The sequence below is a fragment of the Lysinibacillus sp. NPDC093210 genome, assembly GCF_044753985.1.
GTDB lineage: Bacteria > Bacillota > Bacilli > Bacillales_A > Planococcaceae > Lysinibacillus.
Genome location: NZ_JBIVOE010000002.1, coordinates 1 through 57,671, shown reverse-complemented (window position 1 = coordinate 57,671; position 57,671 = coordinate 1). Strand labels below are relative to the sequence as shown.

At 38.1% G+C, this 57,671-nt stretch carries 57 protein-coding genes and 1 other annotated feature (1 of these 58 running past the window's edge); of the genes, 49 read left to right on the top strand and 8 right to left on the bottom strand.

Annotated features, from left to right (window positions below; translation table 11 throughout):
- The 5 genes from ACIP9C_RS05885 to ACIP9C_RS05865 form a co-directional block, all read left to right on the top strand.
- A protein-coding gene (locus ACIP9C_RS05885) for a DUF871 domain-containing protein (RefSeq protein WP_401009231.1) crosses the window boundary here: on the top strand, window positions 1–632 show its 3' portion. 451 nt of this gene lie to the left of the window's left edge; 632 of the gene's 1,083 nt are visible here — the last part of the coding sequence; the start codon falls outside the window, past its left edge; the stop codon is at window positions 630–632.
- A gap of 74 nt (window positions 633–706) precedes the next feature.
- The gene (locus ACIP9C_RS05880; RefSeq protein WP_401009230.1) at window positions 707–1,690 is read left to right on the top strand and encodes an N-acetylglucosamine kinase; all 984 of its coding nucleotides are present in this window, start codon (window positions 707–709) and stop codon (window positions 1,688–1,690) included.
- Window positions 1,691–1,861: 171 nt separating this feature from the next.
- A complete protein-coding gene (locus ACIP9C_RS05875; protein ID WP_401009229.1) occupies window positions 1,862–2,623 on the top strand; it encodes a tRNA threonylcarbamoyladenosine dehydratase in 762 nt (253 codons plus the stop codon).
- A gap of 279 nt (window positions 2,624–2,902) precedes the next feature.
- The gene (locus ACIP9C_RS05870; protein ID WP_401009228.1) at window positions 2,903–3,289 is read left to right on the top strand and encodes a hypothetical protein; all 387 of its coding nucleotides are present in this window, start codon (window positions 2,903–2,905) and stop codon (window positions 3,287–3,289) included.
- Between the two features lie 221 nt (window positions 3,290–3,510).
- Window positions 3,511–4,029 carry a hypothetical protein gene (locus ACIP9C_RS05865; RefSeq protein ID WP_401009227.1) on the top strand — a complete coding sequence of 173 codons (519 nt, stop codon included), beginning with the start codon at window positions 3,511–3,513 and terminating at the stop codon, window positions 4,027–4,029.
- A 210-nt stretch (window positions 4,030–4,239) separates the two neighbouring features.
- On the opposite strand, the gene ACIP9C_RS05860 is transcribed toward ACIP9C_RS05865, so the two are convergent.
- Complete coding sequence (locus ACIP9C_RS05860) at window positions 4,240–5,523, bottom strand: replication-associated recombination protein A (protein WP_401009226.1); 1,284 nt, start codon at window positions 5,521–5,523, stop codon at window positions 4,240–4,242.
- A 135-nt stretch (window positions 5,524–5,658) separates the two neighbouring features.
- Here ACIP9C_RS05860 and cymR point away from each other — a divergent pair, with 135 nt between their 5' ends.
- The 4 genes from cymR (at window position 5,659) to ACIP9C_RS05840 (ending at window position 9,344) form a co-directional block, all read left to right on the top strand.
- Complete coding sequence (gene cymR / locus ACIP9C_RS05855) at window positions 5,659–6,078, top strand: cysteine metabolism transcriptional regulator CymR (protein WP_340823491.1); 420 nt, start codon at window positions 5,659–5,661, stop codon at window positions 6,076–6,078.
- Window positions 6,079–6,180: 102 nt separating this feature from the next.
- Window positions 6,181–7,326 carry a cysteine desulfurase family protein gene (locus ACIP9C_RS05850; protein ID WP_401009225.1) on the top strand — a complete coding sequence of 382 codons (1,146 nt, stop codon included), beginning with the start codon at window positions 6,181–6,183 and terminating at the stop codon, window positions 7,324–7,326.
- 92 nt (window positions 7,327–7,418) lie between these two features.
- The gene (gene mnmA, locus ACIP9C_RS05845; protein ID WP_401009224.1) at window positions 7,419–8,543 is read left to right on the top strand and encodes a tRNA 2-thiouridine(34) synthase MnmA; all 1,125 of its coding nucleotides are present in this window, start codon (window positions 7,419–7,421) and stop codon (window positions 8,541–8,543) included.
- A 141-nt stretch (window positions 8,544–8,684) separates the two neighbouring features.
- Complete coding sequence (locus ACIP9C_RS05840; protein WP_401009223.1) at window positions 8,685–9,344, top strand: tetratricopeptide repeat protein; 660 nt, start codon at window positions 8,685–8,687, stop codon at window positions 9,342–9,344.
- A 196-nt stretch (window positions 9,345–9,540) separates the two neighbouring features.
- On the opposite strand, the gene ACIP9C_RS05835 is transcribed toward ACIP9C_RS05840, so the two are convergent.
- The 3 genes from ACIP9C_RS05835 to hisA form a co-directional block, all read right to left on the bottom strand.
- Window positions 9,541–10,275 carry a GTP pyrophosphokinase gene (locus ACIP9C_RS05835; protein WP_401009857.1) on the bottom strand — a complete coding sequence of 245 codons (735 nt, stop codon included), beginning with the start codon at window positions 10,273–10,275 and terminating at the stop codon, window positions 9,541–9,543.
- Between the two features lie 330 nt (window positions 10,276–10,605).
- On the bottom strand, window positions 10,606–10,893 hold the full coding sequence (locus tag ACIP9C_RS05830; protein ID WP_401009222.1) for a hypothetical protein: 288 nt from the start codon (window positions 10,891–10,893) through the stop codon (window positions 10,606–10,608).
- Window positions 10,890–11,657: a phosphoribosylformimino-5-aminoimidazole carboxamide ribotide isomerase gene (hisA, locus tag ACIP9C_RS05825; protein WP_401009221.1), complete on the bottom strand. Its 768-nt coding sequence runs from the start codon at window positions 11,655–11,657 to the stop codon at window positions 10,890–10,892. Before hisA ends, ACIP9C_RS05830 begins: the two co-directional genes overlap by 4 nt.
- Before the next feature lie 192 nt (window positions 11,658–11,849).
- On the opposite strand from hisA, the gene recD2 reads away from it, so the two are divergent.
- From recD2 to mtnN, 22 genes are all read left to right on the top strand, one after another.
- Complete coding sequence (gene recD2 / locus ACIP9C_RS05820; protein WP_401009220.1) at window positions 11,850–14,294, top strand: SF1B family DNA helicase RecD2; 2,445 nt, start codon at window positions 11,850–11,852, stop codon at window positions 14,292–14,294.
- Between the two features lie 32 nt (window positions 14,295–14,326).
- Complete coding sequence (locus ACIP9C_RS05815; RefSeq protein ID WP_401009219.1) at window positions 14,327–16,027, top strand: polysaccharide deacetylase family protein; 1,701 nt, start codon at window positions 14,327–14,329, stop codon at window positions 16,025–16,027.
- 218 nt (window positions 16,028–16,245) lie between these two features.
- Window positions 16,246–17,676: a 4-hydroxyphenylacetate 3-monooxygenase, oxygenase component gene (hpaB, locus tag ACIP9C_RS05810; protein WP_401009218.1), complete on the top strand. Its 1,431-nt coding sequence runs from the start codon at window positions 16,246–16,248 to the stop codon at window positions 17,674–17,676.
- A gap of 107 nt (window positions 17,677–17,783) precedes the next feature.
- Window positions 17,784–18,001 (top strand) — a binding site (T-box leader).
- A gap of 76 nt (window positions 18,002–18,077) precedes the next feature.
- Complete coding sequence (gene alaS, locus ACIP9C_RS05805) at window positions 18,078–20,738, top strand: alanine--tRNA ligase (protein ID WP_401009216.1); 2,661 nt, start codon at window positions 18,078–18,080, stop codon at window positions 20,736–20,738.
- An 87-nt stretch (window positions 20,739–20,825) separates the two neighbouring features.
- A complete protein-coding gene (locus tag ACIP9C_RS05800) occupies window positions 20,826–21,092 on the top strand; it encodes an IreB family regulatory phosphoprotein (RefSeq protein ID WP_024363117.1) in 267 nt (88 codons plus the stop codon).
- A 2-nt stretch (window positions 21,093–21,094) separates the two neighbouring features.
- Window positions 21,095–21,511, top strand: a complete 417-nt coding sequence (ruvX, locus tag ACIP9C_RS05795; RefSeq protein ID WP_340823504.1) for a Holliday junction resolvase RuvX — start codon at window positions 21,095–21,097, stop codon at window positions 21,509–21,511.
- 17 nt (window positions 21,512–21,528) lie between these two features.
- Complete coding sequence (locus tag ACIP9C_RS05790) at window positions 21,529–21,837, top strand: DUF1292 domain-containing protein (RefSeq protein ID WP_024363115.1); 309 nt, start codon at window positions 21,529–21,531, stop codon at window positions 21,835–21,837.
- Between the two features lie 146 nt (window positions 21,838–21,983).
- Window positions 21,984–22,511, top strand: coding sequence for a DUF1292 domain-containing protein (locus tag ACIP9C_RS05785; protein WP_401009214.1), 528 nt, complete (start codon window positions 21,984–21,986; stop codon window positions 22,509–22,511).
- Between the two features lie 554 nt (window positions 22,512–23,065).
- Entirely contained in the window at window positions 23,066–23,872 is an 807-nt protein-coding gene (locus ACIP9C_RS05780) for a MetQ/NlpA family ABC transporter substrate-binding protein (protein ID WP_401009213.1), read from the top strand.
- Window positions 23,873–23,917: 45 nt separating this feature from the next.
- Window positions 23,918–24,997: a methionine ABC transporter ATP-binding protein gene (locus ACIP9C_RS05775; RefSeq protein WP_401009211.1), complete on the top strand. Its 1,080-nt coding sequence runs from the start codon at window positions 23,918–23,920 to the stop codon at window positions 24,995–24,997.
- Window positions 24,939–25,592: a methionine ABC transporter permease gene (locus ACIP9C_RS05770; RefSeq protein WP_401009210.1), complete on the top strand. Its 654-nt coding sequence runs from the start codon at window positions 24,939–24,941 to the stop codon at window positions 25,590–25,592. The genes ACIP9C_RS05775 and ACIP9C_RS05770 overlap by 59 nt, the downstream gene beginning before the upstream one ends.
- 13 nt (window positions 25,593–25,605) lie before the next feature.
- Complete coding sequence (locus tag ACIP9C_RS05765; protein ID WP_401009209.1) at window positions 25,606–26,442, top strand: MetQ/NlpA family ABC transporter substrate-binding protein; 837 nt, start codon at window positions 25,606–25,608, stop codon at window positions 26,440–26,442.
- 18 nt (window positions 26,443–26,460) lie between these two features.
- Entirely contained in the window at window positions 26,461–27,804 is a 1,344-nt protein-coding gene (locus ACIP9C_RS05760; protein WP_401009208.1) for an LLM class flavin-dependent oxidoreductase, read from the top strand.
- Entirely contained in the window at window positions 27,804–28,991 is a 1,188-nt protein-coding gene (locus ACIP9C_RS05755) for an acyl-CoA dehydrogenase family protein (protein ID WP_401009207.1), read from the top strand. Before ACIP9C_RS05760 ends, ACIP9C_RS05755 begins: the two co-directional genes overlap by 1 nt.
- Window positions 28,992–29,121: 130 nt before the next feature.
- Window positions 29,122–30,249, top strand: a complete 1,128-nt coding sequence (mltG, locus tag ACIP9C_RS05750; protein WP_401009206.1) for an endolytic transglycosylase MltG — start codon at window positions 29,122–29,124, stop codon at window positions 30,247–30,249.
- A 275-nt stretch (window positions 30,250–30,524) separates the two neighbouring features.
- On the top strand, window positions 30,525–31,157 hold the full coding sequence (locus ACIP9C_RS05745; RefSeq protein ID WP_401009205.1) for an O-methyltransferase: 633 nt from the start codon (window positions 30,525–30,527) through the stop codon (window positions 31,155–31,157).
- A 5-nt stretch (window positions 31,158–31,162) separates the two neighbouring features.
- Window positions 31,163–32,095: a peptidase U32 family protein gene (locus ACIP9C_RS05740; protein ID WP_401009204.1), complete on the top strand. Its 933-nt coding sequence runs from the start codon at window positions 31,163–31,165 to the stop codon at window positions 32,093–32,095.
- A gap of 14 nt (window positions 32,096–32,109) precedes the next feature.
- A complete protein-coding gene (locus ACIP9C_RS05735) occupies window positions 32,110–33,390 on the top strand; it encodes a peptidase U32 family protein (RefSeq protein ID WP_401009203.1) in 1,281 nt (426 codons plus the stop codon).
- The gene (gene udk, locus ACIP9C_RS05730; RefSeq protein ID WP_401009202.1) at window positions 33,390–34,028 is read left to right on the top strand and encodes a uridine kinase; all 639 of its coding nucleotides are present in this window, start codon (window positions 33,390–33,392) and stop codon (window positions 34,026–34,028) included. The genes ACIP9C_RS05735 and udk overlap by 1 nt, the downstream gene beginning before the upstream one ends.
- A 187-nt stretch (window positions 34,029–34,215) precedes the next feature.
- The gene (gene greA / locus ACIP9C_RS05725) at window positions 34,216–34,704 is read left to right on the top strand and encodes a transcription elongation factor GreA (protein WP_401009201.1); all 489 of its coding nucleotides are present in this window, start codon (window positions 34,216–34,218) and stop codon (window positions 34,702–34,704) included.
- A gap of 108 nt (window positions 34,705–34,812) precedes the next feature.
- Entirely contained in the window at window positions 34,813–35,457 is a 645-nt protein-coding gene (locus tag ACIP9C_RS05720) for a YrrS family protein (protein ID WP_401009200.1), read from the top strand.
- 200 nt (window positions 35,458–35,657) lie between these two features.
- Window positions 35,658–36,350, top strand: a complete 693-nt coding sequence (gene mtnN, locus ACIP9C_RS05715) for a 5'-methylthioadenosine/S-adenosylhomocysteine nucleosidase (RefSeq protein ID WP_401009199.1) — start codon at window positions 35,658–35,660, stop codon at window positions 36,348–36,350.
- A gap of 365 nt (window positions 36,351–36,715) precedes the next feature.
- Here the strand turns inward: mtnN and sigK are convergent, their stop codons facing one another.
- A complete protein-coding gene (sigK, locus tag ACIP9C_RS05710) occupies window positions 36,716–37,423 on the bottom strand; it encodes an RNA polymerase sporulation sigma factor SigK (RefSeq protein ID WP_340823529.1) in 708 nt (235 codons plus the stop codon).
- 87 nt (window positions 37,424–37,510) lie between these two features.
- Window positions 37,511–38,011, bottom strand: a complete 501-nt coding sequence (gene pssA / locus ACIP9C_RS05705) for a CDP-diacylglycerol--serine O-phosphatidyltransferase (protein WP_173477657.1) — start codon at window positions 38,009–38,011, stop codon at window positions 37,511–37,513.
- A 136-nt stretch (window positions 38,012–38,147) separates the two neighbouring features.
- On the opposite strand from pssA, the gene ACIP9C_RS05700 reads away from it, so the two are divergent.
- The 12 genes from ACIP9C_RS05700 (at window position 38,148) to ACIP9C_RS05645 (ending at window position 47,791) form a co-directional block, all read left to right on the top strand.
- Window positions 38,148–38,930, top strand: coding sequence for a phosphatidylserine decarboxylase (locus tag ACIP9C_RS05700; RefSeq protein WP_401009198.1), 783 nt, complete (start codon window positions 38,148–38,150; stop codon window positions 38,928–38,930).
- Window positions 38,931–38,966: 36 nt separating this feature from the next.
- Window positions 38,967–39,488 (top strand): YqeG family HAD IIIA-type phosphatase, encoded by a 522-nt coding sequence (locus ACIP9C_RS05695; protein WP_172772137.1) that lies wholly within the window; start codon window positions 38,967–38,969, stop codon window positions 39,486–39,488.
- Window positions 39,485–40,588 carry a ribosome biogenesis GTPase YqeH gene (gene yqeH, locus ACIP9C_RS05690; protein WP_401009197.1) on the top strand — a complete coding sequence of 368 codons (1,104 nt, stop codon included), beginning with the start codon at window positions 39,485–39,487 and terminating at the stop codon, window positions 40,586–40,588. Before ACIP9C_RS05695 ends, yqeH begins: the two co-directional genes overlap by 4 nt.
- Window positions 40,589–40,620: 32 nt before the next feature.
- Window positions 40,621–41,451, top strand: a complete 831-nt coding sequence (gene aroE / locus ACIP9C_RS05685; protein WP_401009196.1) for a shikimate dehydrogenase — start codon at window positions 40,621–40,623, stop codon at window positions 41,449–41,451.
- A gap of 5 nt (window positions 41,452–41,456) precedes the next feature.
- On the top strand, window positions 41,457–41,759 hold the full coding sequence (yhbY, locus tag ACIP9C_RS05680; protein WP_139860444.1) for a ribosome assembly RNA-binding protein YhbY: 303 nt from the start codon (window positions 41,457–41,459) through the stop codon (window positions 41,757–41,759).
- 9 nt (window positions 41,760–41,768) lie between these two features.
- Complete coding sequence (locus ACIP9C_RS05675; protein WP_401009195.1) at window positions 41,769–42,359, top strand: nicotinate-nucleotide adenylyltransferase; 591 nt, start codon at window positions 41,769–41,771, stop codon at window positions 42,357–42,359.
- Window positions 42,328–42,900, top strand: a complete 573-nt coding sequence (gene yqeK / locus ACIP9C_RS05670; RefSeq protein WP_401009194.1) for a bis(5'-nucleosyl)-tetraphosphatase (symmetrical) YqeK — start codon at window positions 42,328–42,330, stop codon at window positions 42,898–42,900. Before ACIP9C_RS05675 ends, yqeK begins: the two co-directional genes overlap by 32 nt.
- Window positions 42,897–43,241 (top strand): ribosome silencing factor, encoded by a 345-nt coding sequence (gene rsfS, locus ACIP9C_RS05665; RefSeq protein WP_340823538.1) that lies wholly within the window; start codon window positions 42,897–42,899, stop codon window positions 43,239–43,241. Before yqeK ends, rsfS begins: the two co-directional genes overlap by 4 nt.
- Window positions 43,242–43,982: a class I SAM-dependent DNA methyltransferase gene (locus ACIP9C_RS05660; RefSeq protein WP_401009193.1), complete on the top strand. Its 741-nt coding sequence runs from the start codon at window positions 43,242–43,244 to the stop codon at window positions 43,980–43,982.
- 194 nt (window positions 43,983–44,176) lie between these two features.
- Complete coding sequence (locus ACIP9C_RS05655; RefSeq protein ID WP_401009192.1) at window positions 44,177–44,815, top strand: helix-hairpin-helix domain-containing protein; 639 nt, start codon at window positions 44,177–44,179, stop codon at window positions 44,813–44,815.
- 121 nt (window positions 44,816–44,936) lie between these two features.
- Complete coding sequence (locus ACIP9C_RS05650) at window positions 44,937–45,506, top strand: ComE operon protein 2 (RefSeq protein ID WP_401009191.1); 570 nt, start codon at window positions 44,937–44,939, stop codon at window positions 45,504–45,506.
- Between the two features lie 35 nt (window positions 45,507–45,541).
- Window positions 45,542–47,791, top strand: a complete 2,250-nt coding sequence (locus ACIP9C_RS05645) for a DNA internalization-related competence protein ComEC/Rec2 (RefSeq protein WP_401009190.1) — start codon at window positions 45,542–45,544, stop codon at window positions 47,789–47,791.
- 32 nt (window positions 47,792–47,823) lie between these two features.
- Here the strand turns inward: ACIP9C_RS05645 and ACIP9C_RS05640 are convergent, their stop codons facing one another.
- On the bottom strand, window positions 47,824–47,961 hold the full coding sequence (locus ACIP9C_RS05640; RefSeq protein ID WP_340826450.1) for a YqzM family protein: 138 nt from the start codon (window positions 47,959–47,961) through the stop codon (window positions 47,824–47,826).
- A 169-nt stretch (window positions 47,962–48,130) separates the two neighbouring features.
- On the opposite strand from ACIP9C_RS05640, the gene holA reads away from it, so the two are divergent.
- Both holA and ACIP9C_RS05630 read left to right on the top strand, forming a co-directional pair.
- A complete protein-coding gene (holA, locus tag ACIP9C_RS05635) occupies window positions 48,131–49,141 on the top strand; it encodes a DNA polymerase III subunit delta (RefSeq protein ID WP_401009189.1) in 1,011 nt (336 codons plus the stop codon).
- Between the two features lie 57 nt (window positions 49,142–49,198).
- Window positions 49,199–50,233 (top strand): acyltransferase, encoded by a 1,035-nt coding sequence (locus ACIP9C_RS05630; protein ID WP_401009188.1) that lies wholly within the window; start codon window positions 49,199–49,201, stop codon window positions 50,231–50,233.
- 207 nt (window positions 50,234–50,440) lie between these two features.
- On the opposite strand, the gene rpsT is transcribed toward ACIP9C_RS05630, so the two are convergent.
- On the bottom strand, window positions 50,441–50,689 hold the full coding sequence (gene rpsT, locus ACIP9C_RS05625) for a 30S ribosomal protein S20 (protein ID WP_172772128.1): 249 nt from the start codon (window positions 50,687–50,689) through the stop codon (window positions 50,441–50,443).
- Between the two features lie 163 nt (window positions 50,690–50,852).
- Here rpsT and gpr point away from each other — a divergent pair, with 163 nt between their 5' ends.
- The 4 genes from gpr (at window position 50,853) to lepA (ending at window position 57,622) form a co-directional block, all read left to right on the top strand.
- The gene (gene gpr / locus ACIP9C_RS05620) at window positions 50,853–51,869 is read left to right on the top strand and encodes a GPR endopeptidase (protein ID WP_401009187.1); all 1,017 of its coding nucleotides are present in this window, start codon (window positions 50,853–50,855) and stop codon (window positions 51,867–51,869) included.
- A 51-nt stretch (window positions 51,870–51,920) separates the two neighbouring features.
- Window positions 51,921–52,763, top strand: coding sequence for a stage II sporulation protein P (spoIIP, locus tag ACIP9C_RS05615; protein WP_401009186.1), 843 nt, complete (start codon window positions 51,921–51,923; stop codon window positions 52,761–52,763).
- Window positions 52,764–53,364: 601 nt separating this feature from the next.
- The gene (locus tag ACIP9C_RS05610) at window positions 53,365–55,248 is read left to right on the top strand and encodes an acyltransferase family protein (protein WP_401009185.1); all 1,884 of its coding nucleotides are present in this window, start codon (window positions 53,365–53,367) and stop codon (window positions 55,246–55,248) included.
- Between the two features lie 547 nt (window positions 55,249–55,795).
- Window positions 55,796–57,622: a translation elongation factor 4 gene (gene lepA, locus ACIP9C_RS05605; RefSeq protein ID WP_401009184.1), complete on the top strand. Its 1,827-nt coding sequence runs from the start codon at window positions 55,796–55,798 to the stop codon at window positions 57,620–57,622.
- Window positions 57,623–57,671 lie beyond the last annotated feature (49 nt).

The following is a 57,671-nucleotide window of genomic DNA, read 5'->3' as shown; positions in this document are numbered from 1 at the left end:
GATTTACTGGTCTTTCTCGACAGCATTTTTTAGCCACATCGAAAAATTTTAAAGCTAACTATATACGGACAGCTGCGATGATTTCTTCACAGCATGCACTATACGGTCCTTGGGAAAAAACCGAGCATGGTCTACCAACACTTGAAGAGCATCGCGATTTACCGATTACTGTGCAAGCAAAAGATTTATGGCACACTGGCTTAATCGATGATTGTATTATTGGCAATATGTATGCTTCAGAAGAAGAGCTAAAAGCATTGGGACAATTAAATCGTCATAAGTTGGAGCTGAAAGTTGTACCATCCTCTGAAACAACTGTGTTAGAAGAAGCAGTCTTATTCAAAGAGCCTCATTTTAATCGAGGCGATGTATCGGATTACGTTATTCGTAGTACACAATCGCGAGTGAAATATAAAAATGGTGATTTCCCAGTTCATGATACGCATGCATTGCAACTAGGGGATGTTACGATCGATAATAATTTAGATGTACGTTATAAAGGTGAGCTACAAATAGTTTTAAAGGAAATGCCGAATGCTGGCTCTACAAATGTAGTTGCTAAGGTAGTGGAGGAAGAACGCTTTTTAATAGCGAAAATTCAACCATGGGCGTCATTCGGTTTTACAAAATAATAGAACTTAAAAGGAGGATTAAGCCGATAGTTGTTTGTGCTTAATCCTTTTTCATATAGAAAGGAGCAAAAAGGATGTATGTGCTAGCGATAGATGGAGGAGGTACAAAAACTTGTGCTGTTATTTGTGATGAATATGGCACTATTTATGGCAAGGTGATGACATCACGTAGTAACCCAACTGCCATGGATGCACATGATTTTGAGGCAACTATTCACAGATTGTTACAGGAATTGCAGGAGCAAACGCCACAAATATTGACAGCAATACATAGTTGCTTTGCTGGTATGGCAGGGGTGAAGGAACGGCAAGCTGAAAGTATAGTAGAAAGTATTATTCGACAATATGTTGATAAGACGACGATCGTTGTAATAGAAAATGATGCTTTAATTGCGCTATATGCTGGTACGATGGGACAAGAAGGAATTGTCCAAATTGCTGGTACGGGTGCGATTACGCTTGGGTTCAACCATCAGCATATGTTTAATCGTGTTGGTGGCTGGGGGTACTTATTTGATGATGAGGGTAGTGGCTATGATTTAGGTATTCATGCGTTAAAGGCTATTTTTCAAAGCTATGATCAGCGTGCACAGCCAACAGCTTTAACAGATATAGTACTACAACATTTCTCAGTTGAATGTGTTCCGCAATTAATTGAACATATTTATGGGGTGGAACATCCAAGAACAGTGATTGCACCACTTGGCAAATATGTTTTTCAAGTTGCAGAAAAAGGAGACCGTATAGCCAAACACATTATGCAAGACGCTTGTGTCAAATACTTTACGGCGATAAAAACATGTTATGCCAGCATGTCATGGGGGCGAGAAAATATACCCGTAGTATTAGCGGGCGGTATATTTTCAAATAATCCTACTATTGTTGCACATCTGGAACAACTAGCATTAGAAGTTCAATTGCCAATGGAATTTATTTTACCTGATTTAGAGCCGATTGGTGGGGCTGTTGTCGGAGCCTTTAAACAAGCGCACGTTCAACTAGATGAGTCATTTATTGCAGCATTTCAAGCAAATTTTAAAAAATGGGAAAATGACTAAGTAGGCAAAAAACAACCATCTATGCACAATTTTTTAGTACAACGACTGTGTGAGTTCTTTTTGAGAATTTCCACTTGAACAATATCATGATAGAATGTAATATAGGTTTGATTTTATCTTAGTATATAACTAGGTTTACTAATAAAAATTAGATAGATGGAGAGTGTAAGGATGTTACATCAATTTTCTCGTAACGAGCTCGCGATAGGTACTGAGGGACTCGAAAAATTAAAAAATACAACAGTAGCCATTCTAGGTGTAGGTGGCGTTGGCTCATTTGCTGCAGAGGCATGTGCTCGTAGTGGTATTGGTCGCATTATTTTAGTTGATAAGGATAATGTAGATATTACGAACGTTAACCGTCAATTAGTAGCGTATCTTTCAACTGTAGGAAAATCCAAATCTGGTGTTATGAAAGAGCGTATTGCTGATATTAATCCAGAATGTGAAGTAATTGATATGCATATGTTTTATACAGAAGAAACATATGAGGGATTTTTTGCACAAGGAATCGATTATGTTATTGACGCGAGCGATACTGTGATCTATAAAATTCACATTATGAAAGAGTGCTTAAAACGTAACATCCCAATTATTTCAAGTATGGGTGCTGCCAATAAAATGGACCCAACCCGCTTCAAAATTGCAGATATTTCGAAAACGCATACAGATCCATTAGCAAAAGTTATTCGTACAAAATTACGAAAAGATGGTATTCATAAAGGGGTAACAGTTGTATTCTCTGATGAAAGCCCGATTGTCGTACGTCCAGATGTCGTAGAGCATGTGGGGAAACCAGATGCTGCTATCCGCAAGGCGAAAATGCCACCATCTTCTAACGCATTTGTCCCTTCTGTTGCAGGTTTAATAGCAGCAAGTTGGGTAGTCAATAAAATTGTAGAAGATGTGAAAATTACTCGAGTACAAGGCTAGTCATTTTTCTTGTGTTTAGCAGTAACTAGCACATTGAAATTGAACATGTTCTTATGTTAATTAAAAGAAGAATCTGCAAAGTTTTCCTTGGAGAAGTTGTGAGTTTGTGCCTGCACATGCTTACTTTTTCATAGATGACTTGTAGATTCTTTTCTTTTATGACAAGAAAATCAGTAGGAGAAATGACTAAAAATGCTCCCTTATGTTACTTATGCAACAGTCGTTCACTTTTTCTATGTTACAATAGGGCTGTTATAAAAGAGGGGGCATTCATTAATAATGGAGCAAATTTATCAAATGGAATATAGAGGATTGAATCTATTCGATGAAATTAGCACAGTGGAATTAGCGATTGATGAGGACAGAAAGACGATACATATTTTTGATGTTGGACAGGTTGTGACACCTGTTTTTAATTTTGATGTATCTGCTTATGAATTATCAGATGGCTTTTATAAAATGGCGGATATACTTCGACATAAACGAATTTTAACTGAACAGCAACCAGCGACAGAGCTGACGTTAAGCCAATGGCTAATTACGAATAATGCGTATTTTTATAGTCCAAAACAAAGAATTAAAAAATATGCAAACGGTAGCATCGTCGAAATCATTGATCAAGAAAAGGAACAATTTTTGTTTGATTACTATATACAAAGAGTTTAATTTTACCAAAATAATTAATTTTACGTACACAAAATGCTAATAATTCACGAAATTGCCTTATTTTTTTCATGTACTCACTTCTTCTTTTGGTTTATTGCTATAATTTGAATAATTCCAATATATAGAGATAATAGGTCAGCTTGTTTGGAATGTTCAAATCTACTTAGGGGAAGTGGAAATGGCGTTTGCTAAAACAAATGAGAACATGGGAGAGTGGGAAAATGGAAATACAAGTAATTCGTGAACATTTAGATATCGTAAAACTTCAAGAGAAAATGAATAGTATTGTATTTGATTATTTAGATACGTCTAATAATTACACAAAAGCCATGAGAGCTTTAACGCCTTTATATACACAAGCTACAACATTTTATAAGGAATATTTAGTTGCTAGAGCAGGTGAACTACCAAAAGCCAATACATATTGGCACTTGTTTATAGATTGTAGTGCCAAGCTTTGTTATTTTTTAGCAGCATCTATCTATTATTCTTCAAATGAGCTACAAAAAACACCTGAAAAAGTAACACGTTTATTAGCAATTGCCGCCCATTCTTTACCAAGTATTGAGCAGGAAGAGAATGAGGAGCTATTAACTGCTATTATCACCCTATATGGTGATGTAGTAGAAGATAGTGATCAGGTAGCTGCTTTAAGAGAAGAAGTACTTGCCCAAAAAGGTGACGTCAAGCAATGTTTACAGCAATTTAAATTGTTTGTTGAGAAGGAATCCATTAATTAATAAGAAATGAATTATTACCATTGTCGAACAGTATAACGACAATGGTTTTTCATTTTTGTGAGGGAGTGAAAATGAAATTGTTTATGTGCCTGGCACTCCACTACGCTTTCCGCGCAGCACAAGTTGTAAGCCGCTGGCGCGCGGTCTGTTGCGGCTTACGTTGCGTGCGTTCTTTTAAAGGCATGGTAAATTGTTTGAGTGCCTGGCACTTTACTTGTGACGGAATGATTTAAGTTTATCGTAAATACTTGCCATCCGTTTCTCTTCACCTGCAATAACTGGTTTATAAAATTCTGTACCGACAAGCTCGTCCGGTAAATATTGTTGATCTACCCAGCCACCAAAAGTACCGATAGGGCTGTTATGCGGATATTGATACCCAACATGGCCTAAATCTTTGGCCCCTTCATAATGTGCATCGCGTAAATGGTGCGGAATATCGCCCGTTTTACCTGCATGGATACTTGCAATCGCTGCATCAATAGCAGCTATTGCAGAATTTGATTTTGAAGCAAGGCACATTTCAATTACAGCACTTGCTAGTGGAATCCGTGCTTCAGGTAATCCTAAACGTTCTGCTGCCTGAACAGCTGCAAGCATGTGTGCTCCTACTTGTGGGTTGGCAAGACCAATATCTTCATACGCCATAACGAGTAAACGGCGACTAACTGCGACCAAATCAGCTGTTTCAAGTAAATGTGCTAAATAATACAATGCCGCATTCGTATCGCTCCCACGTACCGATTTTTGTAATGCTGATAGCAAGTTATAAAAGTGTGAGCCATTTTTATCCCCGTACACGCCAATTCTGCCAATAAGATGTTCTAGAATATGGTCAGAAGCTATTGTTTGTCCGTTCACTTCATCACTTGCATAATAAATCGACTCGAGCAATGTTAGTGCCTTGCGTGCATCTCCATTTGCAGCTGTAGCGATTTGTTCAACTTGTGGATCTGTCAGTGCAAAATGATATTTTCCTAGTCCACGTTTGTCATCAGTAAGTGCCTTTTGAATAAGTACTACTAAATTGGCTGTTGTTAATTTTTTTAACTGATGAATTTCTCCGCAACGTGAGCGAATAGCAGGGTTTACATCATGATACGGATTTTCAGTTGTCGCACCTATTAAAACAATAGAGCCATTTTCCACATGTGGTAGTAATGTATCCTGCTGTAATTTATTGAAACGATGTATTTCATCTAGAAACAGTATAACTTTCCCAGAAATTCTTGCTTCTTGTACTATATCTTCAACGTCTTTTTTCCCAGCACGAGTCGCATTAAGTGCGAAAAAGGGTAGTTTAGAGCTTCCTGCGATGGCATTTGCTATTGATGTTTTACCTATGCCTGGCTCTCCGTATAATAACATGGAAGGAACATGCCCATTTTGAATCATTTTGTATAGAGCAGTATCAGGACCGACAAAATCTTGTTGACCAATGATTTCATCCAGCGTTAATGGGCGCATCCGATATGCAAGTGGTTCATTATGCAAAAGAATATCCCCTTTCGTACGTTTGTTCTAATTCATAGTATATCATAACCTTCCAAGAGTATTTCCGAGTTCTTCAAGAGGAGATTATGATATACTGTTGGTAGTATTTTGACTAGACTAATTGAGGGTGATAAAATGAAAATTTCTACAAAGGGCCGTTACGGTCTCACGATTATGATTGAATTGGCAAAGCATTATGGTGAAGGGCCAATTCCATTACGCAAAATTGCTGCTGAAAAGGAGCTTTCTGAAGCGTACTTAGAGCAACTCGTATCGCCATTGCGCAATTCAGGTTTGGTAAAAAGTGTCCGCGGAGCTTATGGAGGTTACATGCTTGCAAACCCACCAAGTGAGATCTCAGCAGCGAATGTAATTAGTGTATTAGAAGGACCGATTCAGCCTGTAGAGGGTATCGAAAATGAGGAAGCACCTCAACGCGAACTATGGTTACGAATCCGTGATGCTGTGAAAAATGTATTAGATACAACGACTATTGAAGATTTAGCACAGTATACAGAGGAAAATGCAACAGACGGCTATATGTTCTATATTTAATATTTCTAGGCTAAAGCACCTCCAAAGGTATAAGCGCTGTTAGGTTTTTACCACTTGGGAATGAATAGTGCTTTAGTGTTTTCGTATAAAGGAGTTTTCAACATGAATTCATATATCTATCTTGATCATGCGGCAACATCCCCGATGAATGACAAGGTAATAGACGCGATGACTATAGCGATGCGTGATGTATTTGGAAATGCATCAAGTATTCACGGAGTTGGACGAGAGGCGCGCAAACATTTAGATAATGCACGTGATGTCCTAGCACAATCGATAGGTGCGAAGCCAGGGGAAATTATTTTAACAAGTGGCGGTACGGAAGCGGATAATATGGCAATTATTGGAACAGTTACTGCGCGAGCTGCTGAAGGCAAGCACATTATTACAACTCAAATCGAACATCATGCGGTGTTACATACTTGTGAGAAGCTAGAACGAGATGGCTTTGAGGTGACGTATTTACCAGTTGATGCGCATGGACGCATAACTGTCGAAGCGGTACAAGAGGCGTTACGTGACGATACGATTCTTGTAACAATTATGTACGGCAATAATGAAGTGGGTTCAATCCAGCCAATTGCTGAAATAGGTGAGTTGTTACGTGAGCATAAAGCGTCGTTCCATACAGATGCTGTTCAGGCTTATGGTTTAGAGACAATTGATGTAGCAGCTTTGCAGGTTGATTTATTAAGTGTGTCTGCGCATAAGATTAATGGGCCAAAAGGGATTGGCTTCCTTTATCAGAAATCTGGTACACCACTTGCTAGCTATGCGTTAGGCGGTGACCAGGAAAAAAAACGTCGTGCTGGTACTGAAAATATACCAGCTGTTATAGGCTTTGCTACTGCTGCTGAAAATGCAAGTCAGTTGCGCGAAAGTAAGCGAACACTGTACAATCGCTTTAAACAAATTATGCTTGAGGTTTTTACACATGAAAAACTAGTATTTCATGTCAATGGCGATACACTTAATGTCCTACCGCACGTATTAAATGTCAGCTTTGCTAATATGGAGGTAGAGTCATTTTTAGTGAATCTTGATATGGCTGGTATTTGTGCATCCAGTGGTTCTGCATGTACAGCTGGTACAATTGATCCTTCGCATGTGTTAGTTGCTATGTATGGCAAAGGAGCAGAGGAGTTACGAAACTCTATTCGCTTTAGCTTTGGCCAAGGTCTAACAGAAGAAGCTGTCCGCCAAGCGGCAGAAAGAACAGCAGCGATTGTGAAAAAGCTGGCAAAATAATTTGTTAATTACTATCAATTTAAACCGAATTAATATTTGCAAAGCCTTAGAGTTCGGTTTATATGAATTGAATAAAAGAAAAGGTGACCACAATGATCGAAACACGTGACCCATCGGAAATTCGTGTCGTCGTCGGCATGTCAGGTGGGGTAGACTCTTCGGTTGCTGCATATATGCTAAAGCAACAAGGGTACGAAGTAATTGGTATTTTTATGAAAAACTGGGATGATACAGACGAAAATGGCGTTTGTACAGCAACAGAAGACTACGAAGATGTAATTAAAGTATGTAATCAAATTGGCATTCCCTATTATGCGGTGAATTTTGAAAAGCAATATTGGGATAAAGTGTTCACATACTTTTTAGAAGAATATAAAGCGGGACGCACACCTAACCCTGATGTAATGTGCAATAAAGAAATTAAATTTAAAGCATTCCTAGAACATGCAATGAATCTTGGTGCAGATTACTTGGCAACAGGACATTATGCACGCATTGATCGCAGCGGTGATGGCGAAGTACGTATGCTTCGTGGTGTTGATGATAATAAGGATCAAACTTATTTCCTTAATCAATTATCGCAAGAGCAACTAGCGCATGTAATGTTCCCAATAGGAGATATCGAGAAAAAAGAAGTGCGTAAAATTGCAGAAGAAGCAGGTCTTGCTACAGCCAAGAAAAAGGATTCGACTGGGATTTGTTTTATTGGAGAGCGTAACTTTAAAGAGTTTTTAAGTCAATACTTGCCGGCTCAACCAGGCAAAATGGAAACGATGGATGGCGTAGTTATGGGGCAACATGATGGTTTAATGTATTATACATTAGGCCAACGTCATGGTCTTGGTATAGGTGGAGACGGTGAGCCTTGGTTCGTACTTGGAAAAGATTTAGCGCGCAATGTGTTACTTGTCGGCCAAGGGTTCGACCACGATGCTTTATACTCAACTTCACTGACAGCTGTGAAAATGGGCTATACTTCGACAAAAAAATTGCCCGGGAAATTTTCTTGTACTGCGAAATTCCGCTACCGTCAAACAGACACACCTGTTGAGGTAGAAATTTTAGAAGATGGTCGCGCGCACATTGAGTTTGCTGAACCAGTACGTGCTATTACACCCGGACAGGCTGTTGTTTTATATGACGGTGAAGTTTGCTTAGGTGGCGGTACAATTGATGAAGTCTTTAAAAGTAATGAAAAACTAACATATGTTGGATAACTTGCAAAAGGGCTGCAAAACATACTTATTTCAGTTGAGTTTCTTAGGAAATAAGAAATGCATTGAGTATATGTAGTCACTCAGTGTAAACGAAAAAGCGATAGGATTTGCAGCCTTTTCGCTACATAGAGGTGAAATGATTTGGATTTTAACGAGCAGGGCATACTAGCATTCCAAGAAAAACGTTATGAGGATGCTGCACAACTATTTACCCAAGCAATTGAAGCAGAGCCTGATAATGCAATTGGCTATGTGAATTTTGGGAATTTATTGGCTGTACTAGAAGATGCAGAACGAGCAGAACGCTTTTTTCAAAAGGCAATTACTGTAGACGAAACGGCAGCTACTGCATATTATGGCTTAGCCAATTTATATTATAATGCGGAACGCTATGCAGAAGCATTAAAACTTTATGAGCATGCGGTACAGCATAAAATTGCAGGTGCAGATGTTTATTATATGATGGGGAAATGCTTTGAACGAATGGAAAATCCAAAGCTTGCATTGCCATATTTACAACGTGCGGCAGAGATTGCGCCTGAAGATACACAAATTCGACTTGCGTATGCTATCGTGCTATGTGCATTAGAAATGTTCGAAGAAGGTAAGAAGGAATTAGATTATATAATCGAGCAAGATTGGAATAATGCAGATGCTCATTATAATTTAGGTGTTCTGTATGCGGTATCTACTGAACAAACAGAGGATGCAATGTATCATTTGAAGCAGGCATTTACGATTCAACCAGAATATGACCAAGCGCGCTATATTTACGATATGATTGCCCAACGATTTAACTAAAGAGGTTGGGACAAAAGTGAAAAAGTGTTAGATTGACTGTAATCAATCTAACACTTTTTTTCTGTGACCGTTGTTGTCCGCTACTGCGGACGCTTTCCGGGGGCACACCGTAAGCCGCAACCTTCGCTAACGCGCGGAATGCCCACATCTTATGCTGCGTGCGTTCCTGCAGGAGTCGCCGCCATCTTTCGGTCAATTATTTACTATCTTTACTGTCAAATGTGAGTTGTGATAAGTATTGCGCTAAATGTGCAACCGGTGTGGTATCTAAAAGTGAAGATTCTGCTTCATTTTCCTTTAATATATTTATTTCTTTATTGAGCCGTTCCATTTTACGATCTAATTCTGCAGCTTGTAATGCCGCATCTTTAAGTTCGTTACGAATGTGTGCAGGTACTTCTTTATTATATTTATAATAAATTTTATGTTCGAGACTTGCCCAAAAATCCATTGCAATCGTACGAATTTGAATTTCAGTATATACTTTTTCCATTCGATCGGACATAAAGATTGGGATTTTAATAATAAGGTGTAGGCTTTGGTAGCCATTTTCTTTTGGATAAGCAATATAATCTTTTACATCGACGACTTCAATATCATTTTGTGCTTGAAGCATCGCACTTACTTTGTAAATATCTTCTACAAAAGAGCACGTAATACGGACGCCAGCTATATCACGAATGTTGTCGCGAATACTATCAATGGCGGGTTTTAGCTCTTTTTTCGTCATCTTCAATAATATGCTTTTTGGTGATTTCACTCGGGTGGAGACATGTTCAATTGGATTATATTCATGAATAAGCTTAAATTCTTCTTGTAAAATATTGATTTTCGTTTCAACTTCATTTAATGCAAATTTATATGCTAGGAAAAAGCGGGTAAGCTCTGTTTGGAAAGTTTTTAAAGTTGTAGCTTCGAGTTCGTTTTTCATCATAAAATAAATCCTTTCTTCTGAAAAAATCGTTCTATCCGTGATAGGATGCAAGTTGAGCTCCTTATCGGATGATAGGGCAACAAAATTAGTATGCCTTCTTTCAAGCTTAACAAAAAGAAGGTGAAAATAGAAATTTGTGCTCTACAAAATAATGCATGTAAGTCACTGTAGAACAGCGTTGCTTCTCGTTCCAAGCACTCCTATTCCACAGGCACTGCTACAATTAATTATTGTGTCTTTGTTTTTGAAGGAGACTATCAGTTTATAAAAAGAAAAATACTTCGAAAGGTGAAGCCCTCGAAGTATTTTGTCTATGTTCTTATTATTTTAAACGATAACTTTAGCATCTAAATTGTAACGCTTATTGAACTCGTCAACGAATAGTTGTAAGTCAATATAAGTACCGATATATGGCTCGGTTTCTTGATCACGTAGGAAGCCACAAGTTGCTTTTAATGATTTAGAAAATTCAAGTAACATTTGTTCGTTATCAAGTTGAATCTGTAATGATAACGAATCATCCAACGTATTGACCTTGAAATATTTTCTATCAATAATACGTTCTAAATTTGTTTCTTCAAATGGAAAAACAAAATCATTATATATTAGTTTCACAGTACCCCTCCTTTTTTACAATAATTCACAACTTCGGTATAAGGTAAATCTCCACCAAAAATAGAAAGTGAGCTACCAATTGTGACATGAAGCTTACCGTTTGAAATGGCTTTGAACTTCTCTAAGTCTTCTAAAGAACGAACTCCGCCAGCATAGGTTGTTGGAATGGAGGTCCAAGCAGCTAAATCCCGTACCAAACTCTCTTGCATACCGCCTTTTTTTCCTTCAACATCGACAGCGTGAATCAGTAATTCATCACAAAATGCCTCAATATAGGCAATAGTCTTTGCATTCACTTCAAAATCACTAAACTTGGTCCATTTATCAGTTACTACAAACCATTTGTTATCGCGCATTCTGCAGCTTAGATCAATTACGAGATGTTTTTTCCCAATGGTATGAACTAATTGCTCTAAGCGATTAATGTCGAGTTTTCCATCATGAAAGATATAGGATGTCACGATAACATGCGAGGCACCCGCATCTATGTACTTTTTTGCGTTTTCTGCAGTAATGCCACCTCCGACTTGTAGGCCTTCTGGATATGCTGCTAATGCTGCTATTGCGGCTTGTTCATTTCCACTGCCAAGCATGATGACATGACCACCTACTAATTGATCCTCCGCAAACATGTTAGCATAATAGCTAGAATCATAATCTGAAATGAAATTTTCGATAACTTCTTGATCTGTATGTCCAAGTGTACTTCCAACAATTTGTTTTACTTTGCCATCATGTAAATCGATGCAAGGTCTAAATTCCAATAGCTCCACAATCCTTCCAAACAACAAGTTCATTGTATCTATCATAGCATGGTTAGAGATAAATGAGCCGTAATTCGTCATTTGTCAAAATAATGTTAAAAATTTTTAGGTTTTTCTAGTTAAAACGATTTTTCTTAACGTGCTGTGGTAAAATAATAAAATTGAAATAAACGAGAAGGGGACGAATCGATAATGACAGAAAATCTAGATTTATTTGAGTTGAATAAGCTATTTATTCTCGGACGTCCTATTGTATCTATTTTCCATAATACTCAAAATATGTATTCTATTGTACGTGTGAAAATCCAAGAAACAAATTTGCAATATGACGATAAGGAAATTATTGTAGTTGGTTATTTCCCGCAATTGCAAATGGACGAACAATATCGTTTTACAGGAAGTATGAGACAACATCCAAAATATGGTGTACAATTTCAAGTTGAGACGTTTACAAAGGAAGTGCCCGCAACTGAGCAAGGAATTGTTCATTACTTATCAAGTGACTTATTTGTTGGTATAGGGAAGAAAACTGCTGAAACAATTGTTGAAAAGCTTGGTGCAAATACGATCCGTCTTATATTAGAAGATCCAAATGTGCTCGATGTTGTACCTCGATTATCGGCTGAAAAAAAGGAAGTCATCCATCGAACAATTGAGCAAAATCTTGGATTAGAGCGTGTCATGATTCAATTGAATGAATGGGGATTTGGTCCGCAGCTCGGAATGAAAATTTATCAAACGTATCGTACAGAAACGATTGATTTTTTGACTGAAAATCCTTATCGACTCATTGAAGATGTGGATGGTGTCGGCTTTTTTCGAGCAGATGAGCTTGGTGCAAAATTAGGCATAACTGGTAATCATCCTGACCGTATTAAGGCTGCGATTTTACATACCCTAAATACAGCTGCATTATCAGACGGCCATGTATTTTTAGATGCGGAGCACGTTTTGCCACAAGTGAAAGAAATGCTCGAGCAAAGTCAACGCCAAGAAATCCCGTATGAAGCAATCTCTAAGGCTTGTATTGATATGCGTGAGGAAAATAAAATATATGGGGAAGAAACAAGACTTTATTTGCCATCCTTATATTTTTCTGAGATTGGAATTGCGTCAAAAATTATCGCGTTAACTGAACGAAATAGTCAGGCTAAGCATTTTAGTAAAGATGAAATTCGCAAGGCCATCGGAGATACGGAAGCTTTTTTAAACGTCACCTATGCAGAAACACAAGCGTTTGCCATTGAACAGGCTCTTAATTCAGCTGTGATGATTTTGACGGGTGGTCCTGGTACAGGAAAAACGACTGTTGTCAGAGGTATTGTAGAAGTATATGCAAAGCTTCACGGTCTTTCATTAAATCCTAAGGAATATGCACAAAAAGAAGAGCCATTTCCTATTATTTTATGTGCTCCAACAGGACGTGCTGCTAAACGATTATCAGAGTCCACAGAGCTACCTGCTATGACAATTCACCGTTTGCTAGGTTTTACAGGTCAGGAGAAGGAAGAAGAAACCGAGCGAGAAGTTACTGGAAAACTTATAATTGTCGATGAAATGTCGATGGTTGATACATGGCTTGCCCATCAATTATTAAAATCTTTACATGAGGATGTTCAAGTTGTTTTTGTAGGTGACCAGGATCAGTTACCACCAGTAGGCCCAGGACAAGTACTCAAAGATTTACTTGCCTCGCGACAAATTCCGACTGTGGAACTGACTGATGTTTATCGTCAGGCAGAAGGCTCAACGATTATTGAACTTGCCCATCAAATTAAGCGAGGTACAATTCCTAATGATTTGACGATGAAAACGTCTGATCGATCATTTATTAAAGCATCACCAGATCAAGTGGCAAACGTCGTAACGCAAGTTGTAAAAAGTGCTGTATCGAAAGGTCAAGAAATACGTAATATTCAAGTGTTAGCGCCGATGTATAAAGGGCCTGCTGGAATCGATAATTTAAATAAAATGATTCAAGACCTTGTCAACCCGAATGATACAGGCTCAAGAAAAGAACTTATCTTTGGTGATGTAACGTATCGTATTAAAGACAAGGTACTACAGCTTGTAAACCAGCCAGAGAGCAATGTGTTTAACGGAGATATGGGGGAAGTCATTAGTATTATTAAAGCAAAGGAAACGATTGAAAAGCAGGATTTGCTTGTCGTGTCATTTGATGGTATTGAAGTAACTTACCAACGGAGCGATCTTAATCAGTTAACGCTTGCATATTGTTGTTCCATCCATAAATCCCAAGGCTCAGAGTTTCAAACGGTGATTATGCCAGTAGTTCGTGGCTATTCTAAAATGCTACGTCGTAATTTGCTATATACTGGAATTACGCGAGCGAAAAATTTCTTAATTTTATGTGGTGAGCCAGATGTGCTAGCTAATGGCTTACAGCGTACAGACGATTTACAACGGTTTACGTCTCTGCGAGCACGACTTAACCCAATGGATGCATCTTCCAATGAGGTTATTGAAGTGAAGGAGACAACAGAGGAGACAATTGCGGGAGAAGGCCGACAAGAAGAACCTGTGACTGTTCTACAGCTAACAGTAGAAACGGTACCATATATACATCCAATGATTGGAATGGATGGCATTTCTCCATATGATTTTATGGAGGAATAAAAATTGAAAATATGTTTTATGAGGTGAAGAAAGTGAAACGCATCGTGTTATTGCTTCTATTTTTGCTGTTATTACCGTTCGCACAGAAGGTACATGCCAGTAATGTCGTTATTCTAGTGAATGAGGAAGCAACTGTCTTTGATAATCGTTCAGGCTCACTTGAACAAGTAGGAACATTATCCGGAGGGCAAACCTTTGAAGTGACAAAAGATTATGGGGCAAATTGGTGGCAAATTCGTTGGGGTGGTAGCTACGGTTATGTCGATAAACGTTACACAACCGTTGTTCCATCCACAACATATAAAAATACTGTTCCTTCAGTTGCGAAAATAAAAGATTATATTGTAGCAACGAAGGTAACGCCTATTTATGATAATACAAGCAATAAGTTAGTGCAATTTGCAACATTGTCGGAAGGTGTTCGTTTCCCCATTTATAGTAGAATGGGCAGTTGGTACGGTATTGCTGTGAACGGACGACTTGGTTATGTACATAGTAATTTTGTTACGGAAGAAAAAGGACAAGAGACAACGGATACATCAACGAAGCCGATTGGAAAGCCAACACCAACTCCAACACCAACACCGCCAAGTAAGCAAAATGGCTATATTGAAGCATTAGAAAATACAGTGCTTTATGACCTTCGTAGAGAACAGCCCATGTCTATCGCGACGCTTTTAAAAGGTCAGCAATTGGAAGTGGCAGGTGTGGGTGATGAAACCTATGTTCAAGTTCGTTGGGGCAAAACGTTTGTCTATGCTGAAAAATCGAAAGTGAAGTTTGTGAATACGCCAACTTATAAAAATGGTGGTAAGGATAATGCAGTAATAAATCAATATTTTATTCCGATATCAGGGAATAGTGAGATTTATGATCGAACAACTAACAAACTATTGCCATTTGCAAAGCTTGATACTAATCGACGTTATCCTATTTTACGAAAAGAAGCCAATTGGTATGTAACGATAATTGGTGGACGTGAAGGCTATATTCACAGTTCTAAGGTAGCTATAGATCGTGGTGTTCCTGTTATGATGTACCACCATTTATTGAAAGTGAATGAGCTTGGACGCTTTAAAAATGTAAGTACTACAATGACAGATACTCAATTCGCTAATGAAATGAAGTATTTGAAAGATAAAAAATTTGAAACGGTTAGTGCTGATGATTTATTACGTTTTATGCGTAATGAAATTACATTACCCGCTTATTCGATCGTCCTAACATTTGATGATGGCTTATTATCCACAAGAGAATATGCTTATCCAATATTAAAAAAACATGGTTTTCAAGCAACGCAATTTTTAATTACGTATCGAAATGAATATTCTCCTGCAGAGCAACTATTTAATTATAATGATTTACAAGCACTTTCAAGACAAGATATGGAGCTCATGCAAGATGTCTTTACGTATGAGTCTCACACATACAATTTACATGATATGATCGGAAATAAAGGGAAAATGTTGCTAATTCCATATCATGAAGTTGTACAAGATTTAAAGCGCAGTTTAACAATAATTCCTGGGGCAAAAGCATTTGCGTATCCATTTGGTCAATATACTACCAATACAATTTATGCAGTAAAAGAAGCAGGATTTGCAATGGCCTTTTCAACTAAGCCTGGCTACAACAATCCGTATGATGATGTTTACCAAATTAAACGCTTATACAGCGATCAACAAACGTCCTTCACACAGTTCAAAAAAATGGTCTCACCGTATGCACAATAACAGAGGATGGCTCTTAATTGCCTTCTTCGATTATACAAAACAAACCCGCACCTTCCATGAAGATGCGGGTTTGTTTTGTAAGGAATTACTCGATTAAATTTTTTGTGTGCAAACAAAAATAGCACAGTTCGGTGAATAAGAGGCGAGGAACGATTCAGCCTAATAGCTCATATAATACATGAGAATTAAAAACATAGGTCCATATTAGGGGTGAATGTATGCCAGCAATAACAGGCCAGCAATATATTAAACGCATTGACGCATTGCAAACATATATATCGATAGATGGGGAAGTCGTTACGGGAAATGTTTCAGAACATCCGGCCTTTAAAGGCGTTATACAAAGTCAAGCTAAACTTTTTGATTTGCAGCATGATGAAAATTTACATGATAGTATGACTTATGTGTCACCTACAAGTAACCAGCGGGTCGGGATGTCTTATCTACAAGTGACAAAGGACGAAGATTTGGTGAAAAGACGTCAAGCTGCTCGAGAGTGGGCTTTATCTAATCATGGATTTATGGGAAGAAGTCCTGATTATATGAACACTACTTTAATGGCATTGGCTTCAGCAGCCGAATACTTAAAAGATAAGCCGAATTGTTTTCCGGATCATCTGCTGAATTTTTATGAATATGCACGTGAAAATGATTTAACGATGACACATACATTTATTGAGCCTCAAGTAAACCGTTCTAGTTATCAGTATGAAGATGATGAGGTCATCATTGCTGCTAAAATTGTAGGGAAGACGAACGAAGGTTTGGTCATTAAAGGTGCAAGATTGCTTGCAACACAGGGGGGCATTACTGATGAGCTCCTTGTGCTATCAACAAATGGTTTTGATGAGGAAAAGGGATTTGGTTTCTCCATACCTAGTAATACAAAAGGTTTGAAATTTTTATGTAGACAGTCTTTTGTTGGCGGTGAATCCACGTTTGATTATCCATTAAGCGCTCGATTTGAGGAAATGGATGCAATTGTTGTATTTGACGATGTCGTAGTACCGTGGGATCGCGTATTTTATTATGAAAACACAGAAGTTGCGAATAGTTTCATGAATGTTAGTGGTTTCCAAGCATATTCTTTACATCAAGTATTGTCTCGACAAATTGCTAAAACTGAATTTGTTTTAGGCGTTGTACAATCAATTGTTGATACGATTAATATCGGTAGTTATCAGCATGTGCAACAAAAAGTAGTTGACATTATTGTAACGCTAGAAACAATGAAGGCTTTATTACTTAAGTCAGAAATAGAAGCAAAAAGGGATGTTTTTGGCTTTATAAGACCAGATTTACCAACATTGCAAGTTGCCATTCAAGTTTTCCCCAAAGTCTATCCAACCTTTACGGAAATAATCCAATTGCTTGGTGCAAGTGGATTAATGTCTATTCCAAGTGAAAAAGCATTTGCCGCAGATAATGGGGACTTAGAGCATTATTTACAGTCATTTAGAGATGGTGGAGAGGACCGTGTAAAAAAATTTCGCTTAGCGTGGGATTTAACGATGAGTACTTTTGGCACAAGGCAAACACTTTATGAGCGATACTTCTTTGGAGATCCGGTTCGCTTATCGGGCTTGCTCTACCAAACTTATAATCGCGAGTCATTTATGCAAAGAGTAGAAAATTTCTTAAAAAGATAGCTTTAAAGAAACGATTTATGTTTGAAGAATTCGATAATTTTGTATAAAATAGAAATGCAATGATTGACAGAAGAACATAATTTTTTTATAATGTGCGTTAGAAAATAGAAAAAACGATGATGGAAAAAGTACGTATTTGTGCGTGTGAAGAAAGGGATTTCTAGGCTGAAAAAATCCTCACGTCAACAAGTGCCGAAAGCTACTCCAGAGTGCAGCTAATCCCTGCCGTTCACTTACGTTACAAGTGCTAAAGAGGTAAGTATGTATAATATGCTTACAACTAGGGTGGTACCGCGAGACAATTCACAAAGTCCTCGTCCCTTTTTGGGATGAGGGCTTTTTTATGCGTACAAGCGGATTCATATCGTAATTTTTACACAATTAGAGGAGGAACTTTTCATATGAAAGCAGCAGAAATTCGCCGTTTGTATTTAGAATTCTTTAAAGAAAAAGGACATCATCATGAACCATCAGCACCACTTGTGCCAATTAATGACCCTTCATTACTTTGGATTAACTCAGGTGTTGCAACATTAAAACCTTATTTTGACGGTCGTATTATTCCTGACAATCCACGTATTACAAATGCACAAAAATCAATTCGTACGAACGATATAGAAAATGTAGGGAAGACTGCACGTCACCATACATTTTTTGAAATGCTAGGGAACTTTTCTATTGGCGATTACTTCAAAAAAGAAGCAATTCATTATGCATGGGAATTTTTAACGGACAAAAAGTGGATGGGCTTTGACCCTGAACTTTTATCGATTACAATACATCCAGAAGACCAAGAAGCATATGATGTTTGGCATAACGAAATTGGTATTCCTGAAGAGCGCTTAATTCGATTAGAAGGAAACTTCTGGGATATTGGTGAAGGTCCATCTGGTCCAAACTCAGAAATTTTCTATGACCGAGGAGAAGAATATGGTTCAGATCAAAATGATCCAGAAATGTATCCTGGCGGTGAAAACGAGCGCTATTTAGAAGTTTGGAACTTAGTGTTCTCTCAATTTAACCACAATCCAGACGGTACTTATACACCATTACCAAAGCAAAATATTGATACTGGAATGGGTCTAGAACGTATTGTTTCGGTTGTACAAAATGTTCCGACGAACTTTGATACTGATTTATTCATGCCAATCATTGAAAAAATTGAACAGTTTGCAAATCGAAAATACAAACGTCCAGGTGAAGTTGCGTTAAGCGAAATCTTCGGCTCAGAAGAAGATATTAATACGCCTTTCAAGGTGATTGCAGACCATATCCGTACTGTAGCATTCGCTATCGGTGATGGTGCACTTCCTTCTAATGAAGGCCGTGGTTACGTATTGCGTCGTTTACTGCGCCGTGCAGTGCGCTATGCTAAGCAAATCGGTATTGAAAAACCGTTCATGTTTGAATTAGTACCGACAGTTGGCGAAATTATGGTTGATTTCTACCCAGAAGTTACGGAGAAATGCGAATTTATCCAACGTGTTATTAAAAACGAGGAAATTCGTTTCCATGAAACATTAGATGGCGGTCTTGCAATCTTTAACGAGGTTGTGGAAGCTCAAAAAGCAGCAGGCCATGATTATATCCCTGGAGCAGATGCATTCCGTCTCTATGACACGTATGGCTTCCCAATTGAATTAACAGAAGAATATGCGGAAGAAGTAGGCATGAAGGTAGATCACGAAGGATTTGAAGTTGCAATGAACGAGCAACGTGAGCGTGCGCGTGCTGCTCGCCAGGATGTTGATTCAATGCAAGTACAAAATGAAGTTCTAGCAAACTTAACAGTAGCAAGTGAATTTGTTGGGTATGATACATTATCGGTTGAAACTGAAATTGCAGCGATGATTGTTAATGGACAAGTAACTAAAGTAGCTTCAGAAGGTCAAGAAGCGTTAGTTGTATTAGCAAAAACACCATTCTATGCTGAAATGGGTGGACAAATTGCAGATAGCGGTGTAATTGCAAATGATGGCTTTACAGCAATCGTTAAGGATGTTCAAAAAGCACCAAATGGACAACCGTTACACACGGTTCTTGTGGAATCAGGCGAAATGCATGTTGAAGATGCGGTAAAAGCGGTTGTTAATCGTGAGGAACGTAATCTAATCATTAAAAACCATACAGCAACGCACATTATGCAACGTGCATTAAAAGATATATTAGGTGATCATGTGAACCAAGCAGGCTCATATGTTGGTCCAGATCGTTTGCGTTTTGACTTCTCTCACTTCGGTCAAGTAACAAAAGAAGAATTACAACAAATTGAGCGTATCGTTAATGAAAAAGTGTGGGAAGATATTGAAGTCGTGATTCAAGAAAAAGCAATAGATGAAGCTAGAGCAATGGGCGCAATGGCATTATTCGGTGAGAAATACGGAGATATCGTTCGCGTAGTATCTATTGGTGATTATTCAATCGAACTTTGCGGTGGTATCCATGTAAAACGTTCTTCTGAAATAGGCTTCTTTAAAATTGTTTCAGAAGGTGGTATCGGTGCAGGAACTCGTCGTATAGAGGCTGTAACTGGTAAAGTGGCATATGAGGCAGTCAAAGAAGAAGAGGCGCTATTAAATGATGCAGCAACACTTTTAAAAGCAAATCCGAAAGATATTGTGACAAAAGTCCATGCATTACAAGCAGATTACAAAGAATTACAACGTGAAAATGAAGGATTGTCACAAAAAATTGCGAATGCTCAAGCAGGCGCTATCGTAGATGCAGCACAAACTTTTGGTGATGTAACAGTACTTTCAACTAAAGTGGAAGCAAAAGACAACAACCAATTGCGTCAAATGATGGATGACTTAAAAGGTAAAATGACGAAAGCCGTTGTCGTATTAGGTGCTGTTGATGGCGATAAAGTTATGTTATGTGCAGGTGTTACGAAAGATTTAGTTGGTGGCAATTACCATGCAGGAAATATTGTGAAAATGGTTGCGGAAGCTTGTGGCGGTAAAGGTGGCGGTCGTCCAGATATGGCGATGGCGGGTGCAAAAGATGCTTCAAAACTTGATGAAGCGCTACTTTCTGTGTATGATTACGTTAAATCCATTTAATTAATACGTCAAATCGGTTATAATAAAGAGAAATCGGAGATGAGCTTCTTTGCACATCTCCTTATTTCTGAAAGCGAGGTGCTGGTCATGAGTTCATTTGATCAAACGATGAAATTTAATTTTCCAGAAGAATCAATGGAACAGGAAGTCAAGCAGGTAATGTTGAAAGTACATTCTTCATTAGAGGAAAAGGGATATAATCCTATCAATCAGATTGTCGGTTACTTACTTTCTGGTGATCCGGCGTATATTCCTCGCCATCAGGATGCTCGTAATTTAATTCGCAAGCTAGAGCGTGACGAAATTCTAGAAGAGCTTGTTAAATTTTATATCAAAAAGAATAACGAGGGCTAGAAATGAGAATTATGGGATTGGACGTTGGGTCGAAAACAGTAGGTGTTGCAATTAGCGACGCACTTGGCTGGACGGCTCAAGGTATTGAAACCGTAAAAATTGATGAAGCAAATGGCGAATTCGGCATCGACCGTATCGCTGAGCTAGTGAAGGAATATACTATTACTGAATTTGTTGTAGGATTCCCGAAAAACATGAATAATACGGTTGGACCTCGTGGTGAAGCTTCTGAAAACTATAAAAAGTTATTAGAAGATACATTTTCACTTCCGGTTAAACTTTGGGATGAGCGTTTAACGACGATGGCTGCCGAGCGCATGCTAATCGAAGCGGACGTAAGTCGCAAAAAACGCAAGCAAGTCATTGATAAAATGGCGGCTGTGATGATTTTACAAGGCTATTTAGATAGCAAAAACTAATTAATGAGGTGGCAAACATGGCACACGAGCATAACCATGAAGAAGAATTACATGTACAACACATTACAGTGATTGATGAAAACGGAAACGAGCAGCTTTGCGAAGTGATTCACGTACACGAGTCTCCTGAGTTCGGCAAATCTTATGTATTTTACTCAATGGTAGGCGCTGAAGAAGATGAAGATGGTTCTGTAGAAATTTTCGTATCTTCATTTGTACCATCTGAAAACGGTGAAGATGGCGAATTAACACCGATTGAAACAGAAGCAGAGTGGGACATGGTAGAAGACGTTTTAAACGCTTTAGAGGACGAAGACGAAGAATAATTGTTTTCATTTTAGAGTGTAAGGAACAAGGATGGCACAAGCGGTCCTTGTTCTTTTTTTACGCCATCAACTTCGTGTTTCGAAGAAGGGGTAGTAGAGCACATAGAAATTTAGACAATAAGTAAATATTGTAAGGAGGAATAAAAATGAACGAGGAAACACAAGAATTCATAATAATAGGTGACAATGGCAAAGAGCAAACATGCCGTGTTGTTTTTACATTTGATGCAGAGGAAAAATCATATGTACTGTTTTCCCTAATCGATGAAAACGGACAGGAAATTCCAGGTGATATTTCAGCTATGACATTCGATTATGATGATAACAGCGGAGAAATGACCAATTTACAACCTGTTGAAACAGAAGTAGAATGGGAAATGATTAATGAAGTTGTATTAACGCTTCTTGATGAATTCCAAGAAGAGCCACAGCTTATTACTGTAACGAATGAGGATGGTACGGATCAAGTGTGCGAGGTGATTCATACATTTGCTTCAGAGCAATTTGGTAAATCTTACGTACTTTATGTAGCTGTCTCAGACAAGCCGATGGAGGAGCGAGATATTTTCGCCGCGCAATACGTACCTGGAGCAGATGGAACAATTGAGGATTTACTACCGATTGAGACGGACGAAGAATGGGAATTTGTAGAAGATGTTTTAAATGATTTATAAAAAGAACGGACGATAGTTAAAAGACAAAGCATACTCGAAGTACGACTTCGAGTATGCTTTTTTTACAGTCTATAGAAAGTGCCAGGCACTCAAACAATAAAAATACACGAAGACTCCTGTAGCTTACGTCTTGCCCTATCGGCGATTCTGGAGTTTTATAAGCGGGCTTATAATGCCTGCGGAAATCGAAGTGGATTTTTACGATTTAGAAGGCTGGAATGGTTTACAACGATAGGTCTAATAGAAAATTTCTATATGAACCTTAAAAGTATTCTATCTGATGATGACTATTTTGTGTTTTAGAGAAAAAATAGCTATCTAAGTACGTAAAAAAGGTAAAACGCTTTGCCGAAAATTGTGTCTTTAAAGATATGTGGAATAAATAAGAAAAAAAGGCATTGACCAATTACTAGTAACCAGATAAGATTTGTTGTAATAAAAATAGAAAATTTCAAATACTTTATTTTTAAAGAGAACAATTCAATTGCACAAGAAATTCTCTATTTTTATTGCTTATAAAACCAAGTAAATTAATAAATTAAGGAGGATATGATGTGAAAAAAATATGGTTATTGTTTATTGGTACATTATTTATTGTATTAGCGGGCTGTACAGATTCAGAGCAGACAAAAAAAGACGAAACAGTGACATTAAGAGTAGGAGCAGCGAGTGTGCCACATGCGGAAGTTTTAGAGTATTTAGCAGATGATCTTGCAAAAGATGGTGTGAAACTAAATATTTCAATATTAAAAGATGCTGTACAAACTAATCAACAAACAGCAGACGGTGAACTCGATTTCAATTATTTTCAGCATATCCCTTTTTTAGAACAGACGAACAAAGAAAGTAATTTAGATTTAGTAAGTGTCAAAGGAATTCATATAGAGCCATTTGGTGTTTATTCAAAAACAATTAGCGATATAAAAGACTTACCACAAAATGCAAAAGTGGCTGTACCCAATGACGTTGTCAATTTTTCGCGTGCATTATTACTGTTTAAAAATAATGATCTTATCGAATTAGATGATGCAAAGAAAAATGATTATACAGTTGAGGATATTACAAAAAATGAAAAGAACATTCAATTTATCGGTGTCGATTCATTGCTGTTAGTTCGCTCCTTAGATGATGTAGATGCATCTGCTATCAATACGAACTACGCGTTAGAAGGTGGCTATAATCCACTTGACGATGCACTCATTATAGAAGGATCAGATTCTCCTTATGTCAATATTATCGCAACGACGAAAGAAAAACAGGAAGATGCTGCTATTCAAAAAGTTGTGAAATGGCTGACAAGTGAAAAGGCTCGTAAGTTTTTTGAAGACCAATATAAGGGAGCTGTCGTTCCAGTATTTTAGTTTTTATAGTGAATCTTAAAAGGTCGAATAATAGGGGGTAAGTGGATGATTGAATTTATTGATACGACGAAGGAATTCCATGTTGGTCAATCTACTGTAAAGGCGTTAAATCACATTAATTTAACTATTCAAAAAGGTGATATTTTTGGCGTGATTGGGTTTAGTGGAGCTGGAAAAAGTACTTTAATTCGGACTGTGAATTTACTCGAGGAGCCGACATCTGGCCAAGTACTTGTAAATGGAAAAAATTTAACAAAATTAAGTAAAAGACAATTACGTGAGGAAAAGAAAAATATCGGTATGATTTTTCAACACTTCAATCTTCTCCATTCAAAAACGGTTTTCGATAATGTGGCGATGCCGTTAGTGTTAAGTGGAGCTAAAAAATCGAGAATATCAGCGCAAGTTCAAGAGGTCTTAACTTTTGTCGGCTTAGAAGATAAGGCGCACCGTTATATTGATGAATTATCAGGTGGACAAAAGCAACGAGTAGGTATTGCAAGAGCACTAATAACAAAGCCAACGATTCTATTATGTGATGAGGCGACTTCTGCACTTGATCCGCAAACGACAAAATCAATATTAGCGTTACTAAAGCGGGTCAATATTGAGTATGGCATTACGATTTTAATGATTACACATGAAATGGAAGTCATTCGTGATATTTGTAATCGAGTAGCAGTAATGGAAAACGGAAAAATTATTGAAGAAGACAATGTCCTACACATTTTTTCCGCACCTAAGGAAGAAACGACGAAAAACTTTGTGCAGTCGGTTGTGCGAAACGAAATTCCACAATCTATTTATGACCAACTGAAGGTAATCGATGGAACGAAGCGTATTTATAATATCAAGTTTATCGGGGTGGATGTTGGCCAGCCCGTTGTATCACAAGTAGCTAAAAAATTCGCTGTCGATGTTAATGTTTTATTCGGCAATATTACAGAGCTTCAAGGCATTCCATTCGGACATTTAATTGTAGAGCTAGTTGGTACAGCAACGGAAATTCAGAAGGCATTTTTATATATTCAAAGCAAAAATATTCATATAGAGGAGGTCGTTGCACATGAAGGTGAGCACGCAAATTATTATCGACGCAGTGTTGGATACGCTGTACATGGTTAGTATTTCATTATTTTTTGGCGCTATTTTAGGATTTATATTAGGTGTTGTTTTAGTTGTTACACGAAAAGGGCACATTCTTGAAAGTAAAATCATCTTCTCAATTGTAAATCCGATTGTAAATACATTTCGTTCCATTCCGTTCATCATTTTATTAGTTGCCATCATTCCATTTACACGTTTACTTGTTGGAACAGCTATTGGCACAACAGCTGCTATCGTTCCACTGGTCTTGCATATTGGACCATATATTTCAAGATTAATTGAAAATTCTCTTCTTGAAGTAGATGAAGGCATTATTGAAGCCGCTAAAGCAATGGGGGCTTCTCCATTTCAAATTATTCATAAGTTTTTACTTCCTGAAGCTTTCCCATCATTAATATTAAGTGTTACGACAGCAACAATTGGTCTGATTGGTGCAACGGCAATGGCAGGTGCAGTAGGTGGAGGCGGTCTTGGGGATGTAGCCATTACTTACGGCTATCAACGCTTTGATAATGTTACCATTTTAGTAACAGTTGTTATTTTAGTAATACTTGTTCAAATTATTCAAAGTATCGGCAATACCATAGAAAGAAAGTTACGAAGAGTAGCATAAAGGAGAGCTGGCCATGAAGAAAATCCATTATCTAATAGGACTCATTTCATTATTATTTTTACTTGTAGCATGTTCAAAATCAGAAGGAAAAGATGTTGTGAAGGTTGGCATTCGTAGTTCGGAAATAAAGACGTGGGAATATATAAAAGAGCAAGCTGCAAAGGAAGATATACAATTAGAACTCGTGACATTTTCGGCACAATACGATCCCAATCAAGCATTGGCTGAGGGAGAGGTTGATATCAATGCCTTCCAGCACGTAGCTTACTTAAATTTGTTTAATACGAATAACGGTACAGATTTACAGGCGATTGGTACAACGATTATGGCGCCTATTGGTCTTTATTCGAACAAATACAATCGGGTAGAAGATATAAAAGATGGTGCTAAAATTGCTGTGCCAAATGATCCTTCCAACTGGGGGCGAGCATTGTTACTTCTGCAAGAATACGACCTGTTAACGGTCACGGATAATTTTGATGGCAGTGGTGGAGAAGATCGAATAAAAGATAACCCTAAAAATTTAACGATTGTGCCTGTAGATGGAGCGACGACTCCTCGTGTAATGGAAGACACTGATTTTGCGGTTATTAATAATGGGGTAGCTGTCGAAGCAGGTTTACTTTTAAAGGACGCCATTATTCATGAAAATGAAACAGCGAAACCTTTTATCAATGTCATTGTGGCAAAGCCGGAAGACAAGGACAAGGACATATTGAAAGAAATAGTTGAAATATATCAGCGTAAACAAACGGCAGATTTTGTCTCTGAGGTTTCCAAGGGTAACTATATTCCTGTCAAGATGTCATTGGATGAATTAGCAACATGGAAAGCATTTTATTCATATTAAAAGGAGAGATGATGAAAAATGACAGAGAAAAAACAATTGAAGCTTGCTTTATATTTAATTGGGGCAGGGATGCATGTTGCGGCATGGAAGCATCCTTTAGCGCAGGTCGATGCAAGCATCGATATAAAGGCTTTACAGAAAGCAGCGCAGCTAGCCGAAAAAGGTAAGTTTGACATTGCCTTTGTTGCTGATAGCTTGGCAATTAATCGCGAATCCCACCCACATATTTTAAATCGTTTTGACCCATTAATTCAAATTACAGCGCTGGCAGCGGCAACGTCAAAAATTGGCCTTGGTGCAACAGCCTCGACTACTTATAGTGAGCCGTATGTGTTAGCAAGACAATTAATGTCCATCGATCATATAAGTAATGGACGTGTCGCATGGAACTTAGTAACAACGGCAGATGCAACAGGTGAAACAGCTTTAAACTTTAGTCGTGATAAACATTGGGAGCACGATCATCGCTACGAGCGTGCGGAAGAATTTATTGACGTCGTACAGTCGTTATGGGATTCGTGGGAGGATGACGCATTTGTCTATGATCGCGAAAATAATATTTTTTTTGATCAACAAAAAGTACATGAAACAGCATTCAAAGGTAAATATTTTTCTGTTAAGGGTCCGTTAAACATTGCGCGTTCAATACAAGGGCAGCCTGTCATTGTTGAGGCAGGAGCATCTAAGCCAGGGCAAAAATTAGCTGCACGGACAGCTGAAGTAGTTTTTGTGCACTGGGATGATATAGAAAAATCAAAGGTGCATTATCGTGATTTAAAGGCACAGCTTGTGCCATTTGGTCGCACTGAGGACGAACTGCTTGTTTTACAAGGCATATCTCCAATTGTTGGTGATACAGAAGAAGAGGCCATTCGCAAATATAATGAGTTACAATCCTTGGTAGATCCGTATGAGAGCTTGAGGTTTGTTTCAGGTTACATGGGCAATGTTGATTTTTCGAAGTATTCACTTGATACACCTGCGATTGAAGTTGATTTTCCAACTGTTAACAGTATTCAAAGTCATTTTTATGAGCATTTAGAAATTATCAAAAAAGAAAATTTAAAAGTTGGCGATTTATACGCCCGTCTTTTTGGTCCAGCAAGACGTGATGCTTTTGTTGGAACTGCCGTGCAAATTGCTGATGAGATGGAACGTTGGTTAACAGAAAAGGCAGCGGATGGATTTATGCTCCAATTCCCGTTATTGCCGCGTGATTTAGAAAGCTTTGTGGAAAAAGTGGTACCAATTTTGCAGGAACGTGGAATATATCGTGAAGATTATACGGGGTCAACATTACGTGAGCATTTAGGGTTGAAAAAACCACAAAATCGATATGTCAAAAGTAAGGTGATTCATTGATGAGTGATGTATTTATTCGAAATGAGCGAGAGCGACAGCTTGTTCAATATGCGCGCAAACTTGCTGAACAAATTGAAGAAACGGCTGCCGTTTATGATGAAAGTGGTGCATTTCCGTTCGACCATTTTAAAATTTTAGAGGATGCAGGTTATTTCCGATTGACTGTACCTAAGAAATACGGTGGTGATGAAATCTCTCTCTATGAAATGCTATTAGTGCAAGAACAACTTGCTAAAGGAGATGGATCAACTGCTTTAGCTGTTGGTTGGCATTTGTTAACCTTTTTAAATGTCCGAGAGGCGAAGGCGTGGCCAGAGCATGTATTTGCAGAACTGAGTCGTAAGGCAGTAGAGGAAGGATCTTTATTAAATATTATTAATAGTGAACGAGGAAAGGGCAATATTTCACGCGGAAGTCTACCAGGAACGACAGCTAAAAAGGTTTCGGGTGGGTATATTATTTCTGGTGAAAAGGCGTTTGCTTCATTAGCTCCCGTTTTAAAGCAATTTACAATTATCGCCTATGTAGAAGATGAGAATATAACTGCTGAGTTTCTCATTGAGAAAAATGAACGAGTAGAAGTTGTAAATACATGGGATGCCATGGGCATGCGCGCGACAGGCAGCCATGATATTATCTTTCATGACACCTTTGTACAGGATGAAGCATTATTATATCGTCATCGTCCAAATGAAGTAAATCGGTTTTTAGCAGATGGGCGGGTTTATTCGTTAGAAATTCCTGCTGTATACTTAGGCATTGCAGGAGCAGCTCGAGATTATGTAATCGAGTTTGCGAAAAATACGTATTCCTATAGTTTGGAAAATACGATTGCCCATGCTAGTCATGTGCAACAAAAGATTGGGGAAATAGAGGTGTTGTATCAAACATCCCGCCGTACACTATATAGCATTGCCGCACAAGTAGAACAGCAGCCTGCATTGAAGGAGCAACTAGCGAATGATGTCAGTATAGCTAAGTATGTTATTTGCCATCATGCCATTGACATTGTGACCAAGGCGATGCAAATCGTTGGTGGACGCAGTTTGTCGAAATCTAATAAATTGCAACGTCTATTCCGAGATGTACAATGTAGCCGCTTTAATCCACCAGCTGATGATGTGGTCATTTCCCAGTTAGCGCATGGCTTGTTAGTAGAAGAAAAGCAAGGAGCTTTGCAATTATAAAGTATCAAATCTGCTAAAGAATGTGTTAGCAGATTTTTTTATGTGTGCAATTTCACCTGAATTGTCCATTTCTGTTTGTCGTAAAAGTTGATTTCTAGTATGATATTGAATAGTGATAGGGGGGAAACCCGTGGATAACGGTTCTAAAAAACAAGAAATGTTTTCAAAAATGCAGGAAAAAAAGACTGAGGTAAAAATTGTGAGAAAAATAGTAGCTATTATAGCCATTACATTTGTATTAGTATTTGGGATTATCGGTTTAATGGGTTACAACTACGTAAAAAGTGCTTTAAAACCAATTGATCCAGATGCAACAAAAACAATTGCTGTTGAAGTACCAATTGGCTCAAGTTTAAGCTCGATTTCGGCTTTACTAGAGAAAAAGGGCATTATTAAAGATGCAAAAGTTTTTAAATACTATGCAAAATTTAAAAATGAATCCCAATTCCAAGCAGGAAATTATGATTTAACACAATCAATGACATTGGACGAGCTAATTGAGAGCTTAAAAACAGGGAAGGTGTATCGTGAGCCTGTCTTTACGATGACGATTCCCGAAGGATTAACACTGGATCAGATTGGAAAAATCGTTGAAAAGAAAACGCCTTATACACAAAAAGAGTTTATGGATTTAGTGACAAGCGAAGCATTTGTTCAAAAAATGATGGCCAACTATCCAGAGCTTATTACTGATGCGGTTTTAGCAGACAATATTCGCTATGATTTAGAAGGTTATTTATACCCTGCAACATATTCATATTTTGAAGAGAAACCTTCGTTAGAAGCAATCGCTGAAGAAATGATCGGTGCTATGAATAATGTTGTGAAAAATTACAGTGAGGTTCTAGTAGAAAAACAAATGTCAGTACATCAACTACTAACTTTTGCCTCATTATTAGAGGAAGAAGCAACAGCTCAAACAGATCGTGAAACGATTGCAAGTGTCTTCTATAATCGTATTGAGGAAGGCATGCCTCTACAAACTGACCCAACTGTTTTATATGCACTTGGCTCACATAAAGACCGCGTTTTATATGAAGATTTAGAAGTAGAAAACGCTTATAACACTTACAAAAATAAAGGGTTACCGCCAGGTCCAATTGCTGGTGCTGGAAAAACTTCGATTGAAGCAGCGTTAAATCCGAGCAAAACAGATTATTTCTATTTCCTAGCAGATAAAGAAGGTGTCAACCACTTCTCAAAAACATATGATGAGCATTTGCAAAAGGTAGAAAAATATTTACGCCAAGCAGAGTAGTTTCTAGTAAATAAAAACAAACTTAGCACAATAAAATGAATAGAAGGAAAGAAAAATAGCTTTCCTTCTATTTTCGTGCTATTATAAATTGTGATTTTTAATCAATTAATACGTGGTGGCAATTGTTTCGTGCATATAGACAAACAATTGCTCATTTTTGTATGGCAAAGTACCAAGACATCACGTTTGGTCTTTTTCTTTTTGTAGCAAAGTGATGATGAAGTTTGGACAACGGGAATGTGCTCGTTTCCTTTTAAATGAGGGTGAATTTTACAATGGAATTATCGGATGCATATATACAATCATTTATTCAACCACGTAATGAGTTGCTTTTAGAAATGGAAGCATATGCGGAAGAAAATCATGTACCGATTATGCAACTAGCAGGGATAGATGCGCTAAATCAGTTACTTCGTATTCAAAATCCGTCAAAAATATTAGAAATTGGCACGGCAATTGGTTACTCAGCAATCCGTATGGCAGACGCTTTGCCGAATGTGCATATTGTGACGATTGAACGCGATGAAGAGCGTGTAGCTCGAGCGAGAGCTTATATTGCACGTTCGTCTGTTTCAAACCGTATTACGGTACTTGAGGGAGATGCCTTAGAGGTAGATGATGAGGCGATTCATACAACTTTCGATGCGATTTTTATTGATGCAGCGAAGGGACAATATCAACGATTTTTCGAAAAATATGCCCCACTTGTAAAATCAGGAGGAGTCTTATATATCGATAATATGTATATGCACGGATTGTCGGATTTGGACTTAAAGGACGTGCCACGTCGCAAGCGGACAATGATTCGAAATTTAAAAAATTTTACCGATTGGATTATGCATCATCCTGAATATACAAGTGCATTTTTACCAGTCGGAGATGGCTTATTATTATGTTTGAAGAGGTGACGACTATGAAAAAACCTGAATTGCTTGTCACACCGCAATCAGTGGACCATGTAAAAGCACTTTTAACAGCTGGAGCAGATGCTTTTGTCATTGGAGAGCAACAATTTGGTCTTCGTCTTGCTGGAGAATTTTCTGTGAGCGAAGTAGAAGAAGCAACGAAGCTAATTCACGAAGCAGGCAAAAAGGTTTATGTTGCAGTGAATGCGCTATTTCATAACGAAAAACTAGATGCACTAGGTGAATACTTAAAAGAAATGCAACGTATAGGTGTAGATCGCTTAATTTACGGCGACCCTGCTGTTATTATTGTGCGTCGTGAGCAAGGTGTTACAATTCCGTTACATTGGAATCCTGAGACAACAGCAACAAACTGGTTTACTGCAAATTATTGGGGTAAACGTGGCGCAACAAGAGCTGTTCTTGCACGTGAGCTTTCGCTAGATGAAGTACTAGAAATTAAGGAAAATGCGGAAGTAGAAGTTGAAGTACAAGTGCATGGCATGACTTGTATGTTCCAATCAAAACGTCCTTTACTAGGTCATTATTTCCTATACCAGGATAAAGTAATGGCAATCGAAAATCGTCAGGATAACCGTAATATGTTCATCCACGATGATGAACGTAACAATAAATATCCAATTTATGAGGATAACAACGGTACGCATATTTTCAGTCCAAATGATATGTGCATTATCGATGAGCTTGGCGAGTTATTTGAAGCAGGCATCGATGCATTAAAAATTGAAGGTGTTTTACAGTCGCCAGAATATGTTGTCACAGTAACGGAAGCATATCGTCAAGCAATTGACACATATTTTGACGAATCTGAAGACGCATATGACGATATTAAAGATGATTTACTGGCTAAAATTGAAGATATCCAGCCTGCTATTCGACCACTCGATACTGGCTTTATCTTCAAAGAAACAGTGTACTAGGAGGTGGCAAGGATATGGCATTGGCATTAGAACAAAATGACAAAATTCGTGAAGTTGTTGACGGCAAGCGCGTCATTACAAAAAAACCTGAACTACTTGCCCCTGCAGGTAGCTTAGAAAAACTAAAAGTAGCTGTCCATTATGGAGCAGACGCTGTATTTATTGGCGGTCGTGAATTTGGTCTTCGTTCAAACGCAGATAATTTCTCTATTGATGATATGCGTGAAGGTGTAGATTTCGCTAACAAATACGGAGCAAAAATTTACGTAACAACGAATATTTTCGCTCATAATGAAAATATGGACGGTTTAGAGCAGTACTTGAAGGATATTGAATCTGCAGGAGTTACCGGCATTATCGTAGCAGACCCACTAATTATCGAAACATGTCGTAATGCTGCGCCAAAGCTTGAAATTCATCTTTCTACACAACAATCACTATCCAATTGGAAAGCTGTGCAGTACTGGAAAGAAGAAGGCTTACATCGAGTAGTGTTAGCGCGTGAAGTTGGCGGCGAAGAGATGAAGCTAATGAAAGAAAAAGTCGATATCGAAATTGAAGCATTCGTTCATGGGGCGATGTGTATCGCATATTCGGGTCGTTGTGTACTATCAAATCATATGACAGCGCGAGACTCCAATCGTGGTGGTTGCTGCCAATCTTGTCGTTGGGACTACGACCTATACGAGCTAGAAGACGGTGAGGAAAAAGCACTTTTCGATGATAACCATGCACCATTTGCAATGAGTCCGAAAGATTTAAAGTTAATTGAAGCGATTCCGCATATGATTGAGCTGGGTATTGATTCATTAAAAGTAGAAGGTCGTATGAAGTCAATTCACTATGTGGCTACAGTTGTTTCTGTGTATCGTAAAGTGATTGATGCTTACTGTGCTGATCCAGATAATTTCCAAATTAAACGTGAATGGCTAGAAGAGTTAGATAAATGTGCAAACCGTGATACAGCTGAGGCATTTTTCCATGATGCACCAGGACACGAGGAGCAAATGTTTGGCGTTCATGGTCGTAAAACAACATACGAATTTGCAGGACTTATTTTAAATCACGATCCAGAGACGAAAATCGTTACAATGCAACAACGTAACTATTTTAAACCTGGTGATGAAGTTGAATTTTTTGGTCCAGAAATCGAAAACTTCCGTATTACGATGGGGGAAATTTGGGATGAGGACGGCAATAGCTTAGATGCGGCACGTCATCCATTACAAATTGTTAAATTTAAATGTGATACCCTGCTTCAACCGCATAACATGATGCGAAAGGAGAATAATTAATGGCAATAAAGCGTCCAGTTGTCATCGGAATCGCTGGTGGTTCATGCTCAGGTAAAACGAGTGTGACACGTGCTATTTATGATGTTTTCCGTGAGCATTCTGTTGTTGTAATTGAGCAAGATTATTACTACAAAGATCAGAGTCATTTAACATTTGAAGAACGTTTAGGAACGAATTATGACCATCCCCTAGCGTTTGATAATGATTTATTAATTGAACATATTAAAAAATTATTAAAGCGTCAGTCTATCGAGAAGCCTGTGTATGACTATGTACAGCATACACGTGCTAATGAAGTTATCCATGTTGAGCCAGTAGATGTTATTATACTAGAAGGAATTTTAGTATTAGAGGATGCGGACTTACGTAGTTTAATGGACATAAAATTGTTTGTAGATACGGATTCAGATTTACGTATTATTCGTCGTATTCTTCGAGACATTAAAGAGCGTGGACGCACAACGGATTCCGTTATAGAGCAGTATTTATCTGCGGTGCGCCCAATGCATAATATGTTCATTGAACCAACTAAACGTTATGCTGATATTATTATTCCCGAAGGTGGGGAAAATGGTGTAGCAATTGATTTGATGGTAACGAAAATTAAAACTATTCTTGAAACTGACAACGTATTGTAATAAGATAGAGTGGTATTGACAATATTTACATGAATTTCAAAGCATATTTTTGTAACGCATGCATACTATTAGGTCAAAGCGTATTTTGAAATGAGATTAAAAATAATAAAATTCGATTAAATGCACTTTCTAAAGCATTTGGTCGAGTTTTATGTTTTTATATTGATGAAATAAGGAGTGAAGTACTTTGTCAAATGAAAAACAGTACCCAATGACAGCAGAGGGTAAACGAAAATTAGAAGAAGAATTAGTGAAATTAGAAACAGAAACACGTAAAGAAATCGTAGAGCGTATTAAAATCGCACGCGACTTCGGTGACCTTTCTGAAAACGCTGAGTACGATTCAGCAAAAGAAGAACAAGCCTTTTTAGAGGGCCGCATTTCTACATTAAAATCAATGATTCGTAACGCAGTTATTATTTCTGAAGATGAAACAGACAACAGTGTAGTTTCACTTGGGAAAACGGTTACATTCGTAGAAATTATTAATGGTAAACCATCTTCTGATAAAGAATCTTATACAATCGTAGGTTCAGCAGAGGCAGATCCAATGGAATTCAGAATCTCGAACGAATCACCAATTGCAAAAGGCTTACTTGGAAAAGCAGAAGGTGAAGAAGTAGTTGTACAAACACCTGGTGGCGAAATGAAAGTGAAAATTCTTTCAATTAAATAATCACTGATGTACAAGCAGTTAGCTTTTCTTACTAAGAGAAGCTAGCTGTTTTTATTTTGCAAGCGCTATGGAAATTGATAAAATATTGGCTAGAGAGGGGGAGACTTCATGAGTGAACGAAAAACACGAAGCAGTCGTCATTTGCAGCCATCTCGCAATAAAAAGCTAGATAAAATGTTGAATGTTTTAATTGGTATTGTCATTATACTGATTGTTATAACGGCAACGTATGTGTTTAAATGGCAGGATGACGAACAAGAAACTGTTAAAGAGGACCCAGTTCAGGAGCAAAAGAACGATGAGGGCGAGAAGGAACCTCTGAAAGAGGAAGACGTCGTTGGGAAAGATGAACAGTCTAAAGACGAAGAACAGCCTAAAGAGGAAGAACAACAGCCAGAACAAAATACGGCTGAAGAGACGACGTCAGACGATCCGATTGTTGACCGCGTTGTGACAGATAAAAACTGGAAACCAACGCCTACAACGCAAACTGGAGCGCATGTATCGTCGTATGATGACCAATCTGTCGATTGGGCAGAAAAAATCGCTACCATTACAGCTGTTACAGGTATTACAAATGATAATATGATTGTTTGGCGCTTACAAAATAATGGTGGTGCAAATAAAGCAATCGCAACAGTTTCTACGAAAGATAAGAGTGAAAAGTATCGTGTCAGTATGGAATGGATCGATAACGAAGGCTGGCTGCCAGTGAAGCTAGAACAGTTAAATACATTAGAAGGTGCCTATTGACGAAAGTAGTTGTTTTGATTATTTTTAAAGATGGTCAAAGAAATACGATTCATTCCTAGCTTTAATGAAAGTGGAACAATCGGTCATAGAAGTATGTGGTGAATATTTTCAATTTTGATTGGATAAAGTTCATCAAAATGCAGATGTAGACTAGGCAGAGACATGATTAGAGTTGAAAGAAGAAGGGAAGTAATGGATTCATGAAAATCGCAGTTATCGGTGCAATGGAAGAGGAAGTAGAGCTGCTACGGGCATCTTTAGAGGATGCTAAAAGTACAACAATTGCTGGCAGTGAGTATACAACAGGGACATATGAAGGAAAAGAAGTAGTTTTATTAAAAAGCGGTATTGGTAAAGTCAATGCAGCAATGTCTACAACAATTTTATTGCATGAATTCAAGCCAGATGTAGTAATTAATACAGGTTCTGCTGGGGGCTACGATGAGGCACTTGAAGTAGGAGCAGTTGTTATTTCTGATGAAGTACGCCATCATGATGTCGATGTGACAATCTTCGGTTATGAAATTGGTCAAATGGCAGGAATGCCTGCAGCTTTCCAATCTGATGCAAAGCTAATGAAAGTAGCTGAAGAGGCTGTAAAAGCTGTAGGTGAACACCAATACGGTATTGGCCTAATTTGCTCAGGTGATGCTTTTATGAATGATCCTGTACGTGTAGAAGCAGTTCGCCAGCATTTTCCACAAATGAAGGCTGTTGAAATGGAAGCGGCAGCGGTTGCGCAAGTGTGCTACCAATTCGGCACACCATTCGTTGTCATTCGTGCATTATCGGATATTGCTGGAAAAGAATCGAACATCAGCTTTGATGAGTTCCTACCAGTGGCTGCTAAGCACTCTACACAAATTGTATTAAAGGCAATTTCGTCTCTATAAATCTACACGAATTAGACAAGATGAACAGTTTAAGAGTGAGAAAAATCACAGTCGTAATTAATCTTCAATGCTACAATGGCATTAATTAATTCTCTTCATAGTTAGAGGGGAGGTATTCATTATGCTATTTTTGACAGCAGGTGTCGTCATCATTACGATGTTAATCGGCACGCTTATTTCGGCGGATCTTACTGAAACGACTCATTAATACTGTATAGAAAGCTCCTTTGTGGCTGTTAAAGCCTAAAGGAGCTTTTTATATGGAACAAGTAACTGCTAAACAAAATAAGCAATTCAATGTAATTTTCGCAAACAAGTGCGGAATATTCTTGATTGAATTTTTATGAATAACACATTACAATAAATTACTCAATAGACTTTTGATCTCTTTTGTAAAATTGATAGAGTTTAATGAGTGCTCGCTTTTCTATGCGAGATACATAACTACGAGAAATGCTCAAGCGGGCAGCAATTTCTTTTTGGGTAAGTGCGTCGTGCTGATTTAATCCATAGCGGAGTGTGACAATTTCAAGCTCTCGTTCATCAAGCATATGCAAATAATGATACAACTGAGCAACATGTTCTTTATGCTCTAACTTTTCTGTTGCACTTTCTTCATCACATTGTAGCAGATCGCGAATTTGCAGCGCATTTCCATCTTTGTCTGTACCGATTGGTTCAAACAGGGATACATCCTTTTGTACTTTTTTCTGTGTCCGTAAGTGCATTAAAATTTCATTTTCAATACAGCGCGCTGCGTACGTAGCAAGACGCGTCTTTTTATCAGGGGTATAGCTTTCAACGGCTTTCATTAGACCGATTGTACCGATGGAAATATAGTCATCGAGTTGCTCATGCTTTGGATGGAATTTTTTTACGACATGTGCAACAAGTCGCATATTGCGCTCGATTAAATCAAGACGCGCTTGCTCATCACCACCTAAAAATCGTTCAATACAAGCAGCTTCCTCTTCTTTAGAAAAGGGTTTATGGAATGTTTGCCCTTTTAAATAACCGAATAACGCAGGAATTTCAAACCATAACTGCAACATAGAAGTAAAAATTCCGCTCATTGAATGATTTCATCCTTTCCCCATTTTTCGACAGTATATGTTAAGAAAAGGCGTTCAATGAAAAAAAGTGCAACAGCAAATGCGCTGTTACACTTTTTTTAACGTGAATGTACTAATCATTAGTAAAGCTAAAATGGGAAGTAGGAAAAGATAAAAAGCTGGGTGGAACGTATTAGACGCAAAATACGTTAATGTTAATAGCGTACCAGCAGCTGTAATCGGTAGTCCTGTGAAATAACCGTTTGCTTCACTAATATTGAAGCGAGCTAATCGCATCGCACCGCAGACGATATAAAGAACGGTCATCATCATGCCCGCGAAACCAAAATCAACTAGGACAACTTCATACATTAATAATGCAGGGGCTACACCAAATGATATAATATCACTCATAGAATCTAATTGCTTACCTAACTCGGATACCTGTCCGAGTGCACGTGCCACTTTCCCATCATAGCGATCGAGAAGAGCAGCAATAAAGATAAACAAGACACTATAGCTATAATATTCATGTAAAGTGGCCATTATGGCCGCGCCACCAAAGGACATATTACTAATTGTTATGAAGTTTGCTGCGTGCGATTTCATTTTCTTAACCGTCGTATCCACCAACTTGTGATAAAAAAACAAGGCGGATCACTCCTTTGCACTTAAGATATTGTACCATTATACTTCGGATGCGAAAAAATTGACAGTCTAATTTAATCGATAGGGGTTTTGCTTTATGAAAGAAAAACTTTACCAACGCTTAATAGAATTAACGAATGGCAAACAATCTTCCCAGCTTTTACAAACTATTGCTAAAGCGAAGTGGAGTAAGCGAATAATTCCAAGCTATATGAAAATATACGATATTAACCTTAAAGAGGTTTCAAAAAAACAACAACAATTTTCAAGTTTACATGATTTTTTTACAAGGGAACTTTTAACAGATGCACGACCAATCGATCAAAATCCTTTTGTTTATACGAGTCCAGTAGATGCAAAAGTGGAATCATTTGGGCGCATTGAATGGGATATGACTTTTCTTGTGAAAGGCAAGCCTTATTCCCTTCAGGATTTACTAGGTAATAAAGACCGCGCTGCACAATATGCCGATGGACATTATATAGTATTTTATTTAAGTCCTGCTGATTATCATCGAATCCATAGCCCGATTGATGGCACAGTATTAAGACAATATACACTTGGACAAACATCTTTCCCTGTCAATCAGCTTGGGCTCACATATGGCAAAAAACCAATTTCTCATAACTATCGTCTTGTAACGGAGTTAAAAGTAGCAAATGACCAGCATGTAGCATTTATTAAAGTTGGTGCTACCTTTGTCAACTCTATTGTGCTGACAAATACAACAGCACATTGGCAAAAAGGTGAGGAAGTCGGTTATTTTTCATTTGGTTCGACAGTGGTCATGCTATTTGAAAAAGATACGATTACATTTACGGACAATGTTGTGCAAGGAAGTCCAATTCGCATGGGTGAAGCCTTTGCAAATATGCTATAATGGTCGAATAATACGTTTAGATTAGGGGTCGCTATTTTGTATAATTTTTTATTACCAGATGAATTTGTCACAAGCATTTTTGAAATTACACCAGAAAAGCTTCAAGAATTAGGCATTAAAGGGATTATTACAGATTTAGATAATACGCTTGTGGAATGGGACCGTGCAGATGCAACGGAAGAGCTTATTATTTGGCTACGTATTATGAAGGAATCGGGTATTCGCGTTATCATCGCGTCGAATAATAAAGAGGCGCGTGTAAAGCATTTTGCTGATCCGCTTAATATTCCGTATATTCATAAAGCAAAAAAGCCACTTCGAAATGCCTTTTATAGTGCCGTAATTCAATTAGGATTACGTCCAAATGAAGTAGTAATGGTAGGAGACCAGCTACTAACAGATGTAATGGGTGCCAATCGTTTAGGACTGCATACTATTTTAGTAAAACCAGTCGCACAATCTGATGGGCTCGTAACAAAATTTAATCGTTTCGTTGAGCGTCGTGTGTTCAATGATTTAAAACGAAAAGGAATAATTACTTGGGAGGAAAAAGAATGAACGAAATGCCAAATTGTATTGGCTGCGGTACGACAATTCAAACAGAAGATAAAACAGCAGTAGGGTACGCACCCCCATCATCATTAGAAAAAGACGTGGTTATTTGCCAACGTTGCTTCCGTTTGAAAAATTACAATGAAATTCAACCTGTGTCATTAACAGATGACGACTTTCTACGTATTTTAAATGGTCTTGGAACACAGCAAGGCTTAATCGTGAAAATCGTTGATATTTTTGACTTCAATGGTAGCTGGTTGCCAGGGCTTCATCGCTTTGTTGGCAAAAATCCAGTGCTATTAGTTGCGAATAAAGCTGATTTACTGCCAAAATCAGTGAAGCCTAAAAAGGTTATCAACTGGCTCAAACGTGAAGCAAAGGCACTTGGCCTACAACCAATTGATGTGCTTTTAGTTAGCGCGCATAAAGGACAAGGGATGACTGAGGCGATGGAAGCGATTGACGAGTATCGCAAAGGCCAAAACGTTTACGTAGTAGGTTGTACAAATGTTGGGAAGTCCACGTTTATTAACCGCGTTATTAAGCAAGCTACAGGTGAAGGCGAAGTTATTACAACTTCTCATTTCCCAGGAACTACATTGGATATGATTGAAATTCCACTCGATGATGGTAGTGCATTATATGATACCCCTGGGATTATTAATCACCACCAAATGGCGCATTACATTGATGCGAGTGAATTAAAATATATTATGCCCAAAAAAGAAATTAAGCCGAAAGTGTATCAGCAAAATGCAGGTCAATCATTATTCATTGGAGCACTAGCACGTTTTGATTTTATTCAAGGTGAACGTTCTGCATTTACAATACATGTGGCAAATGATCTGCCAATCCACCGTACGAAGTTAGAAAAGGCAGATGCTTTATACGCTGAGCATAAGGGCGAATTACTTGCACCACCGACTGCAAACTTTATTGGCAAGCTACCTGAATTAATCCGTCATGAGTTTTCAATCAAAGAAGCAAAAACAGATGTCGTCTTTTCAGGGCTTGGTTGGATTACGGTACAGCATGCTAACGTAGTTATTGCTGCTTATGCCCCAAAAGGTGTACAAGTTTCAATTCGTCCATCACTCATTTAACCATTAGTAAAGAAGAGAAGAGGAACTAGGACATGAAGAAGTGGTTTGCAGTAATTGGTGACCCGATTGAGCATTCAAAATCACCGGCCATGCATAATGTTTGGTTTGAAGAAATGGCGATCGATGCAACATATATTCCAGTACATGTGACACCAAATCAGTTAGAAGCGGCGGTTGCTGGTTTTAAAACATTAGGTGCAAGTGGTTGGAATGTTACTATCCCCCATAAGACAGCAATCATTCCTTATTTAGATGAGTTAGATCAGTTAGCAGAAAAAATGGGTGCGGTAAATACTGTTGTACGTACAAAAGATGGTAAGTTAAAAGGATACAATACAGATGGGCTTGGTTTTGTTCGCTCGTTGGAAGAGGCTGTAGGCAAGTCCCATAAAGAAAAGCCAGTGCTTCTTATCGGAGCAGGAGGGGCAGCTCGTGGCATAGCCTTTGCGATGCAACAACAAGGCTATACGAATTTAACGATTGCCAATCGTACAGTTGCCAATGCTCAGGCAATTATCGATGAACTTGGAACAGGTCGAGCGATTTCATTAGCGCAAGCTGAAGAAGCGTTGGCTGACTATGGCATTTTAGTACAAATGACGTCAGCGGGACTTGTTGCGGGTGATTTTTCAATGCCATTTTCACTGAATCGACTAATGAAAGGCGCAATTGTTGCAGATATTGTGTATAATCCATTAATGACGCCTTTTTTACAAGCGGCTGAGGAAAAAGGTGCAACTGTAGTAACTGGTCTTGGCATGTTCGTACATCAAGGTGCGATTGCGTTCCAATACTGGCTCGACGAATATCCAAAAACAAATTCAATGATTGCGCGACTGAAGGCGCAATTAGGAGGACAATAATTTTTATGTTAACAGGTAAACAAAAGCGTTTTTTACGTGCAGAAGCACATCATTTAACACCGATTTTCCAAGTAGGAAAAGGCGGCGTGAATGACGAAATGACAAAGCAAATTCGTGAAGCATTAGAAGTACGTGAGCTAATTAAAGTGCGTATTTTAGATAACTGTGAAGATGACAAGCAAGAAGTGGCAGAAGCTCTTGCAAAAGGTGCACATGCTGAGCTTGTTCAATTAATCGGATTAACAGTTGTTTTATATAAAGAATCACGTAACAACAAAAAAATTGTGTTACCAAAAGTAGCGAAATAAGGTGAAACGATGAAGAAGGTCGGTTTACTTGGAGGTACGTTTAATCCACCACATATCGGACACCTAATGATGGCAAACGAAGTATTTCATGCATTGGAATTAGATGAGGTACGTTTTTTGCCGAATGCATTACCACCTCATAAACAAGCTCCTCATGATGCGAGTGATGCGAAACGATTAGAAATGGTTGAGCGTGCTATTCAACCATATCCGCATTTTCGTGTGGAGTCGTATGAGGTTGATAAGGGAGGCGTATCCTATTCATATAACACACTTGCTGCATTATGTGATAGAGAGCCGACTGTAAAATTTTACTTTATCATTGGTGGGGATATGATTGATTCACTCCATACGTGGTATCGTATTGATGAGCTAGTGAAGCTCGTTCAATTCGTCGGCGTAAAGCGTCCAAGTACAGAGGCGCGTACGGAGTATCCTGTCTTGATGGTGGAAGTACCGCAAATCGATTTATCGTCTACACTGATTCGTGAACGCCTTGCCACTGGTAGAACGGTAACCTTTTTACTGCCAGAAGCGGTAGAGACGTTTATACGAGAGGAAGGTCTTTATGGAACGCGAACAGTATTTAGCAGCGATTAAACCACGTATGCCTGAAAAGCGTTATATCCATACACTAGGTGTAATGGAAACAGCCATCACGTTAGCAAAAATCTATGGTGAGAACGAGAAGAAAGCTGAAACAGCAGCCATTCTCCATGACATTGCAAAGTATGCAGAGGTCGAATGGATGGAGCGTATCGTTCAAAACGAAAAATTAGATCAACAACTGATTGGCTGGGGCAGTGAATTACTACATGGTCCAGTTGGGGCATATATTGCTGAAAATGAATTTGGCATTACGGATGAAGATATATTAAATGCTATTCGTTTTCATACGACAGGACGCGTAGCAATGAGTCGTTTAGAAAAAATACTTTTTGTCGCAGATATGATTGAACCGAATCGAAACTTTGAAGGTGTTGAAAACCTGCGAAAAAAAGCTCGAAAAAATTTAGATAAGGCAATGAGTGCCTGTATACGCCATACATTAGCGTTTTTAATTGATACAAAGCAGGCAATTTACCCATTATCTATAGCATGTTATAACGATATGATGAAAAGAGAGGAAAGTGAAGGATGACTTCAACTTTATTACAAGCAGCTTACAAAGCAATCGACGACAAACATGGTGAGGACATTGTCGTTTTAAATATGCAAGGAATTTCACTATTAGCAGATTACTTCATCATTGCACACGGGAACTCAGATCGCCAAGTACAAGCGATTGCACGTGAATTACAAGATGTAGCAGTCAAAGAGGGGCATGAAATTCGTCGCGTGGAAGGCTTCGATGGCGCGCGATGGATTTTAGTAGACCTTGGTGATGTTGTAGCACACGTATTCCACAAGGATGAGCGTGCTTACTATAACTTAGAGCGTCTATGGGGCGATGCACCACAATTAGACGTACCAGAGGCGTAAGTGAGTAGCTACGAACGTTTTGCTCATGTATACGATGAGCTCCAAACTGATATTCCGTATAGTAGCTATGTGGAATGGATTGAGCAATATGCACCGAGCAAACATTTCCCGAAGCTTTTAGATATTGGCTGTGGCACCGGTGTTCTTGGCCTTATGTTAGCCAATGCTGGCTATAGTGTAAATGGCATCGATTTGTCAGACGATATGCTCGCTGTAGCGGCAGAGCGTTTTACAGATGCGGGTCTACAAGTACCGCTATTCTGTATGTCGATGCATGAATTAGATGGCTTTGAGGCACTGGATGTTATAACAATTGCAATTGATTCGCTTAACTATGTTGTGGAACAAGCAGATGTTTATTCGACGCTAGAACGTATTTTCCATGCTTTACGTGAAGGTGGTCAACTGTTTTTTGATGTCCATTCATTATTTAAAATGGATGAGATTTTTTTAGGCGGACCATTTACGTATGATGATGGAGATATAAGCTATGTATGGCATACAGAGCCTGGCGATTATGAACATTCTGTTGTTCATCAAATGACGTTTTATGTACGAGAAGCAGCGAGTAATTTGTACGAACGTTTTGATGAGGAGCATTTCCAGCGCACATTCCCAATTGAGCAATATATGACATGGCTTCGTGAAATTGGCTTTACAGATGTAGAAGTTACAGCAGATTTTACAGATGAAGCACCTGAATACGAAAGCGAACGCATTTTTATTCGTGCAGTGAAATAAAAAAGCAAAAGTGACTCAAAAAAGTTCGGTATTATACCGAACTTTTTTTATTTAAATATAACTTTTTGGACACGTAGCGCACGAACAAATCACTTTTTGAAATATAGCATCAATCTACTTTTCAACACGAGAACGATAGTATATGATGAGAATGACTCCATATGATTGCCTTTTGCATAGAAAGGATGGTTTGTATGATCCAATCTTTATGGCAAAAGTATAGAAAAAGTATGTTGCTCCCTAGCATACTTGTAATCTGTGGACTTTGTTACTTCTTTTTTTCGAGTTTTGACTCTTCACCTCCCCAAGAAGAGCTCATCGAAACAATCCAACTTACAGAACAACCAGCATTAACAGAACCTGCAGAAGAAGCGGTCTTACAGCAGGTATTTATTGATATAAAGGGCGCTGTATTGCATCCAGGTGTTTATGAGCTAAATTCTGACCAACGAATTATCGACGCTATCCAGCTTGCTGGAGGTTATAGCGAAGATGCTGATACTCGACTTATTAATCATGCCCAAAAGGTACAAGATGAAATGGTTATATATATACCTGTAAAAGGTGAGCAGCTTGATGAAGTGATGGTCAGTTTTAATAATGCCACCTTTGCTGCTGGAAGCCAAACGTCAACGAATGATAAGGTGAATGTCAACAAGGCAGATAATACGGAACTGACAACATTAGCAGGTATTGGCCCGTCAAAGGCGCAAAGCATTATTGCGTATCGTGAGGAAAACGGAGGCTTTCAAACAATTGAGGATATAAAAAAGGTGACTGGTATCGGCGAAAAAACATTTGAAATGCTTAAAGATTCAATTACTGTCAACTAATTGGTTAATATAGTGCGAAGTTGACGACTCTTTTCGAAAAGGGCTACACTATAGTAGAAAAGTGACTGGGACAGTGATGCACAGTCCATAAACAATGATAGTAAATTTTGGAGGTAGTCATATGGAGCGTATTACTTGGGATCAATTTTTCATGGCACAAAGCCATTTACTCGCGTTACGTAGTACTTGTACAAGACTGGCAGTTGGAGCGACGGTCGTACGTGATAAGAGAATTATAGCAGGAGGATATAACGGTTCGATTACAGGTGATGAACATTGTATTGAAGAAGGTTGCTATGTCGTTGATAATCATTGTGTACGTACCGTGCATGCAGAGATGAATGCACTCCTACAATGCGCAAAATACGGAACGCCGACAAAAGGGGCAGACCTTTATGTTACACATTTCCCTTGTCTACCATGTACAAAATCAATTATTCAAGCAGGAATTGAAAGAGTCTATTATGCAACGGACTATAAAAACAATTCATATGCGCAAGAATTATTTGAAAAAGCAGGCGTAGAGGTATTGCATGTACCTTTTGATGAACGCAAAATTGACTTTTTAAGAAATGAAAAATTGGCTTTGTACATAGATATGCTTAATGAGTTACGTGAAAGTGGCGTGCCTGCTGAAAAATTACTCCCTTATGAACAGAAGGTGAGTGCATTATTTGGCAAAATTCAATAAAGCATAAATGGATATATGTAGCACTTGCTGTACTTGTGGCCTCACTAGCAGCACACAAGTCAGCTTGGCTACTTGCTAGTTTACTAATAGTAGCAACTTGGCTTACTTTAAAAGGCGAAACATTTATCATCTCCGCACTCGTAGTAGGTGCTGGACTTCTTTCTTTCTTCTTTATTACAACAATTCGATTGACGGAACCTTCCCCTTTACCGTCAACTTTTCAATTAACATGGACGAGCGATTATAAAATTAATGGACAACATCTTAGTGGATTTGCGAGAACGGAAACAGGTGAAAAACTTTATGTCATGTATACGTTATCCTCAGAGCTTGAAAAGCATTTTTTTGAAGCCACATCAATTACAGGCTTTACCTATGTCGTTCAAGGAGAACTTGTAGCACCAAATCCCCCTGCACATACTTACGCTTTTTCATTTGAGAAATATTTAGTGAGCAAAGGTGCAAGGGGCATATTTGAAGTGAAGAGTTGGAGGTTAATGTCAAAGAAAAAAACAATTAGCTCTGTTCTTTCTAAGTATAGATTTCACCTAAAAAAGCATATTGAGACTTCCTTTCCACCATCGCTTATCGCAGAGGCACAGGCGCTGCTTATTGGTTTACGAGATATGGATGATGACCTCCAACGAGCATATCAAAAGCTCGGCATCACGCATTTATTTGCGATTTCCGGCTTACATGTAGCGCTTGTATCATGGTTGTTTTATGAGGGATTATTACGATGGGGGATTCGCAAAGAAATGGCCATAATTATCTTGCTCATCCTGTTACCTGTTTATGGTGTTCTAGCGGGTGGAGCACCTTCAGTAATCCGTGCAGTTTCTATTGTGGAACTGATCATGTTGTTGCGCTTTACGAGGTGGGATATATCAGTTGATGATGCACTAGCCATCAGCTTTATTAGCTTTGTCTTACTAGAGCCAGGTGTTATTTTTCAAATTGGCTTTCAGCTATCCTATTTAGCAACAGCTAGTCTTATATACTCGAGGGGTATCTTTCAGGACAGGAATTGGTTACACAAATCATTTTTAATCACATTTGTATGCCAACTGCTTGTTTATCCGCTATTACTTTATTATTTTTATGAATTATCAATATCTTCGTTTTTAGCAAATATTATCTTTGTACCATTATTCTCATTTATAATTCTACCTATAAATTTTTTGATGCTTATCGCCACATTCCTCTCAATGCCTTTAGCAAAGCTAGTATTTAACGTATATGAGCCAATGCGTAATTGGCTAACGGAGGCAATCTTGTTTTTACAAGCTTTGCCATTACAACTATGGTCGCCGGGGAAACCTGCCTTCTGGCTAGTATGCATAGCCTTTGTCAGCGTGCTTTTTAGTTTATATTTTTTAGAAGCAAAGCACTATTGCAAAGTAGCCATTGTCCTTCTTATTCCTGCTTTTTGTATACATCTTGCGCCTATATTATATAAGGAAACAAAGATTACGTTTTTGAATGTAGGTCAGGGTGATTGTACAATCATTGAATTGCCGTTTAGAAGGGCCGTATACGTGGTTGATGCAGGCGGTGTACTTCGGTTTAGGCAAGAGCCTTGGAAGGTCTCAAACAGCCCCTATGAGGTTGGTAGACAGGTTGTTGTACCGTTTTTAAAAGGAAAAGGTATTCGGGAGGTGGATATTTTGATTTTGACGCATCCAGATGCCGACCATGTAGAGGGAGCAGAAGAAGTGCTTGAGGAGATAACGATGCGTGAAATTCATGTAACACCAGGCTCATTAAATACACCTGCGATGCAAGATTTATTAGCGGAAGCAACGAAACAAAAAGTACCAGTGAAGGAAAAGATGGAAGGTACATCATGGCATGTAGGTTCTACAAGTTTTCACTATTTATCACCCCGCGATACGCATTATGAAGGCAATGACGATTCCATTGTATTATTTATACAGCAGCAATCGTTTCATGCATTGTTAACTGGTGATTTAGAAGAAGCTGGAGAACGTCAGCTGATAAAGCTATATGGCCAACAACTAGCAAACATTACGCTATTAAAAGCAGGTCATCACGGTAGTAAAACATCAAGTATAGAGCCATTTGTAGAGCTTCTACAGCCTTCATTAACGGTTTTTAGTGCAGGACGTAATAATCGCTATCAACATCCACATGACATTGTAGTCGAGCGTTTTAAGAAGCGTCGATTAGCGACAAAAACGACCAGTATAGATGGCACAATCGAAGTCACTATTTATCGTGATAAATGGATTGTTCGTACAGAAAAAGACCTTGTCCGAAACTGAACAAGGTCTTTTCCATTGGTATAAGAGGTAGATTACATGCTTGCGTAGTCTACTATTACTGCGATGATGAACATAATAGTGAAGACCCCAAATGATACGCCGAAACCAACGCCTGAATCGATAGCATCGTTACGTTTGCATTGTATATTATTACCTTCAAATGGATTCATTGTCATCCCTCCAATTCTGTTACTAATTATAAGACATCGTTTTCATAAAAGCTATATCGAAAAGATGAATTCCCAACTGTGGCAAGGAATGGACACAATTTAGCTCAAAGTCACAACCGAAACTAAATCATGTATACTAGTAGTATTGCTATATGGAGGTAAAAATATTATGATTTCAACGGTTTGGAACAAAATAAAAAAAGGTGAGCTTTCGCCAGTGTATTTGATTATTGGTGAAGAAAGCTATTTTATAGATGAAACTGTAAAACGTTTAAAGGAAGCACTAGGAAATGAAGAAGAAATTGAAATGAGCACTTTTGATTTGGAAGAGTTGCCGGTTGATGTCGTTATAGATGAGGCGGATACAATCCCGTTTTTTTCAGAACGGAAGCTTGTAATTGCTAAAAATGCGTCATTTTTAAAAGCAACTGAAAAAGGTAAGGAAAAAATAGATCACGATGTTAAACGATTAGAATCATGGCTTGCAAACCCTTCAGATTTTTCGGTTACGGTTTTTATTGCCCCATATGAAAAGCTGGATGAACGAAAAAAAGTGACAAAAATGATGAAAGAGCATGCGTTTATTGTCCAAGCAGAAACACCGAAAGAACAAGATTTAGCAGTGTGGATTCAAGGGCTTGTAAAAGCACAGGGTAATACAATTACTCAAAGTGCTATTGAGCAGCTTGTCTCAATGGTTGGATCGAATATGCTACAACTTCAGATGGAAGTTGAAAAACTTGCATTATACGTAGGTGATGGTGGGGAAATTACAACGATGCTAGTGGAGGATTTAGTAGCGAAAACACTAGAACAAGATGCCTTTAAAATGTTAAACGCGTATTTGGCACACGACCCAGTAGCAGCATTGACAATTTACCATGATTTATTGCGCCAAAAACAGGAGCCAATTATGCTTGTCGGTCTTCTTGCCTCAAATGTGCGAACGATGTCGAATGTTTTTTACTTGCTGAAAAAAGGCTACCATCCACAGCAAATTGCAAAAAATTTAAAAATCCACCCTTACCGTGTAAAGCTAATGGTCGAACAGCGCAACCGTCCATCTGAAGAGAGCTTATTGAAGGCTTTGTACCAATTGGCTGAGGTCGATTTACAGTTAAAAACAGCTGGTGGAAACCGCGAGCGTTATTTAGAACTATTTTTACTGCGCAAACTGTAAAAAATGTTTACTAGTTGGGCATGAATGGTTGTATAATGTCGTGGGGGGTTTTTGAACGTGCAAACACGAATTCAGTACATGGATAGCCTACGTGCTATTGCAATTATAGGCGTACTATTTTTACATGCTGCGACTCCTTATGTCGTACTTTATGACAAAATATCTAGTTTTGATTGGCAAACAGGCATTGTGTTCAATGCTTTGTCGCGATGGTGTGTACCCATTTTTTTAATGATTAGTGGGGCACTTTTACTTGGACGTAAGGAAGAATCTATAAGCACCTTTTTTAAAAAGCGTGCCAATAAAATTTTACTACCTTTCATTGCTTGGTCGATTATTTATTATGCATGGGCAACATATATGTGGAATCCAGGGTATTCGTTAAAAGAATTTCTAATCATGTTTTTTAATGATCAGATATACTATCATTTGTGGTATTTTTATGCGCTTATCGGTATTTATCTACTAGCGCCAGTTTTTAATATTTTCGTTAATCATGCCTCCAAACAAATGATAGGCTATGTGATTGTTCTGTGGATGTTATTTTATGGGGTATTCCGTTATTTTTCATATATCGTGAGTAATGAATTTACATTATTTTTCCCTTTAAGTGAGTACATCGGCTTTTTTTTACTAGGCTACTATTTAGCGAAATTTGAGCTATCGAAAAAATGGCGTGTCGGAATTTACATGTTAGGGATAATTGGTGCGCTTGAAACGATTTGGAGCACAAATGCGTTGACAGAGCAACAAGGACAATTTTCAGGCTATGCATTTTCGTATTCCAGCCCTAATGTTATTGCGATGAGTGTTGCACTTTTTGTTTTTGTAAAATATTGGGTAAGTCGTAAAGTAACAAGAGGAAGCTATGAAACAAGTGGGATAGTCAAGCTAATTGGACAAACAAGTTTTGGTGTTTACTTAGTACATGCGATGATTCTAGATAAAGTCCGTCCGCACTTTTTTGAAGGAAATGAGCTCTTTGTAAAGCCCCTTATGGCGATTCCGTTACAAGTTGTAATCATTTTGGTGCTATCTACAATTATCGTGTGGATGATACAGAAAATACCATTGTTAAAAAGGTTGATTTAGTAAGAAAAATCGAACACATAAACGAATGTTTCTAAACGTTTATAAATCCGCTTGGCTTTTTAGCGGGTGAGTAAGACACGAATGTTTCGTGCTTTTACTTATCTCGCAGTAGCAAGGCGGATTTTATTTGTATATTATTATTGATAAAAAATTAGAAATGAAAAAAGACCAGTTCCTCCTAAGAGTAAACTGATCCTTAATAAACACTTACGCTTTTTTAGCTAGGCGAGACTTTTTACGAGCCGCCGCGTTTTTGTGGATAAGTCCTTTTGAAGCTGCTTTATCTAAAGATTTGTAAGCTGCTTGTAAAAGTTCTTGTGCGTTTTCAGCGTTTGCAGCAACAGCGTTTTCAGCTTTTTTCACTGTAGTACGCATTGCAGATTTAGCTTGAGTGTTAGCAGCGTTAGCTTTTTCGTTAACTTTTACGCGTTTAATCGCAGATTTAATGTTTGGCATATCTTTCACCTCCTAAAATAGGTACGAGATGATATCTTCTCATTGATTTCTTGTGTCAATACAACAAAAATCATTTTAACAAACGCTAGGCTAAATTGCAATAGATAAATGCAAAGAATATTTACTTGACAGTTTGAACAAACTACAAATTGAGGTGAACTGAATGCAAAACTTAAATTGGCAGCGTACTGATTTAATTGATGAATCTGAAGAGGTAGTTTTACATCAAACGAAGGAACAAAAAGATACACTTGAACATTCAAGTGGAGTTCAAATTGAAGACAAAACAGCAGGGCGTGTGAAAATTACCGATGTCCAAGTAAATGCTGAGGGCGAAAAACAAATAGGCAAAAAGGAGGGGAAATATATAACCCTTTCCGTCCCAACGCTTACTTTAGAGGATGAAGATGGATTCGAACAGCTTGAGAAAGCATTGTTGGAAAATTTTAAAACTATGCATGAATCAATTTCCTGGAAGGAAGATGACAAAATATTAATTATAGGTCTTGGCAATAGAACGATTACGCCGGATGCCATTGGACCTTATGTTATTGATCACTTGCATAGTCTAGAGCAAATCGATGACAAATTTGTTATGTATGCACCTGGGGTAACAGGACAAACAGGATATGAAACAGGCGAATTTGTAGCAGCCTTGGCAGAGCGCCTGCAACCAAAATTAATCATAGTAGTAGATGCACTCGCAACGAGAGCAAGTGATCGATTATGTAAAACAATTCAACTTACAGATACAGGTATTCACCCTGGATCAGGTGTCGGCAATCAACGCAAGGAAATTTCTTATGAGATGCTCGGTATCCCGGTTACGGCTATCGGAATTCCAACAGTCGTAGACGCACCAGTTTTAATTGCTGATGCAGTAGAGGTGATGCTACGCTCTATCGCTGCGCGTGTTGCGGAACGTGGAAAGCCTTCTTCTAAATTATCCTTATCTTCTTGGCGACCAGACATTAATAAAGAACTTGATATGTCCCTTGTGACACCGATTTTTGGTGAATGGGCAACATGGACAAAAGAGGAGCGTCAACAGCTTTTTGAAGAGACATTTGCTGCTTCCCATGCACAGTTAATGGTTACACCAAAAGAAGCAGATTATTGGATAGATAAGTATGCAACAATCATTTCAACTATGCTTATGAATTGGGCAAACGATCTATAAAATCATCGTTCTAAAAGACACATCCCCTCCATACGATAAGTGGAGGAGGGTGTGACTTTGCTAAAAAAACTACAATGGTCAATTGGTCTATTATTGTTCTTTTTCGTATTACCAGTCATTGCTGGGCAACTTCCGTTCAACAAGCAAGCATCGACTCCGATCAAGCAGCCAGAGGATAAACAAGTCGTGTTTGCCGCTACTAATTTGCCTGAACAAACAGCACTAGAGTTGACAAAAGAGCAGACGGAAGAACAGGATCCTTTTAAAGTATTATTGTTATTTACGCATTCACAAGAAGCCTATCAACCAATGGTGAAAGCGGTAAGCGGGAAAGCAGACGTTTATGATGAGAAGACAAATATTTATAACTTACAAGGTGCGATTGCCAAGCATTTTAGCATGAACGGTATACAGACAGATGTATTAGATGTTGATGTCATGAAGGTAATGAAATCTGAAGGCAAAACCTTTCCACAAGCATACAACACAGTACGTCCATATTTAGCAAATCGTTTACAGGAACAATCTTATAATTTAGTGATCGATTTGCATCGAGATTCTGCCAAGCGTGATACGACAACTATTACACATAACAATGAAAGTTACGCACGTATTGCCATTGTTGTGGGGGCAGAACATAAAAATTACAGATGGAATACTGCTTATGCAGAAAGTCTCTCTGCTGCTATGAATGAAATTGTACCAAAGGTTTCAAGAGGGGTTATATCTAAAAGTGGTGACAATGTAGATGGTCGTTACAATCAAGATTTAGCCAAAGAAATGATTTTAATTGAATTAGGTGGAATAGATAATACAGAAGAAGAATTAAATCGTACAATTGCTTTAATTGGAAAAGCAATTGCTAAAAGCTTTGTGACTGAATCAAAAAGTTAAAAGCGAGCATCTTGTCATTCTATATTTTAGAAACATTCGAGATAGCTAGTTTTTAATGAAATAATCATATCCATGCGATGCCTTCGTCGTTGTCACTGTTATGAAAATGAGTTGATGTAATCCATGTAGGGGAATGAATGGTAAGTGAGGGTGACTATTGAAAAAATTACCTAAATTTTTTTGTTTCAGAGGTCTTTCAATTGTTTTTACCTTGCATTATACTTTTCAAGTCAGCTCATACGCCTTATTGAATCGGGCTATTTTCGATGGTGTACATCAATGGAAAAAACCGCTTCAAAAGCATCTACCATTATGGGCAGATGCTTTTTTTCGTTGGTTAATATTACGAATTTTCATGTAAAGTAAAGTAATTTATACATACATTTGTAGTTTTTTGGGTATTTATACAAATCACGGAGATAAAAAAATTCTCAGTGAAAATTTTTTTGTTTTAGAAAATGGTTAACCTTTTTAGGTAGCTCATTCGTCTTTAATAATAGTAATGGAAATGATAGAAAAGGGGCAGAGGCTAGGCATCATACACACAATTTTTAAAACTAAATAATGTTAAAAGGGTTTTACATTTATTGGAGGAAACAGTATGTTAGGCAAGACATTGAATCATCGTTACATCCCTGGATTAGATGGGATTAGAGCATTAGCAGTACTAGCTGTAATTGCTTATCATTTTAACTTTCGATGGGCCAGTGGAGGATTCCTCGGAGTTGATATATTTTTTGTATTATCAGGTTACTTAATCACCTCAACGATTTTACCGATGCAAGGTGAGCAATTAACAATCAATTTGCGTAAATTTTGGATTGGACGCTTTCGCCGCCTAGTTCCAGCTGCATATGTCATGATAATGACCACTTTCGTGTGGGTAATGTTATTTCATAAAGAGCTTTTAAATACTTTGCGAGGAGATGCCCTATCCTCCATTTTTTATTCTAGTAATTGGTGGTTTATTTATCACAAACTATCTTATTTTGATAGTTTTGGGTCGCCTTCCCCTTTGAAAAATTTATGGTCTTTAGCAATTGAGGAACAATTTTATGTTATTTGGCCAATTGTATTAATCATTGGATTGTCTATATTTAAAAAACAAAGTAAATTTTCTAACATTATTTTTATTGGCGCAATTTGTTCAGCATTACTCATGGCTTTCCTATTTCAGCCTGGAGCTGATCCAAGCCGTATTTATTATGGAACAGATACACGTTCATTTGAATTACTAATCGGTTGTTGGCTTGCCTTCATCTGGCCGATGAAAAGACTTTCTACTAAAAAGCTTTCTGCAAAGCATGTTTATGAGCTCAATAGTATAGGCGTAATCACCTTTATTATTTTTATTGCCTGTATTTTGTATGTAGATGAATACCAAGCATTTTTATATAGGGGCGGCATGTTCCTATTTTGTATGAATGCTGCGTTATTAATTGCCTGTGTTTGTCATCCAGCTAGTTTCTTAGGGAAACTACTCTCATGGAAACCACTTTGCTGGATTGGTTCTAGATCATATGGAATTTATCTTTGGCATTATCCAATTATAGTGCTAACTACTCCTGTTCATGAAATAGGAAATCCAGTATATTGGCGTGTCGCTTTCCAGCTAGTGTTTATAATAGTCGTCGCAGAATTATCGTATCGTTTTATTGAAATGCCGATTCGTAAACAAGGATTCCAAACATATTTCCGTAAATATTTGGTCTTCAATCCGAGCAAGTGGCAAAATTTTTCCATTGCAAGAAAAATAGCAACTGCTGTTATTCCGCTATTCATTTTAGTGTTTTTTACTGGTATTACAGGGGTAGTAGGGGAAGCACAACAGGATACAAAGGAGAATTATCCTACAAATATTAAAATAAATGGGGAAGAACAGCATTCTGCTAAAGATACGCAAGAAAAAAATAACACCAAGGAAGAAGTAGGTACGTCTGTGGAAAATAACGACGAAACGTCTCAATCAGAAAAAGACAAGCCGAGTGAAAATCCTATAAAAGAACCGTATAAAGAACTATTAGCTATAGGGGATTCGGTTATGATTGATATTGCTACGCGTTTACATACGCTATACCCTAACATTACAATCGATGGGAAAATCGGGAGACAAGTTTCACAAGCAGTAAAATTGGTTCCTAGTTACAATCGTTTTAATCAGCCAGATAAAGCGGTCATTATTCAACTAGGCACAAATGGTTATTTTACAAATGACCAGATTGATAATCTCCTTGGGGCGTTCTCGCAAGCTCAAATTTACTTAGTGAATACACGTGTACCACGTCCATGGGAAACAAATGTCAATAATGCTCTAGCAAATAAAGCGCATGAGTATCACAATATTACATTAATTGATTGGCATTCAACGGCACTTAACCACCCAGAATATTTTGCTCCGGACGGCGTACATTTAGAACCTAAAGGGGTGGAAGCTTTATCTAACCTTATTCAGCAAGCAATCGATGCTCATATGAATGATGTTTAATAAAATGCCAATTTAGCCTCCATTTATCTACTTCAACGTTGATGTAGAATAACTTTCGGGTAATGATAAGATACAAAGAGACCAGCAGCTTAAAATTAGTTGCTGGTCTCTCTTTTGTTTTAAATATAAAATCATAGAGATTTTTGCAAACATTTTCCACTCACTAATGTAAGCGAATAGTAACAAAATAAAGAGTAGGTTTAGAAAGCATCTGCAAAAAAATGCAGGTGCTTTTTTTGATAGTGTCTATTCACTCACAAGTATATGCGTACGAAAATGACATTTTTGCATAGACCTCACGTTTCCAAAACATAAATGACAATGACCAATGTTGTACACACACTCGCCATATTTTTTGTGCTCCTTATAGAGAGCCATTTTTAGCTTAATTGCCTCAATATGGTGCTTTTTTATGCATTGATTCGCAGAAAATAACAAACATAAATAAGAGTAACCATTGATTTAACAGCATTTATGCCGTTCTAATGTTGTGGTTTGTATATGGTTCATAGTATAATTCATTATAGTTTAATTAGGAGTGGAAGAGATGAACCGAGAAGCACGATTAAAAAGACAAGAGAATATTCGAAATTTCTCTATTATTGCACATATTGACCACGGGAAATCAACGCTTGCTGACCGTATTTTAGAGCAAACGAAATCATTGACATCCCGTGAAATGAAAGCACAGCTACTCGACTCAATGGATTTAGAGCGTGAGCGAGGCATAACAATTAAGTTAAATGCAGTCCAATTAAAATATGAAGCCAAAAATGGCGAAGTGTATACATTCCATTTAATCGACACACCAGGACATGTCGATTTCACATATGAAGTATCACGTAGTTTAGCTGCTTGTGAGGGCGCTATTTTAGTTGTGGATGCAGCACAAGGCATCGAAGCGCAAACGCTGGCTAACGTTTACCTAGCACTTGATAACGACCTAGAAATCTTACCAGTTATTAATAAAATTGACTTACCTGCGGCAGATCCAGAGCGTGTCCGTCAAGAAGTCGAAGACGTAATCGGTTTAGATGCTTCTGAAGCGGTATTAGCATCTGCAAAAGCTGGTATCGGAATTGAAGATATTTTAGAGCAAATTGTTGAAAAGGTTCCTGCACCAACAGGTGATCCAGAAGCACCATTACAAGCACTTATTTTTGACTCAGTCTATGATGCCTATAAAGGTGTTATCATTTCTATTCGAATTATGAGTGGTACTGTTAAACCGGGCGATAAAATTCGCATGATGGCGACAGGTGCTGAATTTGATGTAATTGAAGTCGGCGTACATACTCCGAAAAGTGTACCGCAAGAGGAGCTAACGGTTGGTGATGTTGGCTACTTAACAGCGTCTATTAAAAACGTTGGTGATACTCGAGTTGGTGATACTGTAACATTTGCTAATCGTCCAGCGACAGAGCCATTAGCAGGTTATCGCCGTTTAAATCCAATGGTGTACTGTGGCTTATACCCAATTGATACTGCCAAATATAATGATTTACGTGATGCATTAGAAAAATTAGAACTGAACGACTCGGCATTACAATATGAACCTGAAACATCGCAAGCGCTTGGCTTCGGTTTCCGTTGCGGCTTCTTAGGACTACTTCATATGGAAATCATTCAGGAACGTATTGAACGTGAATTTAACATTGATTTAATTACGACAGCACCATCAGTAATTTACGATGTTTACATGACAGATGGTACGTCACTTAAAGTTGACAACCCATCATTCATGCCAGACCCACAAAAAATTGATCGTGTAGAAGAGCCATATGTTAAAGCGACGATTATGGTACCAAATGATTATGTAGGTGCGGTAATGGAGCTTTGCCAAATTAAACGTGGTAATTTCATGACGATGGATTATATTGATACTTCACGTGTCAGCATCATTTATGAAATGCCATTATCTGAAATCGTTTATGACTTTTTCGATTATTTAAAATCAAATACAAAAGGCTATGCATCATTTGACTATGAGCTTATCGGTTATCAGCCTTCAAAACTAGTGAAGATGGATATCCTATTAAATGCTGAGCAAGTCGATGCACTAAGCTTTATCGTTCACCGTGACTTTGCTTACGAGCGTGGGAAAGTAATTGTAGAAAAACTAAAAGAATTAATTCCACGTCAACAATTCGAAGTGCCAATTCAAGCAGCAATTGGTCAAAAAATTGTAGCTCGTTCAACGATTAAAGCGATGCGTAAAAACGTTTTAGCAAAATGTTACGGAGGGGATATTTCCCGTAAACGTAAACTTCTTGATAAACAAAAAGAAGGTAAAAAACGTATGAAACAAGTCGGTTCAGTCGAAGTACCACAAGAAGCGTTCATGGCTGTACTGAAGATGGATGATTCGAAGTAACTCAGTAGTGGTAAGGGTTTATAACGTATTTTGATAATTTATTATAGGG

Bases quoted from the DNA above. Each gene is read 5' to 3' on its own strand.
- ACIP9C_RS05745 (WP_401009205.1), top strand. From the start codon at position 30,525: ATGGAATTATCGGATGCATATATACAATCATTTATTCAACCACGTAAT.
- hpaB (WP_401009218.1), top strand. From the start codon at position 16,246: ATGCCAGCAATAACAGGCCAGCAATATATTAAACGCATTGACGCATTG.
- rsfS (WP_340823538.1), top strand. From the start codon at position 42,897: ATGACTTCAACTTTATTACAAGCAGCTTACAAAGCAATCGACGACAAA.
- ACIP9C_RS05775 (WP_401009211.1), top strand. From the start codon at position 23,918: ATGATTGAATTTATTGATACGACGAAGGAATTCCATGTTGGTCAATCT.
- ACIP9C_RS05870 (WP_401009228.1), top strand. From the start codon at position 2,903: ATGGAGCAAATTTATCAAATGGAATATAGAGGATTGAATCTATTCGAT.
- ACIP9C_RS05650 (WP_401009191.1), top strand. From the start codon at position 44,937: ATGGAGCGTATTACTTGGGATCAATTTTTCATGGCACAAAGCCATTTA.
- ACIP9C_RS05770 (WP_401009210.1), top strand. From the start codon at position 24,939: ATGAAGGTGAGCACGCAAATTATTATCGACGCAGTGTTGGATACGCTG.
- mtnN (WP_401009199.1), top strand. From the start codon at position 35,658: ATGAAAATCGCAGTTATCGGTGCAATGGAAGAGGAAGTAGAGCTGCTA.
- ACIP9C_RS05640 (WP_340826450.1), bottom strand. From the start codon at position 47,961: ATGAATCCATTTGAAGGTAATAATATACAATGCAAACGTAACGATGCT.
- ACIP9C_RS05700 (WP_401009198.1), top strand. From the start codon at position 38,148: ATGAAAGAAAAACTTTACCAACGCTTAATAGAATTAACGAATGGCAAA.
- mnmA (WP_401009224.1), top strand. From the start codon at position 7,419: ATGATCGAAACACGTGACCCATCGGAAATTCGTGTCGTCGTCGGCATG.
- ACIP9C_RS05800 (WP_024363117.1), top strand. From the start codon at position 20,826: ATGAGTTCATTTGATCAAACGATGAAATTTAATTTTCCAGAAGAATCA.
- ACIP9C_RS05835 (WP_401009857.1), bottom strand. From the start codon at position 10,275: ATGAAAAACGAACTCGAAGCTACAACTTTAAAAACTTTCCAAACAGAG.
- yqeH (WP_401009197.1), top strand. From the start codon at position 39,485: ATGAACGAAATGCCAAATTGTATTGGCTGCGGTACGACAATTCAAACA.
- sigK (WP_340823529.1), bottom strand. From the start codon at position 37,423: ATGAGCGGAATTTTTACTTCTATGTTGCAGTTATGGTTTGAAATTCCT.
- holA (WP_401009189.1), top strand. From the start codon at position 48,131: ATGATTTCAACGGTTTGGAACAAAATAAAAAAAGGTGAGCTTTCGCCA.
- ACIP9C_RS05720 (WP_401009200.1), top strand. From the start codon at position 34,813: ATGAGTGAACGAAAAACACGAAGCAGTCGTCATTTGCAGCCATCTCGC.
- ACIP9C_RS05675 (WP_401009195.1), top strand. From the start codon at position 41,769: ATGAAGAAGGTCGGTTTACTTGGAGGTACGTTTAATCCACCACATATC.
- gpr (WP_401009187.1), top strand. From the start codon at position 50,853: ATGCAAAACTTAAATTGGCAGCGTACTGATTTAATTGATGAATCTGAA.
- ACIP9C_RS05875 (WP_401009229.1), top strand. From the start codon at position 1,862: ATGTTACATCAATTTTCTCGTAACGAGCTCGCGATAGGTACTGAGGGA.
- yhbY (WP_139860444.1), top strand. From the start codon at position 41,457: ATGTTAACAGGTAAACAAAAGCGTTTTTTACGTGCAGAAGCACATCAT.
- ACIP9C_RS05655 (WP_401009192.1), top strand. From the start codon at position 44,177: ATGATCCAATCTTTATGGCAAAAGTATAGAAAAAGTATGTTGCTCCCT.
- ACIP9C_RS05610 (WP_401009185.1), top strand. From the start codon at position 53,365: ATGTTAGGCAAGACATTGAATCATCGTTACATCCCTGGATTAGATGGG.
- ACIP9C_RS05850 (WP_401009225.1), top strand. From the start codon at position 6,181: ATGAATTCATATATCTATCTTGATCATGCGGCAACATCCCCGATGAAT.
- lepA (WP_401009184.1), top strand. From the start codon at position 55,796: ATGAACCGAGAAGCACGATTAAAAAGACAAGAGAATATTCGAAATTTC.
- rpsT (WP_172772128.1), bottom strand. From the start codon at position 50,689: ATGCCAAACATTAAATCTGCGATTAAACGCGTAAAAGTTAACGAAAAA.
- ACIP9C_RS05790 (WP_024363115.1), top strand. From the start codon at position 21,529: ATGGCACACGAGCATAACCATGAAGAAGAATTACATGTACAACACATT.
- cymR (WP_340823491.1), top strand. From the start codon at position 5,659: ATGAAAATTTCTACAAAGGGCCGTTACGGTCTCACGATTATGATTGAA.
- alaS (WP_401009216.1), top strand. From the start codon at position 18,078: ATGAAAGCAGCAGAAATTCGCCGTTTGTATTTAGAATTCTTTAAAGAA.
- udk (WP_401009202.1), top strand. From the start codon at position 33,390: ATGGCAATAAAGCGTCCAGTTGTCATCGGAATCGCTGGTGGTTCATGC.
- recD2 (WP_401009220.1), top strand. From the start codon at position 11,850: ATGACAGAAAATCTAGATTTATTTGAGTTGAATAAGCTATTTATTCTC.
- ACIP9C_RS05880 (WP_401009230.1), top strand. From the start codon at position 707: ATGTATGTGCTAGCGATAGATGGAGGAGGTACAAAAACTTGTGCTGTT.
- ACIP9C_RS05785 (WP_401009214.1), top strand. From the start codon at position 21,984: ATGAACGAGGAAACACAAGAATTCATAATAATAGGTGACAATGGCAAA.
- ruvX (WP_340823504.1), top strand. From the start codon at position 21,095: ATGAGAATTATGGGATTGGACGTTGGGTCGAAAACAGTAGGTGTTGCA.
- aroE (WP_401009196.1), top strand. From the start codon at position 40,621: ATGAAGAAGTGGTTTGCAGTAATTGGTGACCCGATTGAGCATTCAAAA.
- ACIP9C_RS05765 (WP_401009209.1), top strand. From the start codon at position 25,606: ATGAAGAAAATCCATTATCTAATAGGACTCATTTCATTATTATTTTTA.
- ACIP9C_RS05755 (WP_401009207.1), top strand. From the start codon at position 27,804: ATGAGTGATGTATTTATTCGAAATGAGCGAGAGCGACAGCTTGTTCAA.
- ACIP9C_RS05740 (WP_401009204.1), top strand. From the start codon at position 31,163: ATGAAAAAACCTGAATTGCTTGTCACACCGCAATCAGTGGACCATGTA.
- ACIP9C_RS05760 (WP_401009208.1), top strand. From the start codon at position 26,461: ATGACAGAGAAAAAACAATTGAAGCTTGCTTTATATTTAATTGGGGCA.
- yqeK (WP_401009194.1), top strand. From the start codon at position 42,328: ATGGAACGCGAACAGTATTTAGCAGCGATTAAACCACGTATGCCTGAA.
- ACIP9C_RS05865 (WP_401009227.1), top strand. From the start codon at position 3,511: ATGGAAATACAAGTAATTCGTGAACATTTAGATATCGTAAAACTTCAA.
- ACIP9C_RS05735 (WP_401009203.1), top strand. From the start codon at position 32,110: ATGGCATTGGCATTAGAACAAAATGACAAAATTCGTGAAGTTGTTGAC.
- pssA (WP_173477657.1), bottom strand. From the start codon at position 38,011: ATGAAATCGCACGCAGCAAACTTCATAACAATTAGTAATATGTCCTTT.